Source organism: Streptomyces longispororuber, assembly GCF_024448165.1.
Classification (GTDB): domain Bacteria; phylum Actinomycetota; class Actinomycetes; order Streptomycetales; family Streptomycetaceae; genus Streptomyces; species Streptomyces longispororuber_A.
This window is the reverse complement of the sequence record NZ_JAMOLN010000020.1, coordinates 1-56,025: the sequence shown is the minus strand read 5'-3', so window position 1 is coordinate 56,025 and position 56,025 is coordinate 1. Positions and strand designations below refer to the sequence as shown.

The following is a 56,025-nucleotide window of genomic DNA, read 5'->3' as shown; positions in this document are numbered from 1 at the left end:
GCCCTGTTCCGCTCATCCTCTCCCTGCTCTCCCTGATCGCCGGATTCATCGGAGCTGTCGTGAACGTATCGCCCGCATCGGCCGCCGCCGCGGAGCCGGTGCCGCCGGTGCCCGTGATCCCCCGCCCCACCGACTGGACGTCCCTCGACGGCACGGTCGCCCTCACGCCCGGCACCCGGATCCTGGTGGACCCGACGAGCCGCGACCGGCTGGACCGGCCCGCGGGCCGCGCCGAGTTCCCGGGCCCGGCCCACCGCACGACGGGCCGACTGGCCACCCAGCTCCGTACCGAGATCGAGGCGGTCACCGGTCTCGCGCCGCGCATCGCGAGCGACACCGCGCACGCGGGCCCCGGCGACATCGTCCTCGCCCTGCGCGACGACACCCGGCTCGGCGCGGAGGGCTACGCGTTCGACTCCTCGACCGGCCCGGTCCGCATCCGGGCGGCCTCCACCCACGGCCTCTTCTACGGCACCCGCACCCTGCTCCAGCTGCTGCGCGCCACCGACCCGGACGGCCGCCGCACGCTCCCCCGGGCCCGCGCCACCGACGTCCCGGCCCAGTCGGTCCGCATGGTGCACCTGGACGCGGGCCGCAAGTACTGGACGATCCCGTACCTGAAGAACCTGATCCGCAGGATGGGCGACCAGAAGCTGAACACGCTGCTCATGCACCTGTCGGAGTCGGAGGGCTTCCGCCTGTTCAGCCCCAGGTTCCCCGGCCTGGCCGACCCGGCGCACAGCTACGACCGGGCCGACATCGAGGAGCTCAAGGCGTTCGCGGCCCGCCACCACGTGCAGCTGATGCCCGGCCTGGAGCTCCCCGGCCACGCGACGGCCGTCAGCGAGACGTTCGGCATCGGCTTCGGGTCGGGGCCCGACCCGTGCACCGCCGCTCACACCCACTCCCACCTCACGCCCGACTGGATCATCGACATGACCAGCGAGAGGGCGGTCGAGAAGACGAAGGAGATCGTCGCCGAGTTCGCGGACTGGTTCGACGCGCCGCTGTTCTCGATCGGCGCGGAGGAGGTGCCGGGCCGGCTCGCCGACTGCCCGCGGGTCAAGAACCACCTGGCGTCGTCGCCGGACGTCTCGACGCTCGGCGACCTGCTGAACCGCTACATCAACACCCTTGACGACGTGGTGACTTCACACGGAAAGCGCACCGCGGTCTACAACGGCTCCGAGCATCTGACGGCGCCCCAGCAGCAGGTGCACGCCCCGGTCGTCTTCCTGACCTGGGAGGGCCACGGCGGCGCCGAGCCGCAGATCCCCGGCCACGACGAGATCGCCATCGGCCCGTTCTACGTCACCCCGAACAACTACCACCACCTCTACCCCGACCAGTCGTGGATGTACGACGGCTGGCAGCCGAGCGCGGCCCCCGACATGCTCGGCTCGGGCCTGCCGAACTGGGCCGACTACAACTTCTGGGCCGAGGACGGGTACTTCGAGCAGCAGATGGCGGGCGCCCGCGCGATCCTCGCCGACCGCGCCTGGAACCGGACGCCCACCCCGGACGCGCTCGCCGGCTTCCGGGCCCGCGCCGCCCTGATCGGCGACCCGCCCGGCATCACCCCGGCCCCGTCCCGGCCGCGCGTGGACGACGGCCGCCCGAGCCACCGCTGGACCTTCGACGACGCCCCGTACCCGCAGGGCTGGACATGGGCGGGCTCCCCCGGCAACACGCTCTACGCCCGGGACGTCGCCGGTGACCTGTCCGGCACCTCGTACATCATCAACAACCCGACGCCCGTCCCCGACGGCGCCGGCGGACAGGCGTGGCGGTTCGACTCGGACCGGGACGGGGTGGGCCTCGGCGGCCTCGACGTGGCCGAGCCGTGGACGGTCTCGGTCCGGGTGCGGCCCACGGCGCGCACGGCGGACCAGGTCCTGCTGAGCTCGGCGGCGGGCGCGCTCAAGCTCCAGCAGTACGGCACCAGAGAGGTCGGCCTCACCCGCTACGGCACGGCCGACCACTCCTTCGGCCACACCCTGCCGCTCGACCGGTGGACGCGGCTGACGTGGGTGGCGACCGAGGGGCACACGACGCTGTACGCGGACGGGAAGGAGGTCGGCGCGATCGACGCGTCGATCCCCCTCCCCCTCAGGTCCGTCGGCACCGAGAAGGCGTCCCTGCGCGGCGACCTGGACGACCTCACGACCTGGGACGAGGCGCTGAGCCCGCGGGCCGTGGCCGGCCTCGGGTGACCAGGCGGGGCCGGTGCCGTGGCACCGGCCCCGTCACCCCAGCGCGGCGACCTTCTCCCGGTATCCGCGCACGGGCCCCGCGTCGCGGTACGGCTCAAGGCGCCGCTCGAACTCCCGCACGTACTCGTGGGCCCGCACCGACCGCATGTCCGCGGCAGCGGCGGCGGCCTCCGCGCCCAGGGCGCAGGCCGAGTCCAGCTCGCCGAGCCCCAGCCGGGCGGAGGCCAGCACGACCCGGCAGAACAGCCGGCTGCGCGCGAAGCCCGGCGCCCGCAGCTGCAGCGACCGCTCGGCGCTCTGCGCCGCCGCCCGGTACTGCTGCAGGTCGCGGTAGCTGTGCCCGAACTCGTCCTGCAGCTGCGCCTCGTCGAAGAACCGCGCCCAGTGCGGCACGTCGTCCCCCGACCGCCCCGCCTCCAGCGCCCGCTCCGCCCGCACCAGCGACGCCGTGCAGGCCCGCACCTCGCCGAGCACCCCGTGCCCGCGCGCCTCCACGGCGTGCAGCAGCGCCTGCACCACGGGCGGCGCCGACGCCCCGACGCCCTGCTGCGCGACCCGCGCCAGCTGCACCGCCTCCCGCCCGTGCCCGAGGTAGACGGCCTGCCGGCTCATGGTGACGAGCACGTACGAGCCGTACATCCGGTCGCCCGCGGCCTGCGAGAGGCGCAGCGCCTGCACGAAGTAGCGCTGGGCGAGGCCGTGCGCCGCGATGTCGTACGAGGTCCAGCCCGCGAGCCGGGTGAGGTCGGCGACGGCCCCGAAGAGGCGCCGTCCGGTCTGCTCCCCGTACGTGCCGCGCAGCATCGGCTCGGCCTCGTGCTCCAGGTAGCGGACGAGCGCCTGCCGGGCGTGGCCGCCGCCGTACGCGTGGTCGAGCGCGCGGAACAGCTCGCTGACGGAGCGCAGGGCGGCGATGTCGCCGGGGGTCACCCGGTGGCCGGGGCCGCGCTCGGTCTGGGTGCGCTGCCGGGGCACGGCGGGGCGGCCCTGCACGGGGACGCGGGGTGCGGCCTCGCCCCTGGCGACCCGGTCGTCGGCGCGGCCGATCAGCCAGTCGCGGCTGGGCACGACGAGCCCGGCCGGGGTGAAGGCGATCTTGCGGAGTTCGGCGTGGCTGCCGGAGTCCTTGCGCCACAGGCCGCTGACGATGTCGACGGCCTCCTCCGGCGATCCGGCGAACTCCAGGCCCGCGTAGACGGGCGCGCAGGCGTCGAGCCCGAGGTCCTGGGCGGACAGGCGGCGGCCGAGGCGCCGGGTGAACACCTCGGCGATCAGCGCGGGTGTCGTGCCGCGCGGCTGCTGCCCGCGCAGCCATCTGGTCACCGATGTCTTGTCGTAGCGCAGGTCAAGACCGTGTTCGAGCCCTAGCTGGTCGACGCGGCGCGCGAGCCCCGCGTTGGAGAAACCCGCCTCCGCGATGAGCGCGGCGAGCTGGCGGTTCGGGTTGCGCTGCGGAGGTCGTTCCGTCATCAGCTGTGCGGTCTCCTGCCTTCCGGGCCGGGGTGCAGCCCTCATGGAACGGCGCGAATGTAGCGGCGATATCCCGCCCGCCAAGGGCCTTCGCGGCGCCTTCATCCGATCGTGTGACGAACCGCCGGGTGGGTGGACAGCCGACGGCGGTCCACGGGCCCGCCGCCGCAGGCATACGATGCGTGTGCGCTACACCTGGAAGGTTGAAGGTTTCCCCGTGCCTCACATCGTCATCGACTACACCGACGGCCTCGACGGCACGGTCGACGTACCCGCCCTGGTGGCGGAGCTCCACCCGCTGGTCGTCGACCGCGTGGCCTCGGTCGGGGTGGGCAAGACGTTCGCGCGCCCCTCGGCGACCTATGTGGACGGGGTCGCGGCCCCGTTCGTCCACGTCTCGGTCGAGGTGCTCCCGGGCCGCCCGGCGGCGGTCAAGGCCGCGCTCTCCGAGGACGTACTGGCGCTCCTGGAGAAGCACCTGTCGCCGGTCACGGGCGTGACCTACTCCGTCGAGGTCCGCGATCTGGACCCCTCGTACCGCCTCTACCCGACGCATTGAGCCGCCGTACAGTGGTTCGGGGCGCGATGTGTGCACGGTGAAGTTCTAGGGAGGCGCTGGCCGTGAGTGAGTTCCGGTTCGTCCGCATGGGGTTCGGTGCGGACATGGTCGAGTACCAGGTCGCCTGGGACGAGCAGCGCCGGGTGCACGCCGCCCGGTTCGCGGACGAGATCCCCGACACCTGTCTGCTCCTGGAGCACCCGCCGGTCTACACCGCGGGCCGTCGCACCGCCCCCGAGGAGCGTCCGCTGGACGGCACCCCCGTCATCGACGTGGACCGCGGCGGCAAGATCACCTGGCACGGTCCCGGCCAGCTCGTCGGCTACCCGATCCAGAAGCTGCCGCGCCCCGTGGACGTGGTCGCGCACCTGCGCCGCCTGGAGGACGCGATGATCGCGGTCTGCGCCGAGTTCGGCATCGAGGCCGCGCGCGTCGAGGGCCGGGCGGGCGTCTGGGTCCTCGGCGACCCGATCGAGCGGCGCACGGGTCTCGGCGGCTTGTCCCTCGACTTCAATCCGCGCCTGAGCAGCGAGGACGAGGAGTTCGACCACCGCCTCGTCGGCCCGGAGTACGCGCCGTCGAACGCGGGCCAGCGCCACGAGGACCGCAAGATCTGCGCCATGGGCATCCGCGTCGCCAAGGGCGTCACGATGCACGGCTTCGCGCTGAACGTGAACCCGGACACGTCGAACTTCGACAAGATCATCCCGTGCGGCATCCGCGACGCGGGCGTGACCTCCCTCTCGTACGAGCTCGGCCGCGAGGTCACGATGGACGAGGTGCTGCCCGTGGCCGAGAAGCATCTGCAGGCGGTCCTGGGGAACGCGGACCTCAAGCCGCGCGTCATCGAGAACGCGGCGGCGTCCGCCTGACCGGCCCCGGGGGAATGCACCCCGATGGCCAGAGGTTGGCCATCCGTAAGGGCCATGAACATCACGGGCGTACCCTGATGTACGCCGAGGAATCAAAGCTTTAGGGAGCCGGTCGTGTCCGCAGTCGCACCCGACGGACGCAAGATGCTGCGCCTGGAGGTCCGTAACGCCCAGACCCCCATCGAGCGCAAGCCCGAGTGGATCAAGACCCGGGCGAAAATGGGCCCCGAGTACACGAAGATGCAGAACCTCGTGAAGTCCGAGGGCCTGCACACGGTCTGCCAGGAAGCGGGCTGTCCCAACATCTACGAGTGCTGGGAGGACCGCGAGGCCACGTTCCTCATCGGCGGTGACCAGTGCACGCGCCGCTGCGACTTCTGCCAGATCGACACCGGCAAGCCCGAGGCCCTCGACCGCGACGAGCCCCGCCGGGTCGGCGAGTCCGTCGTCACGATGGACCTGAACTACGCCACGATCACCGGCGTCGCGCGCGACGACCTGGAGGACGGCGGCGCCTGGCTGTACGCGGAGACGGTCCGCCAGATCCACGCCCAGACCGCCGACCGCGCCGAGGGCCGCACCAAGGTCGAGCTCCTCGCCCCCGACTTCAACGCGGTGCCCGAGCAGCTGGCCGAGGTCTTCTCCTCGCGCCCCGAGGTCTTCGCGCACAACGTCGAGACGGTCCCGCGCATCTTCAAGCGGATCCGCCCCGGCTTCCGCTACGACCGCTCGCTCAAGGTCATCACCGAGGCCCGCGAGTGCGGCCTCGTGACGAAGTCGAACCTGATCCTCGGCATGGGCGAGACCCGCGAAGAGGTCTCCGAGGCGCTGCGCCAGCTGCACGAGGCCGGCTGCGAGCTGATCACCATCACGCAGTACCTGCGCCCGTCCGTGCGGCACCACCCCGTGGAGCGCTGGGTCAAGCCGAACGAGTTCGTGGAGCTGAAGGACGAGGCCGAGCAGATCGGCTTCTCCGGCGTCATGTCGGGCCCGCTGGTCCGCTCCTCGTACCGGGCCGGCCGGCTCTACCAGATGGCGATCGAGAAGCGCGGCGCGTACGTCGCGTCGCAGGCGGTCTGAGCGTCCGGCGAACCCGGACCGTGTGAATTCACGCACAAGTGACTACTGATCGGTAGTGGCCGGTAAGACGCGGCCCTGGCCGTCCCCGCAGCTGAGGGGGACCGTCAGGGCCGCGTCAGTGTTCGAGGCGCGAGCGTCAAGGCTTCATTGGTGTTTGACCGCCCGGTCACGCCCTGGTAACACCAATCAGTGACCCTGAAATCACCGCTCGTGCACCCCTAGCCAAAGCCGAGACCCGTCTCTGAGGGGGGACCTCAACCATGCAGGCCGCGCCCGTACGCGCCACCGCGATCCCGACGTTCACCGACGCCCTGCGCGTCGTCGAGTCACTGCTCATGAGCAGTGGCCAGCGCACCGCTCGCCGCAACGCCTGGACCTCCGTCCTGGAGGACCGCCGCCGCGCCAAGGACCGGGTCGAGGCGCAGCGCGTCCTCGAATCCGTCGCAGCCCGGGGCTGATACCGCTTCCACGGCCACGTAGACTTCAGGCATGGCGAGGAAGGAACCTGCAGCGGACGCTGCGAATCCAGGGCGACTCAAGCAGATCGCTCTGACCTACAAGATGACCCGCAAGGCCGATTCGAAGATCGGTCTTGTACTCGCGGCTGTGGGAATCGTCACCTTCGGTGTCTTCCTCGCGATCGGCTTCTTGATCGGTCACCCGGTCTATCTCGGAATTCTCGGCTTCCTGCTCGCCTTCCTCGCGATGGCGATCGTCTTCGGACGCCGTGCCGAGCGAGCGGCCTTCGGGCAGATGGAGGGCCAGCCCGGCGCGGCTGCCGCGGTGCTCGACAACATCGGGCGCGGCTGGACGACGACCCCCGCGGTCGCGATGAACCGCAGCCAGGACGTCGTGCACCGTGCGGTCGGCAAGGCCGGCATCGTGCTCGTCGCCGAGGGCAACCCGAACCGGGTGAAGTCGCTGCTGGCGGCCGAGAAGAAGAAGATGGCCCGCATCGTGGCGGACGTGCCGGTGCACGACATCCTCGTCGGCAACGGCGAGGACCAGGTACCGCTGAAGAAGCTCCGCACCACGATGCTGAAGCTGCCCCGCGTGCTGGGCGGTCCGCAGGTCACGGCGACCAACGACCGGCTCCGGGCGATGGGCGACCTGATGTCGAACATGCCGCTGCCGAAGGGGCCCATGCCGAAGGGGATGCGGATGCCCAAGGGGGGCGGCAAGATGCGGTGACGCTGCCGCTGTCTACGTGGGAAGGGCGCTCCGGGACGTGGTCCCGGAGCGCCCTTTCGTCATGCCGTGCTGTCGTTCGGCTGCGGGGTCCGGTGGGGGCTGGTCGCGCAGTTCCCCGCGCCCCTGGAGATGCGCACTGCGTGCGCCATCTCAAGGGGCGCCGCCAGTCCGCACCCACCCCGCACCCGACCCGCGCCCGCAGACGGTCAGATGCGGACTTCGACCGACTTCGCGAGGCGGTCGTGGAGGCCGCGGCCGTCGCGGTCCCAGATCAGCGCGGGGACGGCCACACAGAGCAGCAGCGTCCGGACGACGACCCGGCCGATGCCCAGCCGCCCCCCGGCCTCCGAGACCACCCGCAACCCGAACAGCCGCTTGCCCGGGGTGCAACCGATCGTGCCGACCGTGAACACCCCCAGAGCGAAGAAGATCAGCAGCGCCCAGTTCCCGGTCGCCTGGTTGTAGCCGTGCGTGATCAGGCCGTATGCGATCAGCATGCACAGCGCCCAGTCGACGACGAGGGCCCCGATGCGCCGCCCGGGGCGGGCGATGGAACCGGGTCCGTGCTCGGGCAGACCGAGCTGCTCCCCGCGGTATCCGAAGTCCGCGCCCGACTGTTCCAAGGCCTCGCGGGGCCCGGACAGCCACGATCCCATTGCTTCCCTGTTGTCCACGCATCAACGGTACTGCGCGCCAGGCGGAGGCAGGCTCCGGCCCCCGCTCCGGTTAACTTCGGCGAAACAAATGGGTCATGCTTGAGAAATCCCGTCTGCCTATGGTCGGGTCCAGCGTGTGCCACCGCACTGGCCGCACGACCGAGCTGCAACCCCGCCCCTCCCTGGGTGGGAGTAGGAGGAGTTGGATGTTCCAGAACGCCGATGACGCCAAGAAGTTCATCGCGGACGAGGACGTCAAGTTCGTCGACGTACGGTTCTGCGACCTGCCGGGTGTGATGCAGCACTTCACGGTGCCGGCTGCGGCGTTCGACCCGACCGAGGAGCTCGCCTTCGACGGCTCGTCGATCCGCGGTTTCCAGGCCATCCACGAGTCCGACATGGCGCTGCGCGCGGACCTCTCCACCGCCCGCGTGGACCCCTTCCGCCGCGACAAGACGCTGAACGTCAACTTCTTCATCCACGACCCGATCACGGGCGAGCAGTACTCCCGTGACCCGCGCAACGTGGCGAAGAAGGCCGAGGCGTACCTCGCCTCCACCGGCATCGCCGACACCGCGTACTTCGGCCCCGAGGCCGAGTTCTACGTCTTCGACTCGGTGCGCTTCGAGACCTCCGCCAACAAGTCGATCTACGAGATCGACTCCGAGGCGGGCGCCTGGAACACCGGCGCCGTCGAGAACAACCGCGGCTACAAGGTCCGCTACAAGGGCGGCTACTTCCCGGCCCCGCCGGTCGACCACTTCGCCGACCTGCGCGCCGAGATCTCCCTGGAGCTGGACAAGAACGGCCTCCAGGTCGAGCGCCAGCACCACGAGGTGGGCACCGCCGGCCAGGCCGAGATCAACTACAAGTTCAACACGCTGCTGGCCGCGGCCGACGACCTGATGCTCTTCAAGTACATCGTGAAGAACGTCGCCTGGCGCAACAACAAGACCGCGACCTTCATGCCGAAGCCGATCTTCGGTGACAACGGCTCGGGCATGCACGTCCACCAGTCCCTGTGGGCCGGCGGCGAGCCGCTCTTCTACGACGAGCAGGGCTACGCGGGCCTCTCGGACATGGCGCGCTACTACATCGGCGGCATCCTGAAGCACGCCCCGTCGCTGCTCGCCTTCACCAACCCGACGGTGAACTCGTACCACCGCCTGGTCCCGGGCTTCGAGGCCCCGGTCAACATGGTGTACTCGCAGCGCAACCGCTCCGCGGCCATGCGCATCCCGATCACGGGCTCGAACCCGAAGGCCAAGCGCGTCGAGTTCCGCGCGCCCGACCCGTCCTCGAACCCGTACCTCGCCTTCTCGGCGCTCCTGATGGCGGGCCTGGACGGCGTCAAGAACAAGATCGAGCCGGCCGAGCCGATCGACAAGGACCTCTACGAGCTGGCTCCCGAGGAGCACGCGAACGTCCAGCAGGTCCCGACCTCGCTCCCCGCGGTCCTCGACGCCCTGGAGGCGGACAACGAGTACCTGCAGGCCGGCGGCGTCTTCACGTCCGACCTGATCGAGACGTGGATCGACTACAAGCGCACGAACGAGATCGCCCCGATCCAGCTGCGCCCGCACCCGCACGAGTTCGAGCTGTACTTCGACATCTAAGTCGACCCGAGCACAGCCAAGGGCCGGTGTCCCCCCGTGGGGCACCGGCCCTCGTGCATTCCCGGTCGGGTCCGGCCCGGTCGCCTCCTCGTGCGGAGTGGGGCAAACACTCCTAAACTCGGGCGAGATCGCCCGCACTGAATGCCTCGGAGGAGTGCAGCCATGAGCAATCTGTTCGTCGTCGCCTACAACGATCTCGCGACCGCCCAGCAGGTCCGGGACAAGATCCTCGCGATGACCAAGGAGCACCTCGTCGAGCTCGAGGACATCGTCGTGGTCGAGCGGCGGGAGAGCGACGGGAAGATCAAGCTGCACCAGGCCGTGAACCACACCGCGATGGGCGCCGCGGGCGGGGCGCTGTGGGGTGGGGTCATCGGGCTGCTGTTCCTCGTGCCGTTCGTGGGGGCCGCCGTGGGCGCGGCCGCCGGTGCGGCCGGCGGGGCCATGACGGACACCGGGATCAACGACAACTTCATGAAGGAGCTCAGTCAGAACCTGCGGCCGGGCGCGGCAGCGCTGTTCGTGCTGGTGAAGCAGGCCGCCAAGGACAAGGTCGTGCCGGAACTGGCCCAGTTCGGCGGGCAGTTGGTGCAGACCTCGCTGAGCAACGAGGAGGAGGAGCAGCTGCGCGACATGCTGAAGGCCGCGCAGGAGAAGCACGGCGCACAGCACGACACACAGGCGAGTGCGCAGGAGACGGCGCCGGACACGGCGCAGCCTGCGGAAGCCTGAGGTTCTTTCAGTCGGTGGGGAGTTCGATACGGCCCTCGATGACTTCCCGGGCCACGTCGGCGACCTTTCGCTGGCGGGATCGCGCGTAGCGGCGTAACCGGGCGAAGGCCGCTTCGAGGGTGAGTTCGTGCCGGGCGGCGAGGATGCCCTTGGCCTGTTCGACGACGACCCGGCTGGACAGGGCGTGCTCCAGCTGCCCCGCCAGCACCCGGCTCTCGCTCACCTCACGCTGCAGGGACAGGGTGTGTCCCGCGATATCGGCGAGGGAGCGGGACAGTTTCAGGGCCCGCTCGTCGAGGAGACTGCCGGGCGCCGTGAACAGGACCAGGGAGCCGGCCGGGCCGTCCTTGGAGAACAGCGGCAGCGCCGTGACGCGGCCGTGGCCGAGAGCCAGGACGCGCGGGGACCAGCGTGGCCAGCGCACCTGCGTGGGATGCGTGGCCACGTCCACGTCGATGAGGGCGCAGCCCGTCGTACGGGCGTCGTGGCCGGGCCCCTCCCGCCAGCCGACCGCGTCCGCGGCCAGTGCCTGGAGTGCGCCGTCGGTGCCGTCGGTCTGGATCGCGGCGGCGCCGCCCGGGGTGTACTGGACGATCGCTCCACGCGCGCCGAACAACCGCCTGCTGCTCTCCACGAGGGCGGCGAGCAGGGCCTGCGTGTCGAGCGGATCGCGGGCGGCTTCCCCCGTCAACTGGGCGAAGACCGCGGCAAGTTCCTGCTCCTGCAGCGTCACGGTGGCGACCTCTCAGCCGAGTTTGAGTAGTCCTGCGACGATATCCCGGGCCACCTCGCCGACGGTCCGGCTGTCGGCGAACGCTCGCGCTTTGACCAGTTCCAGCGCATCCGAGACGTGACAGCCCATCTGGACGGAGACCATTCCGGCGGCCTGGTGCACCTCGGGCCGGTGGTCGATCTCGCCGAGCAGGCCGTCGCCCGCGTCGCGGCCGAGGATGAAACTGCGGGTCAGAGCGTCGGCGACCCACACAAACCGCGTGATGTCCGTGGTGGCCGAGCGCGGGTCGAACACGGCGAGGGCGCCGACGCAGTCCCCCGGCACCTGGAGCGGCACGGCGACCACCCGGCCGATACCGAGCGACTCGATGGCCGGTCCGTATCCCGGCCAGCGGGCCCGCAGCGCGGTTCCGGACGCGGCGACGGGGACCAGCGCGGCCACCGCGTCCCGCGCCGGACCCTCGCCGAGCGCGTACTCCAAGTCCTGTGCGTGGCGGGCCGGTTCGTCGGACGCGGCAGCGGCCAGCTGGTTGCTGTCCGCGTCGATGAGGGTCACCGCCACGCTCGCGGTGTCGCACGCCTCCGCGACTCCGGTCATGAACAGGGGCGGCGGACCGCCTCTGCGCGTCCATTCGGCGGTACGGACGGCGTGGGCCTCGAGGAGGTCCGCCGTCACCCGGTGCCGCGCGGCCGTCGTGCGATGGATGTAGGCCATCCTGAAGTGCAGCTCGGTCCTGGTCTCCGTGGCGATGGCCTCGTGCTTGTCGGCCAGCTGTTCCTCACGGTCGGCGCGCTCGCGCGCGCGGACCGCCCTCTGCCACACCGTCGCAGCGCCGTCGGGCACTTGGTCCCGGGCCGTCATGCCCTCAGCCTACGCCGCCGGAGTCACTCCGTACCGTCGCTCCGGCCTTCTTCCATCAGCAGGACGACACCGCCGCGGTGGCCGTCGAACGGGCTGCACTGGACGGTGCACGTGATGCTGCGGCCCAGCCGGTTGACCGCGTTGATCACCGCCGTCGCGCCGCGCTTGCGCGTCTTCATGCAGTCCTCGACCGTGGAGAGCAGGTCCTGGGTCGGCAGGCCGAAGTCCAGGCCGAAGAACGGCTCGTCGACCACCTCGTCCTGCCGCAGTCCCCACAGGTCGGTGGCGCCCCGGTTCCAGCTCCTGACCCTGAACCCCTTGTCGAGGACGACGACGGCGGCCGCGATGGAGGTGAGGACGCCCTCCAGGAAGGCGCGGGCCTCGTCCAGCTCCTCGCTGCGGATCCGCATCTCCTCGTTCATGGTCTCCAGTTCCTCGTTGCCCGACTGGAGTTCCTCGTTGGTGGTCTCCAACTCCTCGTTCGTGGACTGGAGTTCCTCGTTCGTGGTCTCCAACTCCTCGATGGAGGACTGGAGTTCCTCGTTCGTCGTCTCCAACTCTTCGTTCGTGGACTGGAGTTCCTCGTAGGCGGTCTCCAGGTCCTCGCGCACCCGCTTGACCTCGGCCTTGAGCTGCGTGGCGACCGTGACGTCGGTGAAGGTGATGTTGGTGGCGGCGGGCAGTCCGGCCGAGCCGACGAGCGGCTGGATGAGGATGTCGAAGTACTGGACGTCGTCACCCACCCTGCGCTCCGCCCCGTTGACCCGCAGGGTGCGGCGCTCGTGCGTGGCCTGCTCGATCAGGGAGCGCAGCTCGACGGGACGGTAGGAGATCTCCAGGTCCTGGAAGGGGCGCCCGATGTCGTTGGCGGTCAGTCCGAACTGGACGCGGGCGTGGTTGTTGATGAGGACGACGATGCCGTCGACGTCGACCGCGAGGGCGGCGCCCGGCGAGGCGTCGAGGATGAGGTCGCGCAACTGCCTGTTGCGGGTCACGCTCTGGACCTCCAGCCCGAAACCCTGCCGCATCTTGACCGGAACGGGCTGGTAGGGCGTCGACGACTCGCCGGGCCGCCGCCGGAAGACCCGCTGACGCATGCTCATCACGTCGAACCGGTCGGAGTCGTTGAGCAGCATCTCGGCCTTGCCGAGGAAGAGGAAGCCCCCCTCGCGCAGGGCGAAGTGGAACCGGTCGATGATCTGCGTCTGTGCCTCGACGTTGAAGTACATCAGCGTGTTGCGGCACACGAGCAGGTCGAGGCGGGAGATCGGGGCGTCGCGGGTGATGTCGTGACGGCCGAAGATGACCCGGCGGCGCAGGTCGGAGCGGAAGCTGTACTGCGAGCCGTTCTGCTCGAAGTACTTGTCGCGCAGTTCGGGGGCGAGCGGTTCGAGGGTCTTGGCGGGGTAGAGGCCGGAGCGGGCGTCGCGCAGCGCCTCGTCGTCGACGTCGGTGCCGTAGATCTTGACCCGGTTCAGCGCCTCCTCCAGGCCGAGGGCCTCGGCGAACATGATGGCCAGCGAGTACGCCTCCTCGCCGCTGGAGCAGCCCGCGCTCCACACCCGGATCTCCTCGTCGCCGCCGACCTGCGCGAGGAGCTCGGGCACCACCTCGCGCTGCAGGAACGTCCAGGCGTCGGCGTCGCGGAAGACCGAGGTGACGTTGATCAGAATGGTGTTGAACAGGGCGCCGAACTCGCCCGCGTTCGTCTCCAGCTGGTCGCGGTAGTCGTCGTACGAGTCGATGCCGACGTCCGACATCCGCTTGCGGATGCGCCGTCCCAGGGACGAGCGCTTGTAACCGGAGAAGTCGAATCCCCGCGCGTCCCGCAGGAATTCGAGCAGCCCCTCGAGCTCCTCGTCCGTCTCTACGTCCTGCGCGTCAGCCGCCATGGTCCGTCCTACTGCCTCTTGATGTCGACAAGTCCCCGGATCACCGTGGGGATCTCCTCCAGAGGTAGCACGAAGTCAACTACTCCCGTACCCACAGCCGCCTCCGGCATGCCGGAGAATTCGGCGGTCTCCGGATCCTGGGCGATCACGGTACCGCCCCGCGACTTCACCGCGTCGACACCCATGGCGCCGTCGTTGCCGGTTCCCGTGAGGACGACGGCCACGGCGCGGGATCCGTAGGCGCCCGCGACCGACTCGAAGAGCAGGTCGGCGGAGGGCCGCAGGAAGTGGACGAGCTCGCTCCGGGACAGGGTGAGCGTGCCGTCGGGTCCGACCAGGAGGTGCCGGTCGGGCGGCGCGATGTAGACGGTGCCGGCGTGGGCGGGCTCGTCCTGTTCGGCGAGCTTGACGGTCAGATCGGTGCGGCGGTCGAGGATCTCGGCCAGCACGGTGCGGTGGCGCGGGTCCAGGTGCTGCACGATCAGCACGGGTACCGGGAAGTCCGCTCCGAGGCCGCCGAGCAGGGTCGCAAGGCCGTGGATGCCGCCGGCGGACGCGGCGACGGCGACGACGGCGAAACTGTCGGCGGTGCTGAGATTGGACGGCACAGTACGAGCGTAGTCCCGCGCGGGCCGTCGGAGCGGCGCATGCGGTGGCCGACGGACTGGTCAGGCGCCGGGTGTGGCGGTCAGGACACCGTCCGAGACGGCGCGGCGCAGGACGGCGTGGTCGCGGTCCGTCTGATCCGCGTAGCGCAGGGCGAACGCGGCGACGGCCCGGTCGAAGGGGTCCGTCTTGCCGAGGTAGGCGGCGATGGCGATACGGTCGCCGGAGCGGGCGTGGGCACGGGACAGGGCGACGCCGCACAGCCGGGCGTAGGCGGTGAGCTCGTCGGGGCGCATGACGGCGACGTCGGCGGACCCCTTCATGTCGCGCAGCTGGCGCCAGTAGAAGGCGCGGCCCTGGGGACCCGTCATCCAGCCGAGGAAGATGTCGCTCGCCGCCTGGAGGAGGCGCTGTCCCGAGACGACGCGGTGGCCGGGGTGGATGTAGGGGCCGTGGTACGGGACGTGGTCCTCGATCACCGAGCGGGTCGCCTCCTTGATCTGGAGGAAGAGCGGGTCGTCGGTGTCGCGGCCGGCGAGCAGCACGATGAAGCAGCGGGTGCCGACGCTGCCGACGCCGACGACCTTGCGGGCGGCGTCCACGAACCGGTACCGGTCCAGGAGGCGGCGGCGTTCCTCGGCGAGCGTGGAGCGGTAGTCGCCGAACATCTTGCGGATGGCCGCCGCGTCGGAGACGCCCGCCGGCTCCAGCAGGGGCGGGTCGTGGACGATGCGGCGGCGGCCGTCGGGCGTGGTCTCGGTGAGTTTGGCGAGGGCGTGGAGGCTGGTGCGCCGGGTGGCCTGGGCGAGGGTGTGCTCGGCGCGGCGGCGGTGCCGGGCGGAGCGGATCAGCGGCAGCAGGTCGTGGGCGTCGATGCGCTCGTACCAGACGGCGAGCTCCCCGAGGCCGGCCAGTCTGCGCATGTTCGTGCGGTACGCGGCGGTCGCGGCGAGGGCCGCGCGGTGGGCCTCCTTGTCGCTGTGGCCGTTGCCGCGGGCGGCGACGGCGACCGACGCGGCGAGTCGTTTGACGTCCCACTCGAAGGGGCCGGGATACGTCTCGTCGAAGTCGTTGAGGTCGAAGAGGAGGGAGCGCTCGGGCGAGGCGAACAGGCCGAAGTTCAGCAGGTGCGCGTCGCCGCAGAGCTGGACGGTCAGTCCGGTGTGCGGGTTCGCCGCGAGGTCGCCCGCCATGACGGCCGCGGCTCCGCGCAGGAACGCGAACGGGCTCGCCGCCATCCGTCCGTACCGGATGGGCAGCAGGTCGGGGAGCCGGTCGGCGCCCTGCCGTTCCAGGACGACGACGGGGTCGGGGCGGTCGGCGGCCGGTATCCAGGGGGCGTGCGCGGACCGGGGGGCGTGCTTGCGGGCACGTTTTCCCTGGGCTGCGCGGTCGGCGGGGCTGCTCATGGCGTACGCCCCGCCGTTCAGTGGCGCAGGGCGCGCGTGACGTCGGCGGTGATGTCACCGTCGAGGGAGCGGTGGCTGCGGGCCGTGGCTTCCTTAGACGTGCCTGCCTCGACCCCGTTCACGTTGAGCGCGACCGTGTCGAGCGTGTTGCCGCCGCTGTCCTTGAAGGAGACGAGGACGAGGTACGACTTCGTGGACGAGGCCCCGTTCGTGGCCGTCACCGGCACCGTGGCGCGGTCGCCGTCCTTGGTCACGTCGCCCAGCTTCACGTCGCCCTTGGCGTCGACGCCGTTCTTGAACTCGTCGATCTTGTCCTGCGCCTCGGCGGTCGCGGACGCCAGCACGTCGGCCGCCTTGGAGGCGGCGTCGGAGGGGCTGGTGTCGCTGTCGGAGCAGCCCGCGACGCCGACGGCCAGAGCTGCCGCCAGCACGGTCGCGCCCACCGCTCGTCCACCTCGCATGCCGGCCATCCGAACACCTCCGCTCGCGCGCTCCACTGCGTCCGCCCAGTCAACGGTGCGCCGCCGGGGGCCCGCATGCCAAGTACGGCAAACAGGTGACCGGTCCGGCAGGATGGCCGGCATGAACAGCGGACCCAGGAGGCACATCGGCACCGCCGAGCGGCGTGTGCGGCTCGCCCTCGCGCACCGGCTGGCCCCCGCCGCGCGGGCGGAGCACGCGGAGGACGTGGCGCGCTCGCTCGTGGCGCTGCACGGCACGGACCCGGCGACCGTCTACCTCGGGGTCGGGGCGCGGCTCGCCGACCCGGGCCCGACCGTGCCGGATCTGGAGCGGGCCCTGTACGAGGACCGGACGCTGGTGCGGATGCACGGGATGCGGCACACCGTGTTCGTGTTCCCGACGGAGTTCGCGGCGACCGTGCACGCCTCGACCGGGCTCGCGGTCGCGGCGAAGGCGCGGGCCGGGCTGCTCAGGGACCTGACGACGGGCAGCGACGGACGGCTCACGCCCGAGTGGCTGGCGGAGGTCGAGGCGTCGGCGCTGGCCGCGCTGGAGCGGCGCGGTGAGGCCACGGTGACCGAACTGACCGTGGCCGAGCCCCGGTTGAAGGAGCAGTTCACGTACGGCAGGGGGAAGAGCTACGAGGCCGAGCAGACGGTGTCGTCGCGGCTGATGCGGGTGCTCGGGGTGGAGGGGCGGGTCGTACGGGGCCGGCCGCTCGGCTCGTGGACCTCGACGCAGTTCCGCTGGGCGATCGCCCCGCCGCATCCCGAACTCCCGGTCGCCGAGGCCCAGTCGGAGCTGCTCGGCCGCTGGCTGACGGCGTGCGGGCCCGCCACGGAGGGGGACCTCAAGTGGTGGACCGGCTGGAAGGTCACGGACGTGCGCAGGGCGCTGGCCGCGGTGGAGGCGGTGCCGGTGTCGCTCGACGGCGGCGGCACGGGGTACGTCATGCCGGACCGGGTGGACGCGCCCGACGCCGATCCCGGGCCGTGGGCGGCGCTGCTGCCCGGTCTCGACCCCACGGCGATGGGCTGGCAGGAGCGCGACTGGTACTGCCCGCCGGAGCTGCGGCCCGCCCTCTTCGACGGCAGCGGCAACATCGGCCCCACGGTGTGGTGGGGCGGGCGGATCGTGGGCGGCTGGGCGCAGCGGGCGGACGGCGAGGTGGTGTGGCGGCTCCTGGACACGACGGGCGGCCGGGCGGCGGAGCGGGCGGTGACGGCGCAGGCCGCGCGCCTGTCCGCGTGGGCGGCCGGAACGCGGGTGACGCCCCGCTTCCGCACGCCCCTGGAGAAGGAGCTGGCGGCGACGGGCTCTTGAGGCGGACCGGGGTGCACACACCCAGTGCACACGCACACCCGGTGGCCGGGTCACCCGGCCACCGGGAAACGCACAGGTCAGCGGCTGTAGCGCAGCAGCGCTCGCACCATGTGGCAGGTCGTGTCCGACGGCGGGTGGACGCCGATGAGCTCGGCCGTGGAACGGATCCTTCGGTTGTGGGCCTGGTTGGGAAGGTAGACACCGGAGTCGAGCAGGGCTATCGCCAGGCGCATGGCCTTCAGGCGACGGTTGTGCGTGATGTACCAGTCGCGGGGTCGCCCCGCGGGGAGCGGCCTCTTCTCGAGCGGCGTGTACGGCAGATCGATCAACATCGGAGCGGCGGCAGCGGGCACAGGCATCCTCCTGTCGCGGACTCGAAAGCCCCCGAAAGCTCTCGAACACTGCTTCTATTCTACTGCCGACCACTGACAAAAGCCGCTGGCCAGACCCCAGTTGAGGCAGTCGCGGAAGGCCTCTCGCGTACCGTGGGCCCCATGGAGATCTGGATCAACCCGGCCTGCTCGAAGTGCCGCAGCGCGCTCACCCTGCTCGACGCCGAGGGCGCCGACTACACGGTGCGCCGCTACCTGGAGGACGTACCGGCCCCCGACGAGATCCGCGCCGTGCTCGACCGGCTCGGACTCGAACCGTGGGACATCACCCGCACCGCCGAGGCGGCCGCGAAGGAGCTGGGCCTGAAGGACTGGGCGCGGGACGCGGACGCCCGCGAGCAGTGGATCGAGGCGCTCGCCGCGCACCCGAAGCTGATCCAGCGCCCGATCATCACGGCCGACGACGGCACGGCGGTGGTGGCGCGCAGCGAGGAGGCGGTCCGCGACGCGCTGGGCCGCGGCTGACCGCTTCCCTGATCGCATACGAGGTCACGGGCCGCGTCCCGCCCCGGGCGACTCCGGTAACACGGGGTTCACACACGGGCAACGGCCGGGAAATCGCCTGTTGACAGGCTGCCCGGCAGATAGAGACCCGTGAGTGAGGATGTGGCCCCGTGACGTTCAAGGCTGAGTACATCTGGATCGACGGCACCGAGCCGACGGCCAAGCTTCGTTCGAAGACGAAGATAATCGCGGGCACGCCCGCCGGCCTGGACACGCTGCCGATCTGGGGCTTCGACGGGTCCTCCACCAACCAGGCCGAGGGCCACGCCTCCGACCGCGTGCTCAAGCCCGTCGCCGTGTACCCGGACCCGATCCGCGGCGGCGACGACGTGCTCGTCATGTGCGAGGTCCTCAACATCGACATGACGCCGCACGAGTCCAACACCCGGGCCGCGCTCGCCGAGGTCGAGGAGAAGTTCGGCACGCAGGAGCCGATCTTCGGCATCGAGCAGGAGTACACGTTCTTCGAGGGCGAGCGCCCGCTCGGCTTCCCGGTCGGCGGCTTCCCCGCCGCCCAGGGCGGCTACTACTGCGGCGTCGGCACCGACGAGATCCACGGCCGTGACGTCGTCGAGGCGCACCTGGACAACTGCCTCAAGGCGGGCCTCGGCATCTCCGGCATCAACGCCGAGGTCATGCCCGGCCAGTGGGAGTTCCAGGTCGGCCCGCTCGCCCCGCTGGAGGTCTCCGACCAGCTGTGGGTGGCCCGCTGGCTGCTCTACCGCACCGCCGAGGACTTCAAGGTCTCGGCCACCCTCGACCCGAAGCCGGTCAAGGGCGACTGGAACGGCGCGGGCGCGCACACCAACTTCTCGACCAAGGCGATGCGCGAGGGCTACGACGCGATCATCACCGCCTGTGAGTCGCTCGGCGAGGGCTCCAAGCCGATGGACCACGTCAAGAACTACGGCGCCGGCATCGACGACCGGCTGACCGGTCTGCACGAGACCGCCCCGTGGAACGAGTACTCCTACGGCGTCTCGGACCGCGGCGCCTCGGTCCGCATCCCGTGGCAGGTCGAGAAGGACGGCAAGGGCTACATCGAGGACCGCCGTCCGAACGCCAACGTCGACCCGTACGTCGTCACCCGGCTCCTCGTCGACACCTGCTGCTCCGCCCTGGAGAAGGCCGGCCAGGTCTGATTCCGGCCATGAGCCGTTCCTGGGCGCCCGCTTCTTGCGCGGGCGCCCTCTCCTTTGCCCACTCCATCTGCTTCAATATGGACATGGCCAGCATCCAGGACACCACCGCACGAGGTCACCGTGACGACCTCGAGCCGTTCTGGCCTTCCCGACAGCACCACGACTTCGACCGGGTGTGTTGCCGCGCGATGAACGCGCAGGCCCTCTAAAGCCGTTCGGCCTTCGGTCTGCGCGCACGACGTACGTCCCTTCCCAGACGGCCTCTCGCGCGAAAGAGTCGACCACTCATGGCTAACGCCCGCTCCCTCTCCGTTGCCCCCTCCCCCGCCCGTACCCGGCTGCGCGCCGTCGACCGCGACGAGATCGTCGACGTGACGGAGTTCCTGCCGCCGGGCGCGACGCTGCTGCCCGCCCCGCCGCACACCCTGCCCACCCTGCCGGGCCGCCCGCCGATGATCGGCTACCTGGTGCTCGTCCCGGCCGACCAGCAGCCGCTGCTCCCCACACCGGTGCCCGCCGACGAGCCCGCCCCGGCTGCCTCCGACACGCTCATCGGCATCGACGGCGCGCAGCGCACCGCGCGCGTCGACGGACGTCAACTCGACCTCACCTACCTGGAGTTCGAGCTGCTCGCCCACCTCGTCGCGCACCCGCACCGGGTGCACACCCGGGACCAGCTCGTCACCACCGTGTGGGGCTACGGGCACGTGGGCGACGGCCGCACCGTCGACGTCCACGTCGCCCGGCTGCGCCGCAAGCTGGGCGCCGAGCACCGCAAGGTGATCCAGACGGTGCGGCGCGTGGGCTACAAGTACGCGCCGCCGGCCGGCCGCTGATCCGCGCGTGCCGGGGTGTACCCAGTGACACCCCGGTACGGGTGCCGTTCCCACTGACCGGGGCCGTTCCAGCGGCGACACTGTGAGGGTCGGGAGTCGCGGAACGGACGGAGTGCGGAATGGGTGCGAGGGTGCGGAGCGCCGTGCGGGCGGGGCTGCGGGGACTGTGTCTCGCCGCGGCCGGGCTCGCCGGGTCGATCACCTTGTTCGTGCTGTCCGTGCTGTCGATCGTCTTCGTGCTGCTCGGGGTCGGCGCACTGACCACGCCGTGGGTGCTCGGGCTCGTGCGGCACTGGGCGAACTGGCGGCGGGTCGTCGCCGCCGAGTGGTGCGGGGTCCGGATCCCGGCGACGTACCGGCCCTTTCCGGACGATCTGCGCGGCGGGATCGTCGGGCAGCTGGAGCGGTGCCGGCTGATGCTCGGCGATCCCGCGACCTGGCGGGACCTGCGCTGGCTGCTGGTCGACATGACGGCCGGGTTCGTGACGGCGGTGCTGCCCGCGGGGCTCGTGTTCTATCCGCTGGAGGGGTACGCCATCGCGGCCGGACTGTGGCGGGTGTTCACGGACGGCACGCACGTCGGCTACTGGTACGGGTTCGTGCCGATCAGCGGGCAGGGCACGGCGCTGCTCGCCGCGCTGCTGGCGACGGCGCTGCTGGTCACCGGGCTGTTCACGGCGCCCGCCCTGCTGCGCGTGCACTTCCTGCTGACCCGGTCCGTGCTCGCCCCGGCGGACGGTGAACTCGCCGAGCGCGTGCGGGTGCTGACCGAGACCCGGCGGGACGCCGTGGACACCTCCGCGGCCGAACTGCGGCGCATCGAGCGGGATCTGCACGACGGGGCGCAGGCCCGGCTCGTCGCGATGGGCATGGACCTGGGCACCGTCGAGGCGCTGATCGAGAAGGACCCGGCCCGGGCGAAGGAGTTGCTGGCGCAGGCCAGGCAGTCGTCGGCGGACGCGCTGACCGAGCTGCGCGACCTGGTGCGCGGTATCCATCCGCCGGTGCTCGCCGAGCGTGGACTCGGCGACGCCGTACGGGCGTTGGCGCTGCGGCTGCCCGTCGCGACGGAGGTCGACGTGGAGCCGGCCGGGCGGGCCGACGCACCCGTCGAGTCCGCCGCGTACTTCGCGGTCAGCGAGGCGCTCACCAATGCCGTCAAGCACGCGGGCGCGGACCGGATCTGGGTCGACATCGCGCACGGCGACGGCATGCTGCGGGTCTCCGTCACCGACAACGGCAAGGGCGGCGCGGTGATCGGAGCCGGCGGCGGGCTGAGCGGGATCGAGCGCAGGCTCGGTACATTCGACGGTGTCCTCGCCGTCAGCTCCCCCGCGGGCGGTCCGACCATGGTGACCATGGAGATCCCTTGCGTGTTGTCCTAGCCGAAGACCTGTTCCTGCTGCGGGACGGGCTCGTGCGGATGCTGGAGGCGTACGACTTCGAGATCGCGGCCGCCGTCGAGAGCGGACCCGAACTCACCAAGGCCCTCGCGGAGTTGGACCCGGACGTCGCCGTCGTCGACGTGCGCCTGCCGCCCTCGCACACGGACGAGGGCCTGCAGTGCGCGCTCGCGGCGCGGCGGGCCCGGCCGGGGCTTCCGGTGCTCGTCCTGTCGCAGCACGTGGAGCAGCTGTACGCCCGCGAGCTGCTCGCCGACGGGACCGGCGGGGTCGGGTACCTGCTGAAGGACCGGGTCTTCGACGCGGACCAGTTCATCGACGCGGTGCGGCGGGTGGCCGCCGGCGGGACCGCGATGGATCCGCAGGTGATCCAGCAGCTGCTGTCGCGGCGGGCGGCGGACCCGCCGCTCGGCGGGCTCACCCCGCGGGAGCTGGAGGTCCTCGAACTGATGGCGCAGGGCCGGTCCAACGCGGCGATCGCGGGTCAACTCGTGGTCACGGAACGGGCGATCGCGAAGCACACGTCGAATATCTTCGGAAAACTGGGACTTCCGGTGTCGGACGACGACAATCGGCGGGTTCTCGCGGTTCTCGCCTATCTGGATCAAGGGCGTTAGGGGATTCCGGAGTTTTCTGACGGCTCCTTTGAACATCGGCGGCTCGCGTTGCGTACGTAGTCCCATGGGACGCACCTCACGGAAACGGCGCTCTTCGCTGGCGACGCGGATGACCATCGCGTCGGCCGCACTGCTCCTGGGCGGAGGTGGGCTGGTCGCTGTCAATGTGTACGCGTCGGCCCATGAAGAAACCTCCGGACCCTCCGGGGAATCGGGACAGGACGCGAGCAGCGCAGCGCAGCAGACACAAGTGGCCACCATCGACTGTCCGGACGTCGGCAATGCCCTGCCCGACGTGCCGGACGGGGCCCGTGGCCGGGTCGACGGCGAACTGGCCACGCTGGACAGCCAGATCACGGAGGCGTATCAGCGGCTCGCCTCGAACCGGGCCGCCGCCGCCCAGGACCCGAACTTCGTGCAGAACAGCATTCTGGGCCCGCTGAAGGACAAGCGCGTGGCCGTCCTCGGCCGGATCGGCCAGGACATCGGGCGTGCGGGCGGGCAGCCGCCGGACGGGCTCGACGGGATGGCGCAGTGCACGGGCCGGTCGGCCGGGGGCGGCGGGAGCAGCTCCCCCGCGCCGTCCGGCAGTTCGGCCCCCGGCCAGGATCCGTCGCAGCAGCCGGGGCAGCCGGGCCAGTCCGGACAGCCCGAGCAGCCGAGCACCGGCAACGGCCCGGAGGCGGGCGACTTCGTCGCCATCGAGTCCGTCCAGCCCAACGTCAGCAACGCCCGCAACCAGCGCGGCGCGTCACGCGGCACGTTCACCACCAAATGCGGGCGCAATGAGAACGGCAAGTTCAATCCGGACAATGTCATTGTCGCGCCCGGTGTGAGCAATGGCGCTCACCACATGCACGATTATGTGGGAAATCAGGCGACGGACGCCTTCTCCAGTGACGACGATCTCGCCGCGGGGCAGACCAGCTGCCGCAATCAGGGAGACAAGTCGACCTATTACTGGCCGGTGCTCAGGCTGCAGAACGGAAAGGACGAGGCGGACGCGGGCGCCGACGGCGGCGGAAAGGACCAGAACGTCGGAGAGATCCAGACGCCGGCCTCGGTGACCTTGAAATTCGACGGGAATCCGACGAGCAAGGTCGTGGCGATGCCGCGCTTCCTGCGGATCATCACGGGTGACGCGAAGGCGTTCACCAACGGCGACGCGAACGCCAACGCCTCGTGGAGCTGCACCGGGTTCGAGAACCGGCAGCTGAAGGACAAGTACCCGATCTGCCCGGACGGCTCGAAGGTCGTGCGCACCTTCCGGTTCCAGAGCTGCTGGGACGGGACGAACACCGACAGCGCCAACCACCGCACGCACGTGGCCTTCGAGGACCCGCGGACCGGTGCCTGCCCGCAGGGCTTCAAGGCGATCCCGCAACTGGTGCAGCGCATCGTGTACGACGTGCCGCCGGGGCCCGGCTTCGCCGTCGACTCGTTCCCCGAGCAGCTGCACAAGCCGGTCACCGACCACGGCGACTTCATCAACGTCTTCGACACCCGGCTGATGCAGCGCGTCGCGAGCTGCATCAACCGGGGCGACCGCTGCACCTGACCGCACTCCCCCCGGCCGCTGCGCGGCCGGCTCAGTGGTGACCCGTGTGCCCGGAGCCGGGCGACTCCTCGTGACCCCCACCACCGCTACTCCCCGAGTGGTGCGAGGAGGACCGCTCCACGGTCCCGCCGAGCCGGCCGCGCAGCTCTGTCACGACCCGGTCGGGGCCGACGGCGATCCACCGGCGGCCGACGAGGTAGGTGCCGCCGTAGTCGTCGGCCGCGTCCAGCCACTCGGCCTGGCCGCGGTCGGTGGCGAAGGTGGCCAGCACCCAACGGGACCGGCCCGAACCGCAGTTGGCCTGGCGCAGCTCGTCGGCGTCGGTCTGGACGTCGGGCTTCGCGCAGCCCGCCCGGTGTGCCAGTTGCTCCAGTGAGCCGCTCGCCGTTCGGGGGATCTTCGGCGCCGGGCGGCCGTCCCCGTGTGCCGTGCACCCGGTCGCGGCCGCGAGCACCACGACCCCCGCCACCAGTAGCTTCCTCATTGCGCACTCCTGTCCCGTCTGCGTTCCGTGCACCGACACGTTCGCGCCGACCCCGTGCGCACCGTTGAGCGCGGACGTGCACCCGGTTAGCGTGCGCCGCACCATCCGCGACGCAGGGGGGTCACACGTATGTCCGCGCCAACGAGACGCACGGTTCTCGGCACGGCAGGTGCCGTCGGGCTCGGCACTGCCCTGGGGGGCCTGGCCGTGCCGACGGCCGCACATGCCGCTCCGGCGGTTGATACGTCCGCGGCGCTCGCCGCGCTCAAAAGGCAACTGCCGCACCATGCGGACCAGTTCAGTCTCAGACTGGTCGCCCCGCAGGGCGGCGCGGACCGTTTCCGGGTGTCCGGGACACGGGGCCGCATCGAGGTGTACGGGACGACCCCGGCCGTGATCCTGGCCGGGGTCCACTGGTATCTGAAGTACGTGTGCGGGGCGCACATCGCGTGGAACGGCAGCCAGCTGGACCTGCCGAACAAGCTGCCGGCCCCCGCCCGCCCCCTGGAGCGCTCGACGTCGCTCCCCCACCGCTTCGCGCTCAACGACACCAACGACGGCTACACCGCGCCCTTCGCCGACTGGCCGTACTGGGAGCGCATGATCGACGTGCTCGCGCTGCACGGCTGCAACGAGGTCCTCGTCATCGCGGGCATGGAGGCCGTCTACCACCGCGTCCTGAAGGACTTCGGCTACAGCGACGAGGAGTCCAGGGCCTGGCTCCCGGCGCCCTCGCACCAGCCGTGGTGGCTGCTGCAGAACCTCTCCGGCTACGGCGGTCCGCTCACCCCCGAACTCATCGCGAAACGCGCCGAGCTGGGCCGGAAGATCACCGACCGGCTGCGCGCGCTCGGCATGAAGCCGGTGCTGCCCGGCTACTACGGGCACGTCCCGAAGGGCTTCGTCGACCGCAACGGCGGCGACGCGCACGTCGTGCCGCAGGGCGTCTGGCACGGCTTCGAGCGCCCCGACTGGCTCGACCCGCGCACCACGTCGTTCGCGCAGGTCGCCGAGTCGTTCTACGGCCACCAGAAGGACCTGTTCGGCGAGGTCGACGCGTTCAAGATGGACCTGCTGCACGAGGGCGGCACGGCGGGCGACGTGCCGGTGCCGGACGCGGCGCGCGGCGTGGAGGCGGCGCTGCAGAAGAACCGGCCGGGCGCGACCTGGGTGATCCTCGGCTGGGAGGCCAACCCGCTGCCCGAGCTGCTCGACGCCATCGACAGGAAGAAGATGCTGATCGTCGACGGCGTCTCGGACCGGTACACGTCCGTCACCGACCGCGAGAAGGACTGGGGCGGCACCCCGTACGCGTTCGGCACGATCCCGAACTTCGGCGGCCGCACGACGATCGGCGCCCGCGCGCACATCTGGAACGAGAAGTTCTTCGCGTGGCGCGACAAGCCGGACAGCGCGCTGGCCGGGACGGCGTTCATGCCGGAGGCGACGGACCGCGATCCGGCCGCGTTCGAGCTCTGGTCCGAACTGGCGTGGACGGAGAGCACGGTGGACCGGGCGGCCTGGTTCGCCTCGTACGCCGACTTCCGCTACGGCCGCCGCGACAAGGACGCCCGCGCCGCCTGGCAGGCGCTGCACGACACGGCGTACCAGCAGAAGGCGGTGGAGCGCTCCGACCCGCACGACTCGCTGTTCGCCGCCCGCCCCGACCTGTCGGCCGACCGCGCCGCCTACTACGCGCCGCGCGCCCTCACCTACGACCCGGGCCGCTTCGACGCGGCGCTCGCCGGACTCCTGGGCGTGGCGGGCGGCCTGCGGGGCAGCGCCGCGTACAAGAACGACCTCGTGGACGTCGCGCGCCAGGCCCTCGCGCACCGCAGCCGCCAGCTCCTGCCCCAGCTCAAGGCGGCGTACGCGGACAAGGACCAGGCGACCTTCAAGGCCCTGTCGACGCTGTGGCTGAAGCTGATGCGGCTGTCGGACGACGTGACCGGCACCGCCCAGGCGTTCCTGCTCGGCCCGTGGATCCAGGACGCCAGGAACCTGGCCACGAACGACACCGAGCGCGCCGAGTTCGAGCGCTGCGCGAAGGTCCTGATCACGGTGTGGGGCGACCGGGCCACGTCCGACCCCGGCAACCTGCACGAGTACGGCAACCGCGAATGGCACGGCCTGATGGCCGACTTCTACCTGCCGCGCTGGCAGAAGTGGCTGGACGAGCTGCAGGACGCGCTCGCGGCGGGCCGGGCGCCGGCGGCGATCGACTGGTTCGCGTTCGAGGAGCCGTGGACCCGGGAGCGCAAGGACTATCCGCTGCGCCCGTACGGGGACACGTACCGGACGGCCGCCCGCGTCCGGGACGTGCTCGCCCGCGCCCCCTACCAGGGCGCCCTCACGGTCACCGCCGAGCCGGCCGCCTTCCCGCCGGGCGGGCACGCGCGCGTGGCGGCCACGTTCCACAACGTCAACGGGCTGCGGGCGACCGGCCGCGTCGACTTCACGCTGAAGGGCATCGACGCGGAGCCGGAGGGCGCCACCTCCCTCAAGAGCGTCGCGCCCGCGGGCGAGGGCACGGTGGCGTGGCGGGCGAGCGCGCCGGGCACCCCGCTCGACCGGCCGCTGCGCCCGCTCCCGTACACGCTCGACGTGCAGTACGGGCCCGCGGGCGAGGACCGGGTCACCTACGAGCACAAGGGCACGCTGTTCGAGGCGGGGCCGCCGGCGGCGGGCTGGAAGACGTACAGCAACAACGCGGCCGTCTTCGGTCAGCTCGACGACCGGTTCGCGATCGACGGCGGCGGCGCCGACCTGTGGAAGGGCACGACGGAGTTCGGCACGGCGTACCGCGAGGGCGCCTTCACGGACGGCTCGTCGGCGGTGCTGCGGGTGGACGCGCAGGCGGTCACGGGCGCGTGGGCACGGGCGGGGATCATCGTGCGCAACTCCCTCGCCACGCCCGGCTCCCAGGGCTTCCTCAACCTGTCGGTGACGCCGTCGAACGGGGTGGTCCTGTCCTACGACACGAACGGCGACGGCACACTCGACACGTACAAGCGGATCACCGGGATCAAGGCGCCGGTGCTGCTGCGGCTGAGCCGGGCCGGCGGGTCGTACACCGGCGAGTGCTCCACGGACGGCGGGACGACCTGGCGGACCGTCGCGACCGTACCGGTGCCGGGGGCGGCGGCGACGCAGGACGTGGGCCTGTTCATGACCGCGACGAACGGCGGGAACGGAGCGCGCGGCACGGTCGAGTTCAGCGGCTGGCAGCTGTCGTAGCGCGGCGGGGCCGGTAGGGGACACTGGGCGGGACATACCGCGCAAACCCGAACGTACGGGAGTTCCGCCCATGGCCGTCCCCATCCCCGCCACCACCGTCGCCAACCTGCGCGACCTGGGCGGCACCCCGCTCGCCGACGGCGGCCGGGTGCGGCCCGGGCTCGTCTTCCGCTCGGGTCAGCTGGACCGGCTCGACCCGGCGGCCGACCCCGCCTTCGCGGCGCTCGGCATCCGCACGATCCTGGACCTGCGCACGGACGCCGAGCGCGCCGCCCGCCCCGACCGCACCCCGGACGGGGTGCGCGCACTGGCCGCGGACGCGCTCGCCGACAAGCTGGCGCAGGCCGGGGTGGCACCCGCGGCGGCCCAGCTGAAGGAGGTGCTCGCCGATCCGGTGCGCGCGGAGCGGCAGTTGGGCGGCGGCAAGGCCGAGGCGCTGTTCGCCGACACGTACCGGTCGCTGGTCTCGTCGGGCTCGGCGCGCGCCGCGTACCGCACGCTGCTCCTGGAACTCGCCGCGCCCGACGCCGGGCCGCTGCTCTTCCACTGCACGGCGGGCAAGGACCGCACCGGCTGGGGCACCACCGTGATCCTGACCCTGCTGGGCGCGGACGACGCCACGGTCGAGGCGGAGTACCTGGCGGTGAACGCGGCGGTGCGGCGGTCGTTCGCGCCGCTCGTCGAGGGGTTCACGGCCCAGGGCGGCGACCCGGACATCGCGCTCTCCGTCATCGGGGTGGTGCCCGGCTATCTGGGGGCCGCGCTGGAGGAGGTGGCCACGCGGTACGGCGGCGTCGAGACCTACGTACGGGAGGGACTCGGCGTGCCGGACGAGGCCGTGGCCGTGATCCGAAAGCGGTTGACGGCCGACGGGTGATCGCCGAGGGTGACCCGATGGGCATCGAGGACAGTGACTGGGAAGCGCGGATCGCGGCCGCGTGGGCGACGTTCGACGACTACGACGAGGAGAGCGCGGGCGACTTCCGCGCACTCGTCGACGGCCTCGTCGCCGAACTGCCCGCCGACAGCCCGGTGGCCGCCTTCGAGCGCGCCTGCGCCTGGGACTCGACGGGCCACTCCGACAAGGCGGTGCCGCTGTACCAGGAGGGGCTGCGGCTGGGGTTGACCGGGTATCGGGCCCGCCGCACGAAGATCCAGCTGGCCAGCTCGCTGCGGAACGTCGGGCGGGCCGCGGAGGGGGTCGCCCTGCTGGAGCCCGAACTGGGCGCGCCCGGCGACGAGTTGGACGATGCGGTGCGGGGGTGTCTGGCCCTGTGCTACTCCTCGCTGGGGCGGGACCGGGAGGGGTTGTCGTTGGTGCTGGAGGCTCTGGCGCCGCATCTGCCGCGATATCAGCGGTCGATGGGGAACTATGCCCGAGCGTTGCGGGTCGCGCCGTAGCTTCGGGGGTCGGGTTCCGGGTGCGGGCCGGTGGGGCTTCTCGCGCAGTTCCCCGCGCCCCTGAAGGCATGCGCCGCGCGCAGCCTTCCCCCGCCGGGCAGATGCCGCACCGCAGGTGCGCATCCCGCACCCGAAGCCGCACCCCTGTGACCATCCCACGATTCGCTCGTTCTGCTGAACGTGCAGTCAAAGGTGCAGCAACCCACTCCCCCGTCCCCCGGCGGAGCCGACGTCATCGACGTCGAGCACGCCGAAGCCGCGCTGGTCGAGCACTACCCCCGCCTGGTCCGCCTCGCCTACCTGGTGCTGCCGCCGGGCCTGGGCCGCAACCGTCGCGTGCTCACCGCCCACTCGATGACCCAGCGGGCGCTCCCCCGGGGCCGCACCGCACCCGCACCCCCGGCAGTCCCCGCCCAGCGCGGCAGCGGCCATCGCACCGGTGACCCCGGCTACGCCTACGTACGCCTCCGGGTGCTGCGCAGCGCCCTGGAGGCGGGGCTGCCGCTGCGCCGTGCGGCCTGGCCGAAGCGGGCCCAGCTGCCGCCGCTGCTGCCGCAGGTGCGGGGGCTCAAGCTCTTCCCGAAGTCCGGCGGCGCCGATGAACTCGCCCTGGACCAGCGGCTGTCGGCGCTGACCGGACCGGCCCGTGCCGCGTACGTGCTGCGCGGTCTTGAGCGCCTGGACGACACCGCCGTGCGCACCACGCTCACCGCCGCGGGCTGCACCCCCGAGGAGACGGCGGCGGCGCTCTCGGCGGCGGACGGGGTCGAGGCGCAGTACGCGCTCCTCGAATCGCCGGAGTTCGACCCGTGCTCCCTGCACGCCCGCCCCACCGATCTGATGCGCCGCCGCCAGCACGTGAAGGCGGTGGTCGCGGCGGTCGCGGCGACCCTGGTGTGCGGCGCGCTGCTCGGTCTGCCCGGTGGCGGCTGGGGCCGGGACGGCGCGGCAGCGCCGCCGTACGCCCAGAACCCGGCCGGTCAAGCGGCTCTGGATCCGGGCAAGTTGACGAAGGTCGCGGTGGGCGCGTGGCAGAACTCCGCGCGCACCGACTTCTCGGTGTGGCCGGCCCGCGGCTCCCTCACGGGCGACGAGGACCTGCTGCGCCGGGCCCTCGCGGTGTGGGCGAGGCCCGGTGGGTCCGTGCAGGTGTCGGCGACGCCCGGCACCCAGGCGGGCGCCCCGCCGGGACCCGCGCAGCTGCTCTACGCGGGTGTGGTCGACCGGGCCCGCGTCGTGCTGCTCTACGACGGCCTGCGCATCGTGCGCTACGCCGAGCCGGAGAGCGGCACGAGCGGCGCGGCGCTCGACTTCGCGCGGGTCGACGGGGCGACGGGCCCGCAGTCGGGCGCCGTCGTCCTGAACCGCGCCGACGGCAACGTCCGCTATCTGACCGCCCCTTGGGTGACCCGCTCGGCTGTCCGGGACCTGCTGCGCCCGGACGCGGCGCCGCAGGCGCTGGCGCGGACGAAGGACGGGGTGACGGCGCCGTTCCCCAGCCCCGCCCTGGCCACGTCGTGCACGTCGTGGAACGCGCTGGCGCTGACCGACGCCACCGGCACCCGGCTCGCCACGGACCTCGGCGAACTCGTGCCCGCGCACCTCACGTCGGGCCGCCCCGACGCGCCCCGCGAATCCGCGCCCGGCGACTGGCGGACGACCGCGTGCTCCCTCGCGGCGGCCCGCTCGCACGGGGTGAGCTCCGTCAACGCGTGGGCGTACGCGAGCCAGCAGCTGCCCGAGGCGAACGGGGTCGCGCAGTGGGTGTGCACCCGGGCCGAGACCTGGCGGGGCGGCGGTCCGCGCACCCTCGCCCTGTTCGGTGCGCCGGGCGCCGCCACGGCGGTGGTCGCGGCGAAGTCGGAGGGCTCCCCCGCCTGCGGCGCGCGTGATCCGCTGGTGCTCGCGGGCGTGCGCTGGAAGTCGCGGGCCGGCACCTGGTACCTGGTCGCCGCGGGCAGCAAGAAGGTCGACTCCGTGGTGGCGGCGGGCGCGACCGGGGCCGGGAACCTGCTGGCCGTGCAGGCTCCGCGGGGCGCGAAGCTGACGCTGACCGGCCGGACGGCGGACGGCACCCGGGTGACGACGCTGCGCTGACGTCACCGCGCCGAACCACTGCTGACGATCACGGGAAGAAAGTCCCGTCCGAGGGGTGTACCCCTCGGCCTACCGGTCAGTACATTGACGCCATGTCTAATACGCGCGTCACGCTGAAGGCACGCCAGGTGTCCTTCGCCTGGGACAAGACCCCTCTGCACTGGCTCCCCGACGACCCGTTCGCCACGCACACCATCAACGTGCTGCACCTGCTGCTCCCGGCGGGCGAACGCTGGTTCGTACACGTGTACAAGCAGGTCCTGCCCTACATCCGGGACGACCGGCTGCGCGAGGACGTCATCGGGTTCATCGGCCAGGAGGCCATGCACTCGCAGGCGCACGACGAGGTGCTGCCCCACCTCAAGGAGCAGGGTCTCGACCCGACGCCGTACACGGCCCAGGTGGACTGGTTCTTCGAGAAGCTGCTCGGCGACCGGACACTGCCGCCGGGGAAGGCCCGCGAGTGGTGGCTGATGGAGCGGGTCGCGCTCATCGCGGCCATCGAGCACTACACGGCGTTCCTCGGCGACTGGGTCCTGAACGCGGACGAGCTGGACCGCCGCGGCGCCGACCCGACCATGCTGGACCTGCTGCGCTGGCACGGCGCCGAGGAGGTCGAGCACCGCTCGGTCGCCTTCGAGCTGTTCCAGCACGTCGACGGCAGCTACCGGCGCCGGGTGCGCACCTGGGCCACCGCGTTCACGGCCCTCGTCTTCCTGTGGCAGCGTGGCGCGCGCTTCTTCATGGAGAACGATCCGACGCTGCTCGACGGCAAGGCCTCCTTCAAGGACTTCTACCGGGGCGGCAAGCGGGGCGTGCTGCCGTCGACCGGGGCGATGGTGCGGTCCATCCCCCGCTATCTGAGCCGGAGTTACCACCCCGAGCAGGAGGGCGACACGGAGCAGGCCGTCGCCTACCTCGCCTCGTCGCCCGCCGCGTCGGCCGCCGAGGCCCGCGAGAGCGCACGCCAGGGAGTCGCCCGATGAAGCCCCGTACCCTGCGCAGGGCCGTCGTCGTCGCCGGTGCCGCGCTCGTCGTGCGCCGTGCCCTGCGCCGCCGCGTGAAGGAATCCCCGCTGTGGCCGCTGCCCGCCCTGGAGGAGCCGGTCTCGGGGCGGCCGCGGGCCCGCGCCCTGAAGCTGCTCGTCACCGGGCACGAGCGGATAGCCGACGGGGTCGTCCAACTCCGCCTGGAGGGCCATCAGTTGCCCGCCTGGCAGCCGGGCGCCCACCTCGATCTCGTGCTGCCCTCAGGGCTGGTGCGCCAGTACTCGCTGTGCGGCGACCCCGAGGACTCCTCGTCGTACACCGTCGCCACCCGGCTCGTCCCGGCCGGCGAGGGCGGGCGCGGCGGCTCGCGCGAGGTGCACGAGCAGCTGGCCGAGGGCGCGGAGGTGGAGGTGCGCGGGCCGCGCAACCGCTTCCCGCTGGACCCGGCCGCGCCCGCCTACCTGTTCGTCGCGGGCGGCATCGGGATCACCCCGGTCCTGCCGATGCTGCGGGCGGCCGAGGCGCGCGGCGCGGACTGGAAGCTGCTGTACGGGGGCCGGACGCGGGCCTCGATGCCGTTCCTGGAGGACGTGCGGAAGCTGGCCGGCGACCGGGTCACCGTCGTCGCCGAGGACGAGGACGGGCGGCCCGACCTGGGCGCGGCGCTCGCGGACACGGCGCCCGGCACGGCCGTGTACTGCTGCGGGCCCGAGGGGCTGATGGCGGCCGTGGAGGAGGCGCTGCCCGAGGGGCGGACGCTGCACCTCGAACGGTTCGCGCCACGCGGCCCGTCCGACGGCGACCGCCCGTTCGAGGTCGAACTGCGGCGCAGCGGCAAGGTCGTTCCCGTGCCGGGCGGCACCACGGTGCTCGCGGCGGTCCGCGCCGAGCTGCCCAGCGTGATGTACTCGTGCGAGCAGGGCTTCTGCGGAACCTGCCAACAGCGGGTCCTGGAAGGGGAGATCGACCATCGCGACGAGCTCCTCACGGACGCGGAGCGGGCCGACTCGATGCTGATCTGTGTGTCGCGGGCCCGCGGCGACCGGCTGACCCTCGATCTCTAGGCGGCCGGGCTCGATCCGCTCGGTAGAGTGTTCGGTATGACTACCGGGGTGCGGCGCAGAATGGGAGTCGAGGAGCGGCGGCGGCAGTTGATCGGGGTCGCCCTCGAACTGTTCAGTCACCGCTCCCCCGACGAGGTCTCCATCGACGAGATAGCGGCCGCCGCTGGCATTTCGCGGCCGCTCGTCTACCACTACTTCCCGGGCAAGCTCAGCCTGTACGAGGCCGCGCTGAAGCGGGCCGCCGAGGATCTGGCGGAGCGGTTCAGGGAACCGCAGGACGGGCCGCTGGGGGCGCGCCTGCTGCGGGTGATGGGCCGGTTCTTCGACTTCGTGGACGAGCACGGGCCGGGTTTCTCGGCTCTGATGCGCGGTGGCCCGGCGGTCGGCTCCTCGACGACGAACGCCCTCATCGACTCGGTGCGGCAGGCCGCGTACCTCCAGATCCTCGCGCACCTGCGGGTCACCGCGCCGTCCCCGCGCCTGGACCTGGTGGTCCGCTCCTGGGTCTCGCTCGCCGAGTCGACGGCGCTGATCTGGCTGGACGGCCGGCGCATCCCGCGCGAGGAGCTCCAGCTCCAGCTCGTCCACGACTTCGCGGCGCTGGCCGCGGTCAGCGCCGCGTACGACGAGGAGATGGCGGCGCTGCTCCGCCGCATCCTGGCGGACGAGCCGGCCGACGGGCCCTTCGCCGACCTGGTCGGCCGGCTGGTCGCGCTCGCGCCGTCCGGTCAGCCGATGGCGGACCGGTAGGCGGGCTCCAGGTCCCGTACCTCCGCGGAGAAGTGGACGCCCTCCGGGGCCTTGACGTGGGCGGGCAGCAGTCCGAGCACCGCGTCCGCGAGGGCGGCCTTGGCCTCCTCGGTGCGGCCGGCCAGCAGGGCGACCTCCACGTGCAGGACCGGGGCGTCCGCGTCGCCGACGACGGTCTCCTCGGCCCGGCGGAAGCGTGTCTTGCAGGCCGGGATCCGCGCGGCCACCGTGTCGACGGCGGCCCGGTGGACGGCGCCGGCCAGCCCGGCCCGGTCGAGCCGGTCGTCGAGGCCCGCGGAGTAGTCGACGGTGATCTGAGGCATGGAAGCTCCGGAAGGTGCGTACGGACGTGTCGACGATCACCTTTACGGTGATCGGCATGACGGCACAACTCACGTTCCGCAGAGCGGACACGGACGACCTGGACACCCTCGTCGCGCTGTACGACGGTGCGGCCCGCTGGATGCTGGCCAACGGCATCGACCAGTGGAAGCCCGGCGAGAAGAGCGAGGAGCACTTCCTGCTGCGGATCAAGGAGGGCGAGGTGTGGCTCGCGGAGACCGCCGACGGCGCGGCCGCGGGCGGCTACGAGCTGTGGTGGGACGACGAACCCGCGTGGGGCGCCCAGCCGCCCGTCGCCGGTTACGTGCACCGTCTGATGGTGCGCCGCGGCGTCCCGGCCGGTACGGGCGCCGCGCTCCTCGCCCACGCGGAACACCGGATCGCCGACTCGGGCCGCTCGCTGTGCCGCCTCGACTGCGTCTCCTCGAACCCCCGGCTGCGCACCTACTACGAGCAGCGCGGCTACTCCGTGGTCGGTGAGCAGCCCTTCAAGTCCGGTGCGGGAGGCAGCAGTTACGGGGTGACGCTCATGGAGAGACGCGTGGGCTGAGGCGGAGGGCGAGCAGGGCAATGTCGTCCGCCCGGTCGCGGCCGAAGCAGCTCAGGAGCGTGTCGCAGAGGTCGTCCGGGGCCGGGGGTGCGGCGGTCGCGGCCCGGCGGAGCTCCTCCATCGAGACGGCGAGGTCGGTGCCGCGGGTCTCGATGAGGCCGTCCGTGACCATGAGGAGCCGCTCGCCGGGCCCGAGCCGCACCTCGCCCGGGCCGGGGTGCGGCAGGCCGAGACCGAGCAGCGGGCCGGACGCGGACGCGTAGTGGGCGGGGCCGCCCGGGGGTACGAGGAGCGGCGGGATGTGGCCGGCGTTCGCGATGGACGTGCGGCCGGTGGCGGGGTCGACGAGGGCCAGGCACAGGGTGGCCGTGCACTCCGGGTGGTAGTGCTGGAGCATCCGGTCGAGCCGGGTCACGAGCCGGGCGGGGCACGGGTCCTCGATGCTGTAGGCGCACAGCGCGTGCCGGATCTCGACCATGACGGTGGCCGCGTCGAGGGAGTGCCCGACCACGTCCCCGATGCCGACGAGCATCCCGGCGGGGGTGGGCAGCGCGGCGTAGAAGTCGCCTCCTATCTCGGCCTGCTGGGAGGCGGGTTCGTAGCGGACGACGACCTCGACGCCCGGGGCCACGGGCAACTGGCTGGGCAGGAAGCTGCGTTGCAGGGTGAGGGCGACGTGGCGCTCCTGCTCGTACATGAGGAGCGGCTCGGCGGCGAGCGCGGTGGCGCGGGCGAGCTGGGTGACGAGCGGGGAGATCCGGCCCGCCAGGTCCGGGTAGGCGGGGGTGGCCAGACACACGGGCAGCCGGCCGTCCCGGTTGCAGGCGAGCACGAGGCGTACGTCGCCGGGCCCGAAGTACGCCTCGGGCCACAGCGGTCCGGGCACCACGGTGGTGCGCACGCCGCCGCCCTCGCACATCAGGCGGCGCACCAGCGCGACGGCGCGATCCCGGTCCTCGGTGCCGGGCACGCCGAGGCGGCGGGCGCGCCGGGACTCGCCGGTGTACATCGCGCCCTCCTCGCCGAGGACGAACACGGCGGCGCTCTGCTCGGTGAGCCGGGCGGTCACCTCGGCGGCCACGGTGGCGAGTTCGGGGAGGCAGCGGGCACCCTGCACCTCGACGACCGCCTCGGACAGCAGGGCGAGCCGGCCGAACTGGGCCTGCGCGTGGACGAGTTCGCGGGCGCCGCGCAGCGCGGCCCGCACCACGGCCCGGATCTCCTCCGGCTCGGCGGGGACCGTCAGATACGCCTCGCCGCCCGCGTCGAGGGCCCGGCAGCGGTCGCCGGAGCCGGACGGCATGGCCGAGAAGTGGACGACGGGGATGCCGGCGAGCGAGGGCAACGCCTTGACCCGGCGGCACAGTTCGTACCCGTTCAGATCGGGCAGTCCCACGTCGACGAGTGCCACGTCGGGCAGTGCTCCGGCCCGCAGCCGCAGGTCGAGCTCGACGAGGGCCTCCCCGGCGGAGGCGACGGGGACGACGACGTGTCCCGCGCGGGTCAGGACGGCGCCCAGCGCATAGCGGCTCGTAGCGGTGTCGTCGACCACCAGGACCGTACTGCCGCCTGCGGTCCGGGACTCTTCAGTGGTGCCGTTCACGGGGCAGCCCCTCGGGGCAGATCCGATTGCGGGCCCCCTCGGCCCGCCGCACCAAGTTACCGCCGGAACCGGGTGGTGCGACGCCTGATCGGGCACGTTCACCGATCCGGGTGGCCGCCCCCAACCCGGGTGACCCGTAGGGCACTTCCTCCAGGGCGGGCGACGGTGGGAAATGCGCCGGGTGACCGGTAAGGTCCCGTCCCGTGACCGCACGCCTTGCCGACATAGCAGCACAAGCGGGGGTGAGCGAGGCGACTGTCAGCCGCGTGCTCAACGGCAAGCCCGGCGTCGCCGCCGCCACCCGCCAGTCCGTGCTCGCCGCGCTGGACGTGCTCGGCTACGAGCGTCCGGTCCGGCTGAGCCGGCGCAGCGAGGGCCTGGTCGGCCTGATCACGCCGGAGCTGGAGAACCCGATATTCCCCGCGCTCGCGCAGGTCGTGGTGCAGGCCCTGACCAGGCAGGGCTACACGCCGGTGCTGGCCACGCAGACGCCGGGCGGCTCCACCGAGGACGAGTTGACCGAGATGCTGGTCGACCGGGGCGTGAGCGGCATCATCTACGTGTCCGGGCTGCACGCCGACACCACGGCGGACACCGGCCGTTACGAGCGGCTGCGCGGCCAGGGCGTCCCGTTCGTGCTCGTCGACGGTTTCTCGCCGTCGATAGCGGCGCCGTTCATCTCCCCGGACGACCGGGCCGCGGCCCGGCTCGCGGTGACGCATCTGGTGTCGCTGGGGCACACCCGGATAGGGCTCGCGCTGGGGCCGGTCCGGTTCGTGCCCGTACAGCGGAAGATCGAGGGTTTCCTGCGCACGATGACGGACCTGGTCGGCCTGGGGGCGGACGAGGCCGGGCACGACCTCGTCCAGCACTCCCTCTACACCTTGGAGGGTGGCCAGGCGGCGGCGTCCGCGCTGCTCGACCGGGGCTGCACGGCGGTGATCTGCGCGAGCGACATGATGGCACTGGGTGCCGTCCGGGCGGTGCGGGAGCGCGGTCTGGACGTGCCGTCGGACGTGTCGGTGGTCGGCTTCGACGACTCGCCGCTGATCGCGTTCACCGATCCGCCGCTGACCACGGTCCGCAAGCCGGTGCACGCGATGGGGCAGGCGGCCGTCAACACGCTGCTCGAGGAGATGGGGGGCACGCCCGCTCCACAGAGTGAATTCGTGTTCATGCCCGAGCTGGTCGTGCGGGGTTCCACGGCCTCGTCCCCTGGGGTCCGGCCTCGTCCGTAGGGCGTAGAGGATGCGGCTCGAACCCGCCCGAGGGATGATCGGACGGAGGCCGAAATCTGGCAGACTCTGTGCCTATGGGTGAAACGACCGTGACGACACTGGAAGGCCGACAGGGGCCCACCACCTCACCCATCGCGGAGAACCGTGTCGGGCGCCGCTTCCGTGCGCCGCGACGTCCCCGGCTCTGGTTCGAGATCCTGTTGATCGCGGTGAGTTACTGGACGTACTCCCTGATCCGCAACGCGGTCCCGGAACAGAAGGCACAGGCGCTCAGCAACGCGGACTGGATCTGGCGGCTGGAGCACCATCTCGGGATCGCCGTCGAACAGAGCGTCAACCACGCCGTGAACTCGGTGACTTGGCTCGTCGTCGGCATGAACTACTACTACGCGACCCTGCACTTCGTGATCACGCTCGGCGTGCTGGTGTGGCTGTTCCGCTGCCATCCGGGCCGCTACGCGGCGACCCGCCTGGTGCTGTTCGCGACGACGGCGGTCGCGCTCGTCGGCTACTACTTCTACCCGCTGGCCCCGCCGCGCCTGATGACCGGCGGCCACTTCGTCGACACGGTCGCGGTCCACCAGACGTGGGGCTCGATGGCCTCGGGCAACCTGAAGAACATGTCGAACCAGTACGCGGCGATGCCGTCGATGCACATCGGCTGGTCGCTGTGGTGCGGACTGACGATCTTCGCGCTCGCGTCGGTGCCGTGGGTGCGGGTGCTCGGGCTGCTGTACCCGGCGGCGACCCTGGTGGTCATCGTGGCGACGGCGAACCACTTCTGGCTGGACGCGGTGGGCGGCATGGTCTGCCTGGCGTTCGGCTTCGCGGTGGCCCGGTTCTGGTACGGGGCGCTGCCGTACGCGCTGCCGCGTCTCGTGGCACCGCCGCCGATGGTGTCGGTGAAGGCCTAGCGTCCGCACGCGCGGGCCGGAAGGGGCGGTGCCGGTCGGCGCCGCCCCTTCCGTGCGTCACCGGCCGCCGCGGTGCGTGACGCGTCCGTCGACCGTCGTCAGCAGGACCGGCGCCTCGGCCAGCTCGTCCGCCGGGGCGGTCACCGGGTCGAGGCCGAGCACGGTGAGGTCGGCGCGCAGGCCGGTCGCGATCCGGCCGCCCCGCTCCCCCGCCGCGAGCGCGGCGTGCGAGGCGACGCCCTCCAGTGCTTCGAGCCCGGTCAGACCCTGCCCGGGGCCGGCGGCGCCCTCCGGCACCCGGGCCGTCGCGAGGACCCGCCGCACGTCGTAGTGGGCGATCGGCCAGTCCGAGCCGAGGGCGAGCACGGCGCCCGCGTCCCGCAGGTCCCGGGTGCGCCAGGCGCGGGCGGCCCGTTCGTCGCCGAGCCGCCTGGACCACTCGTCGCTGCGGTCGCCCTTCGTGTACGCGGTGTGCGGCGGCTGCATGGACGCGGCGACGCCGAGCGCGGCGAACCGCGGGAGCGTGTCGTCGGGGACGGTCTCGATGTGCTCGATGCGGTGCGCGCCGCGGCCGGTCGGGCCGAGCGCCTCGACGGTGTCGAGGGCGTGCCGGACGGCCGCGTCGCCGATGGCGTGCGTCGCGGTGCGCACCCCGGCGGCGTGGAGGTGACGCACGGCCGCGCTGTACGCCGCCGGGTCGGGCCAGAACGCGTCGGTGCCCTGGCCGTGGCAGTCGGCGTGCTCCAGCCAGGCCGTGCCGCCCTCGACCGTGCCGTCCATGAAGAACTTGACGCCGCCGACCCGCCAGGCCCGGCCGTGCCGCCGTTGCAGCGCGATCAGTTCGTCGAGCCCCGCGCGGTCGACGCCCGGCATGCACCAGGGCGCGATGGTCAGGCGCAGCGGGAGGTCGGTGTCCTCCTCGACGGCGGCGAGCAGGTCGAGGTCGGCGCCGTCCATGACGTGGGCGGTGGTGAGGCCGGTGGCGGCCATGGCGCCGAGCAGGTCGACGAGGCCCGCGCGCCTGGCCTCGCACGACAGGCGCGGTACGACGCGGTCGACCAGGTCCATGGCGGCGTGCTCGACCAGGTGGCCGGTGGGGTGCCCGGCCGCGTCGCAGACGATCTCGGAGCGCTGGGCGAACTCCCGCGGTCCGGTGATCCCGGCCGCGGTCAGGGCGGCGCCGCTGACCAGGGCGGAGTGGCCGTCGTAGAGACGCAGGAAGGCGGGGGCGCCGTCGAGCACGTCCTCGACGAGGTCGCGGTGGACGGGGCGGCCGCCGAACGCGTTGTGGTCCAGGCCCCAGCCGACGACCCAGCCGTCGATCCGGTCGGCCGTGCGCAGCGCCGCGCGCAGGGCGTCCAGGTCCTGTACGCCGGTGAGGTCGGCACCGGATGCCATCTGGAGGCCCCAGACGGGGTGGCTGTGGGCGTCGGTGAGGCCGGGCGTCACGGTGGCGCCGCGGAGGTCGAGCCGTTCCGTGGCGGGGCCCTGCCAGTCCCTGACCAGGGTGTCGGTGTCGCCCACCGCTGCGATGCGGCCGTCCTTCACGGCCAGGGCGGTGGCCTCCGGCGTGAGCGGGTCCATGGTGCGGATGTGGGTGTCGGTGAGGAGGAGGTCGGCGGATGGCATGTGGGGCGTCTCCGTTGGGGCTGTTGCGTCTGCCGGGTTGCTGATGCGTCGGCGGGTGCGGGTCTGTCGTGGCTGGTCGCGCAGTTCCCCGCGCCCCTAGTGTCCGAACCGTTCGTAGGTCGTCGGGCGGGTGCGCTTGAGTCGCCACGCCAGTGCCAGGCCGATGACGAAGACCGCGGGGGCCACTGCCATCAGGGCGCCGTTGACCAGCGGGGACGCTGCCGTGAACAGGTCGATGTGGGTGGCCACCAGAGTGATCGCCGCCGCCAGGAGGAGGGTCGCGGCCACGGGGGCCACCACCGTGCGCCACACGCCCTCCTGGTGCGTGACGCGGCGGAAGAAGAACGGGACCGCGAGGGCGGCGAGGAGCTGGAGGGCCATCAGGCCCAGCATTCCCGGGGTGTTGACCCAGAGGAGGAGCTGGTCGTACGGATCGGCGCCGGCCGCCCAGAAGCCGAGCACGACGACCGCGCCGAGGACGGTCTGCGCGGCCCCGGCGACGTACGGGGAGCGGTGCTTGGGGTGGATGCGGGCGATGGCGCGGGGCAGCACGCCCTCGTCGGCGAGGGCGAGGCCGTAGCGGTTGATGGCGTTGTGGAAGGCGAGGAGGGAGGCGATGACGCTGGTGACGATGAGGACGTGCATCAGGTCGGCCGCCCAGCCGCCGACGTAGGTGGTGATCGCGGTGAAGAAGAGGCCTCCCGGGTCGCTGCCCGCCGCCTTCACGACGGCGGCGTCGCCGAAGGACTGGATGGCGATCCACACGGTGAAGGCGTAGAAGAGGCCGAGGAAGCCGACCGCGATGTACGTGGCGCGCGGCACCGTGCGGTCCGGGTCGCGGGCCTCGCGGCGGTAGATGACGGTCGACTCGAAGCCGGTGAACGCGGCGAAGGCGAAGGCGAGGACGGCGGCGGTGCCGGGGACCAGGACGTTGCCGGGCGCGAAGGACGCGGCGGACAGGCCGTGCGCGCCGCCGTCGAGCAGCACCCCGGCGGCGAGCAGGACGAGGATGCCGGTCTCCGCGACGAGCAGCACGCCGAGGAGCTTCGCGCCGAAGTCTATGGAGCGGAAGCCGCCGTACCAGATGAGCAGCAGCCCGGCGAGGGAGACCGGGAGCCAGGGGACGTCGGCGCCGAAGAGGGCGTGCACGGTGTCCTGGGTGGCGGAGCCGAGGAGGCCGTAGACGCCGATCTCCATGCCGTTGTAGCCGACCATGGCGAGCAGGGCGGCGCCGATCCCCGCGGGGCGGCCGAGGCCCTGGGTGATGTACGCGTAGAAGGCGCCGCCGCCCTTCACGTGGCGGCTCATGGCGGTGAAGCCGACGGCGAAGACGGCGAGGGTGAGGCCAGCCAGGAGGTAGCCGGCGGGGGCGCCGATGCCGCCGAGGGCGATGGCGATGGGGGCGACGCCCGCCATGACGGTGAGCGGGGCGGCGGCGGAGACGACGAAGAAGGCGATGTCGGCGGTGCCGAGGGTGCCGGTGCGCAGGCCTGGTGGCGTGCTCGGCGGGGCGGACTGCGGGGAGGTCACGGACATGCGGAGGGGAGCCCTTCTGGCCGCGGCGACGTAAACCTAAAGGCTTTCGGTTTCGGCAATGTAACCTCCTGTTCGGGCTCACGGGAAGACCCGTTTTTCGAACGTGACGGAGGGACGCAGCGGATGGGACGGCCGAGCAAGCCACTCCTCGACCGGGCGCGCATCGCGACGACGGCGCTGGAACTCGTCGACGAGCAGGGCGACTTCAGCGTCCCGCAGATCGCCAGGCGGCTGGGTGTGCAGACGGGGTCGGTGTACCACCACGTGGACGGCCGGGACGGGATCGTGGAGCTGTTGCGGGAGCGGGTCGCCGCCGCGATCGACCCGGCGCCGCTCACCTCGGGGCTGCCCTGGGACGAGGCGATGGCGGCGTGGGCGCGTTCCTACCGTGCGGCGTTCGCCGCGCACCCGAGGGCGATCCCGCTCCTGACGACGAACCCGGTGCGGGCGCCGCGGGTGCTCGCACAGTACGAGCTGGCGGTGGCGCTGCTCCTGGAGTCGGGCTTCGCGCTCGCCGACGTGATGCCGGTGATCATCGCGATGGAGAACGTGGTGCTCGGTTCGGCTCTCGACATGGCGGCGCCCGAGGCCATGTGGGAACTGTCCGACGAGACACCGACCCCGCTGCTTGAGCGGGCCCTGGCCGCGGTGTCGGATGGCCGGACGAACGCGGCCTTCGACCTGGCCCTGACGGCGTTCATCACCCACTGCCACACCGTGCGGAGGACCTGAGAGAAAGGTTCCGCCATCAGGGGCGCCGGGAACTGCGCGAGAAGCCCCACGCACCCGCACCCGCGCCCGCCGGCGAACGGAACCCGGCAGACGCCCCCGCGACACCCCGCCCGACCGCCGGAGGCCTACGCCCCGTAGAAGCGCTCCTCCATCACGGCCCGGGCCCGCCGGGTGATCCGCCGGTAGTCGTCGAGCATGTCCCCGACGTGCCCCGGCCCGTACCCCAAGTACCGCCCGACCGCGCCGAGTTCCCGCCCGTCGGAGGGGAACGTGTCCCCCGCGCGGCCGCGCACCAGCATCACGGCGTTGCGCACCCGCGTGGCCAGCACCCACGCCTCGTCGAGGATCGCGGCGTCCTCGCCGGGGATCAGCTCCGCCGCGCACGCCGCGGCCAGCGCCTCCCGGGTCCGGGTGGTGCGCAGTCCCGGCTCCGCCCAGCCGTGCTGGAGCTGGAGCAGCTGCACCGTCCACTCGACGTCGGAGAGGCCGCCGCGGCCGAGCTTGGTGTGCAGGGTGGGGTCGGCGCCGCGGGGCAGCCGCTCGGACTCCATCCGGGCCTTGAGCCGCCGGATCTCCCGGATCGCGTCGTCGCCGAGGCCCTCCGCCGGGTACCGCAGCGGGTCGACCAGGTCGATGAAAGCCTGCCCCAGTTCCTTGTCGCCCGCGACGGGCTGGGCGCGCAGCAGGGCCTGCGACTCCCAGACCAGGGACCAGCGGCGGTAGTACGCCTCGTAGGACTTGAGGGTGCGCACGAGCGGGCCCGACTTGCCCTCGGGGCGCAGGTCCGCGTCGATCAGGAGCGGCGGGTCGGCGCTCGGCAGGGCGAGCAGCCGGCGCATCTCGGCGACGACCTTGTTCGCCGCCTGGGCGGCGTCGTGGTCGCTGACGCCCTCGCGGGGCTCGTGCACGAACAGGACGTCGGCGTCGGAGCCGTAGCCCAGTTCGTGGCCGCCGAAGCGGCCCATGGCGATCACCGCGAAGCGGGTGGGCAGGGTGTCGCCCCAGCCGTCGCGGACGACGGCGCGCAGCGTTCCGGCGAGGGTGGCGGCCGTCAGGTCGGACACCGCGCCGCCGACCCGGTCCACCAGTGCGCCCTGGTCGGCGACGGCGGGGGTGTCCTCGGTGCCGTACGAGGCGATGATGTCGGCCGCGCAGGTACGGAACAGTTCGCGGCGGCGCACCCCGCGGGCCGCCACCACGGCCTGTTCGCCGCCGTCCGCGCGGCCCACCGCGGCCATCACCTCCTGCTCCAGCGGGGTGTGCCCGCGCTGTTCGAGGCCCCGCTCGTCGCCGAGCAGCGCGACCGCCTCGGGGGCGCGCATGAGGAGGTCGGGGGCGAGGCGGCCCGCGGACAGCACCCGGGCCAGGTTCTCCGCGGCCGCGCCCTCGTCGCGCAGCAGCCGGAGGTACCAGGGGGTCTTGCCGAGGGCGTCGGACACCTTGCGGAAGTTGAGCAGGCCCGCGTCGGGGTCCGCCGAGTCGGCGAACCAGCCGAGCAGCACGGGGAGCAGGGTCCGCTGGATGGCGGCCTTGCGGCTGACGCCGGAGGCGAGGGCCTCCAGGTGCCGCAGGGCGGCGCTGGGGTCCGCGTAGCCGAGGGCGACGAGCCGCTCGCGGGCCGCTTCGGTACTCAACCGGGTCTCGCCGGGGGCGAGTTGGGCGACGGAGTCGAGCAGCGGGCGGTAGAAGAGCTTCTCGTGCAGCCGGCGCACCACGGAGGTGTGGCGCTTCCAGGCGCGGCTGAGGTCGGTGAGGGGTTCGGTGCGCATGCCCATCGAGCGGCCGATGCGGCGCAGGTCCGCGTCGTCCTCGGGCACGAGGTGCGTGCGCCGCAGCCGGTAGAGCTGGATGCGGTGTTCGAGCGTGCGCAGGAAGCGGTAGGCGTCGTCGAGCTGGACGGCGTCGACCCGGCCGACGTAGCCGCCGTCGGCGAGTGCGGCGAGGGCGTCGAGGGTGGTCCCGCTGCGCAGCGACGCGTCGGCCCTGCCGTGCACCAACTGCAGGAGCTGGACGGCGAATTCGACGTCGCGCAGTCCGCCGGGGCCGAGCTTCAGTTCGCGGTCGACCTCGCCCGCCGGGATGTTCTCGACGACGCGCTTGCGCATCTTCTGCACGTCGGGCACGAAGTTGTCGCGCTCGGCGGCCTGCCAGACGAGCGGCGAGACGGCCGCGAGGTACGCCTCGCCGAGGTCGGGGTCGCCGGCCACCGGGCGGGCCTTGAGCAGGGCCTGGAACTCCCAGGTCTTGGCCCAGCGCTGGTAGTAGGCGAGGTGGGAGGAGAGGGTGCGGACGAGCGGGCCGTTGCGCCCCTCGGGGCGCAGGTTCGCGTCGACCGGCCAGATGGTGCCCTCGACGGTCGTCTCGGAGCAGATCCGCATCATGTGGGAGGCGAGCCGGGTCGCGGCCTGCACCGCCTTGCCCTCGTCGGCGCCGTCGGCCGCGTCGCCGACGAAGATGACGTCGACGTCGGACACGTAGTTCAGCTCGTGGCCGCCGCACTTGCCCATCGCGATCACGGCGAGCCGGCAGAGGGCGGCGTCGCCGGGCGCGGCGGTGCGCGCGATGGCCAGCGCCGCGCGCAGCGTCGCCGTCGCCAGGTCGGCCAGTTCGGCGGCGGTCTCGGTGATGACGGTGGTGCCGCAGACGTCGCGGGCGGCGATGGAGAGCAGGCAGCGCCGGTAGGCGACGCGCAGCGAGTCGGGGTCGGTGGCGTCCGCGAGCCCGCGCTCGAACTCCTCGACGCCCGGGTGCAGATCGCTCGGCTCGTACGTGACGAGCGCCTGCCAGTCGGCAGGGTGCCGGGCCAGGTGGTCGGCGAGGGCCTCGGAGGCGCCGAGCACGCCGAGCAGCCGGTCGCGCAGCGGCTTCGCCGTGACGAGGGTGTCGAGCAGTTCCCGGCGGCCCGCGTCGCCCGCCGCCCGCTCCTGCGCCTCGACGAGCCGGACCAGGCCGAGCAGGGCCAGATCGGGGTCGGCGGTGGCGCCGAGGGCGTCCAGGAGCAGCGGGTCGGAGCGCACGGTGGACAGCGCTTCGCTGTCGAGGAGCCGCTCCGCGCCGGACGGATCGGTGAATCCGTGCCGCAACAGACGGGTGAAGGTACTGCTCCGTCGCCCTCGCGGCACCGACATCCCGGCCTCCTGTTCGATCACACGCTGGCATGAGCCTACTGCGGTCCCGGCGGGACCGATGAGTTGTGACGGCGTGCGGAGTCGTTCTGATGAGGAGAGGATTCACAGGGCCGGAAGAAGGACCGTCGCCATGCCGCAGGATTCCCCGCACAGTTCACCGCACAGTTCACCGCACAGTTCACCGCACGGTGCCCCGCACAGCACCTCGCTCGACGCCCGCTACAGCTCGCCGGGCGCCGCCCCCGTCCCCTGGCCGGTGGCCGAGCGGCAGCTGGCCGCCGCCGAGCTGTTCTGGATCTCGACCGTACGGCCGGACGGCCGCCCGCACGTGACGCCGCTGCTCGGGGTCTGGCTGGACGGGGCGCTCCACTTCACGACGGGCGAGCGGGAGCGCAAGGCGCTCAATCTCGCGGCGAACCCGTACGTCACCCTCACCACCGGCAGCGACGCGTGGGCCGCCGGTTTCGACGTGGTCGTGGAGGGCGAGGCGGTGCGGGTCACCGCGGCCGACCGGTTGGGCGCCCTCGCCAAGGCGTGGGAGGGGAAGTACGGTCCGGCATGGCACTTCGAGGTCCGTGCCGACGGTGCGTTCCAGGGGCAGCAGGGCGCCTCCCTGGTCTTCGCGGTCGCGCCGCGCACGGTCTTCGGTTTCGGCAAGGGCGAACAGTTCACGCAGACCCGCTGGCGGTTCCAGTGACGCCTCCAGTGACGCCTACGAAAGGACAGGCCATGGAGTGGACCCTCGAAGTGGTCGTCGTTCCCGTCTCCGACGTGGACCGGGCCAAGGAGTTCTACGCGGACAAGGTGGGCTTCAAGGTCGACCTGGACAGCCAGGTCGCGCCCGGCGTCCGCATCGTGCAGATCACGCCGCCCGGCTCCCGCTGCTCCATCGCGCTGACCGAGGGCCTGCCGGGCGCGCCGGGCCAGGACGCGATGGCGCCCGGCTCGCTCACCGGGCTCCAGGTGTGCGTCACGGACATCGCGGCCGCCCGGGAGGAGCTGGTGGGGCGCGGTGTGGAGGTGAGCCCGGTGCAGCACGCCGGGCCCGAGGGCTGGACGGAGGGACCCGGCGGCGAGGCGTGGAACTCCTTCATGTTCTTCACGGACCCGGACGGCAACGGCTGGACGGTGCAGGAGGCGCCGTCGCCGCTGTCCGAGCGGTAAGCGTTCACCCACGCTTCATCCGGCGGAACCGGACGACGTGACTCAGGGGATTCTTGGCGTGTGCATGCTCTGGCCGCACCGCCAAGATCCCCGCTCCTCCCCCTCATCGGAGGTCTCACGTGTCCGGCAGAACATTCCTCGGGCGTGCCCGTGGCAAGGTGCTCGCCTCTGCGCTCGCGCTGGCGGCGGCCGCCACCGGCAGCTGGCTCGCCCTCACCGGCTCCACCCCGGCGCACGCCGCGTCGACGGTCCCCACCCCCGACCACACGGTCGTCGTGGTCTTCGAGAACCACGCGTACAGCCAGGTCATCGGCTCCTCCAGCGCCCCGTACATCAACAGCCTGAGGACGGGCGGCGCCAACCTCACCGCCTCGTACGCCGAGACCCACCCCAGCCAGCCCAACTACTTCGCCCTGTTCTCCGGCTCCACGCAGGGCGTCACGGACGACAGCTGCTACACGCCCGGCTTCTCCTCCGCCCCGAACCTGGCGTCGGAGCTGATCGCCGCGGGCAAGACGTGGGGCAGCTACAACGAGGGCCTGCCGAGCCAGGGTTCGACGACCTGCTCGTCCGGCGACTACGCCCGCAAGCACAACCCGTGGTTCGGCTTCAGCAACGTGCCGACTTCGTCCGCGAAGACCTTCGCGCAGTTCCCCTCGGACTACTCGACGCTGCCCCAGGTCTCCTTCGTGGTCCCCGACCTGTGCAGCGACATGCACGACTGCTCGGTCAAGACGGGCGACACCTGGCTCAAGGACAACCTGGGCGCGTACGCGACCTGGGCGAAGGCCCACAACAGCCTCCTCGTCGTCACTTTCGACGAGGACAACCGGCTCAGCGGCAACAAGATCCCCACGGTCTTCTACGGGCAGCAGGTCACGCCCGGGGCCACCTCCTCGACGACCTACAACCACTACGACCTCCTGCGCACCCTGGAGGACATGCACGGCCTGACCTCGCACGCGGGCAACGCGGCGTCGGCCAAGGACATCACCGGCATCTGGACGTCGTGACATGTACGTAGCGGACAGCCGCGCCACACCGTCGGCGCCGACGTCCGCGGAGCCCGCCGCCCGGCCCCGTGCCGGGCGGCGGCGCGCCGTGGGCCCCACCGTGTTCGCGCTCGGCACGGTCAGTCTGATCACCGACGTCTCGTCCGAGATGGTGACCGCCGTCCTGCCCCTGTACCTGGTGGCGGGCCTCGGCCTCAGCCCGCTCGGCTTCGGCCTCCTGGACGGCGTCTACAACGGCTTCTCGGCGCTGGTCCGGCTGGTCGGCGGCCGGTTCGCGGACAGCGGCGGCGGCCGCCACAAGACGGTCGCCGTGCTCGGTTACGGCCTGTCGGCGCTGTGCAAGCCGCTGCTCCTGGTCGCGGGTTCGCTGCCGCTGATCGGCGCGGTCCTCGCCGCCGACCGCACCGGCAAGGGGCTGCGCACGGCGCCGCGCGACGCGCTGATCTCGCTGTCGAGCGAACCGGCCGCGCGGGGGCGGGCGTTCGGCGTGCACCGGGCGATGGACACGGCGGGCGCCCTGCTCGGACCGCTGGTGGCGTTCCTGATCCTGCGGTGGACCGTGGACGGGTACGACGCGGTGTTCACGGTGAGCTTCTGCGTGGCGGTGCTCGGGGTGCTGGTCCTGGTGCTGTTCGTGCCGTCGTCGCGGACCGCCGCGCCGGCCGCCGCCACGCCCCGGCCGGCCGCGAAACCGGACGTGCGCCCCCTGCTCCGGCCGACCGTCTGCGCCACGCTCCTCGGCCTGGCCACCGTCAGCGACGCCTTCGTCTATCTCCTCCTGCAGCGCCAACTCGGCGTTCCCGAGCGCTGGTTCGCGCTCCTCCCGCTGGGCACGGCCGCCGCGTTCCTGACGCTGGCCGCACCGCTGGGACGGCTGTCCGACCGGGTCGGCGCCTGGCGGGTCTTCCTCGGCGGCCACGTCGCCCTGCTCGCGGTCTACGGACTGCTCCTCACGCACGCGCACAGCCCCGTGCTGCCCTACGCGGTCCTGCTCCTGCACGGCACGTTCTACGCGGCGACCGACGGCGTCCTGATGGCGGCGGCCTCCGCGGGCCTGCCCGAGGCGCGGCGCTCGTCCGGCCTCGCCGTGGTCCAGACGGGCCAGGCGCTCGCCCGGTTCGGCTGCTCCCTCGGGTTCGGTGCGGCCTGGACCGCGTGGGGCGACCGGACGGCGCTCGGGTCCGCCGCCGTCCTGCTCGCCGGATGCGCCGTCGTCTCGTACGTGCTCCGGCCCACCACCCCTCGTACGGAAGCGAGCACATGACCATCCGCGGCAAGCTCACGATCCTCCTCGCGGCGGTGCTCGCGCTGGCGGCGGTGGCGACCGCCGCGGTGCTGCACGCGTCGGCCCGCGCCGACCGCAGGGACCAGGCCCGCCCCGGCGGGCCCGCCATCACCGCCGGCCCGGTCCGGCTCACCTCGGGGACCCGGGAGCTGGTGTTCCGCAACATGGCCTGGGGCCCGCACCGCGACGAGCTCACCACCACTCCTGCGGCGCGCCCCTCCGGCCCGCGCACGGCGACCGCGACCGGGCTCAAGTGCCTGCGCTTCCACGCCCGTTCGGGCACGGGCATCTGCCTCCAGGCGGTCCACGGCACGCTGTCCGACACCTACCGGGCCACCGTCCTCGACTCCGCCCTCCACGAGAAGGGGCACTACGCCGTCCCCGGCATCCCGTCCCGCGCCCGGGTGTCGCCGAGCGGGCGGTACGCGGCGTGGACGGCGTTCGTCGGCGGCGACAGCTACGCGGGCACGAACTTCTCGACGCGGGCCGCGATCCTCGACACGGCGACCGGCGTCCTCACCCCGTCCCTGGAGGCGTACGCGATCGTCAAGGACGGACACCGCTACCGCGCGCCCGACGTCAACTTCTGGGGCGTCACCTTCGCCGCGGACGACCGCCACTTCTACGCGACGCTCGCCACGCACGGGAAGACGTACCTGGTCCGCGGCGATCTGCGCACCCGCACGGTCACCACGCTCCACACGAACGTCGAGTGCCCGTCGCTCTCCCCCGACGGCACCCGGATCGCGTACAAGAAGCGCGTCCCCGGCCTGCCCGCGGACGCCCCTTGGCGCCTGTACGTACTGGACCTGGCCACCCTGCACGAGACGCCGCTGGCCGAGACCCGCAGCGTCGACGATCAGGCGGAGTGGAGCGACGACCGGCACGTGACGTACGCACTTCCGGGCGACTACGGCGCCGACCTGTACACGGTCCCGGCCGACGGCACCGGATCCGCGCGCGAAATCCTGACGGCGGCGGTGTCCCCCGCCTACCTTTGACCGATGGACATGACCCTGGAAGTGATCCCGCTCCCCGTCTCGGACATCGACCGGTCCAAGGCGTTCTACGTGGACAAGGTCGGCTTCCGCTGCGACGTCGACCGCGAGGTGATGCCGGGCTCCCGGATCGTCCAGCTCACCCCGCCCGGCTCCGGCTGCTCGATCGTCCTCGCCGAGGGCGTCCCGATCCCGACGGGCACCCCGGCCCCCGGCACGTACCACGGCCTCCAGCTCGTCGTCAGCGACATCAAGGCGGCCCGCGACGAACTGACGGCCCGCGGCCTGGAGGTCTCGGAGCCGGTCTCCTTCGGCCCGGACGACGGCGGCACGTTCATGCACTTCAAGGACCCGGACGGCAACGGCTGGGCGATCCAGGAGTACCGCAAGCGGGCGACGGTGCCGTTGCGCGACGCGCTGTAGCCCCGTCAGGGGCGCGCTCAGCCACGACGAAAGCCGCGGACGCACCTGCTCATCGACGAGCGGACGCGTCCGCGGCTTTCTTTGCGCGACTACAGCACCGGCAGATTCTTGCGCAGCTCGAACGCCGTCACCTCGGAGCGGTACTCCTCCCACTCCTGCTTCTTGTTCCGGAGGAAGAAGTCGTAGACGTGCTCGCCCAGCGTCTCGGCGACCAGTTCCGAGCGCTCCATCAGGGCGATCGCCTCGCCGAGGTTCTGCGGGAGCGGTTCGATGCCCATCGCGCGGCGCTCCGCGTCGGAGAGGGCCCACACGTCGTCGTCGGCGCCCGGCGGGAGTTCGTAGCCCTCCTCGATGCCCTTGAGGCCGGCGGCGAGCAGGACCGCGTACGTGAGGTACGGGTTGGCGCCGGAGTCGATCGAGCGGACCTCGACGCGGGCCGAGCCGGTCTTGCCGGGCTTGTACATGGGCACGCGGATGAGGGCCGAGCGGTTGTTGTGGCCCCAGCAGATGTAGGAAGGGGCCTCGCCGCCGGCGCCGGCGGTGCGCTCGGAGCCGCCCCAGATGCGCTTGTAGGAGTTGACCCACTGGTTGGTGACCGCGGAGATCTCGGCGGCGTGCTTCAGCAGGCCCGCGATGAAGGAGCGGCCGACCTTGGAGAGCTGGTACTCGGAGCCCGACTCGTAGAAGGCGTTCCGGTCGCCCTCGAAGAGCGAGAGGTGCGTGTGCATGCCGGAGCCGGGGTGCTCGGAGAACGGCTTCGGCATGAAGGTGGCCTGCACGCCCTGCTCCAGGGCGACCTGCTTCATGACCAGGCGGAACGTCATGATGTTGTCCGCCGTGGAGAGCGCGTCCGCGTACCGCAGGTCGATCTCCTGCTGGCCCGGCGCGCCCTCGTGGTGGCTGAACTCGACCGAGATGCCCATCGATTCGAGCATCGTGATCGCCTGGCGGCGGAAGTCCATCCCCACGTTCTGCGGGGTGTGGTCGAAGTAGCCCGAGTTGTCGGCGGGCGTGGGGCGCGAGCCGTCGAGCGGCTTGTCCTTGAGGAGGAAGAACTCGATCTCGGGGTGGGTGTAGAAGGTGAAGCCGAGGTCGGAGGTCTTGGCGAGCGCGCGCTTGAGGACGTAGCGCGGGTCGGCGAAGGACGGGGAGCCGTCGGGCATGAGGATGTCGCAGAACATCCGGGCCGTGCCGGGGGCCTCGGCGCGCCACGGCAGGACCTGGAAGGTGGCCGGGTCCGGCTTGGCGATCATGTCCGACTCGTAGACCCGGGCGAAGCCCTCGATGGCGGAGCCGTCGAAGCCGATTCCCTCGTCGAAGGCCTGTTCCAGCTCGGCCGGGGCCACGGCCACCGACTTGAGGAAGCCGAGCACGTCCGTGAACCACAGGCGAACGAACCGGATGTCGCGCTCCTCCAGAGTCCGGAGCACGAATTCCTGCTGCTTGTCCATCTTCCGCTTCCACCCATCCTTGCTGGTCAGGCCGCCTGCTCCCACGCTGCGGGAAGTCGATCAGGGGACGTCGAAGGGCCTGCTCACATCCCACCACACGCCCGTTTCGTGCGCGTTGCCGACCATGATCATCCTTGATCGGCCGGTGTTGTGTTCATAGTGCCTGTTGAACCCCCCAGGGCCATAGTGCCTGCCGTTCGGTACGCCGACGACAGCGGGCCCGGAGACGTCCTCCCCACCGGCCCTTTTCCCCACTACGATCAGCGGACCCGCCCGTCTCATCCTTTTCACCGAAGGACATTCCATGGGTTCCGCCAAGAACACGTCCAGCGCATCCTCCGCGTCCCGCAGGGACCGCATAGAGGAGATGCGCCGAGCCGAGCGCTCCCGCGAGCGCCGGGGCCGGATCGCCGTCGTCGCGGTGAGCACCGTCGTCGTGGCCGCCCTGATAGGAGTCGGCGCGTGGGCCGTGACCAAGGGCGACGACTCCGGCTCCGACCAGGCGGACTCGAAGGCCGCGGCCGACTCGGGGAAGTTCAGCTACGACAAGGCGGGCGTGGGCACGTGGAGCGGCAAGCTCACCCGTAACCACGTGGCCAAGAAGGTCGCCTACCCGATGACGCCCCCGGTGGGCGGCGACCACAACCAGGTGTGGATGAACTGCAACGGCGACGTCTACGAGAAGGCGCTCGCGAACGAGAACGCAGTGCACTCCCTGGAGCACGGGGCCGTCTGGGTGACGTACACCGACAAGGCGAGCGCGGCCGACGTGAAGGCCCTGCAGACCAAGGTCAAGGCGACCCCGTACTCGCTGATGAGCCCGGTGCAGGACCAGAAGGACCCGATCATGCTCAGCGCGTGGGGGCACCAGCGGACGGTGAAGAGCGCCTCGGACCCGGCCGTCGCCTCGTTCTTCTCGACGTTCGTGCAGGGCAAGCAGACCCCTGAGCCGGGCGCCGCCTGTACCGGCGGTCTCGCGCAGTGAGGCGTCGTACGGGGTGGCTGGCGTCGGCCGCAGCGGCGGTGCTCGTCGCGGGCGGCGCCGTCACGTACGCCGTCGCCGACGGGGACGGCGGGCCGAACGACCTGAAGGTGCCGGCGGCCGAGTCGGCGGACGCCGGGTTCGCGCGCGACATGGCCGTGCACCACCAGCAGGCCGTGGAGATGTCGTACATCGTGCGCGACCGGACGAAGGACGAGGACGTGCGCCGCCTCGCCTACGACATCGCGCAGACCCAGGCCAACCAGCGGGGCATGCTGCTCGGCTGGCTCGATCTGTGGGAGCTGCCGAAGGTGTCCGAGAAGCCGCCCATGGCCTGGATGGGCATGGCCGACATGCCCGCGGGCGAGGACGGTGCGCTGATGCCGGGGATGGCCACCAACACCCAGCTGGACCAGTTGCGTTCGGACAGCGGCCGGCGGGCCGAGGTGCGGTTCCTGCGGCTGATGATCGCGCACCACAAGGGCGGCGTGCACATGGCCGAGGGGTGCGTGAAGCGGTGCGAGGTGGGGGCCGAACGGCGGCTGGCGCGCGGCATGGTGGCCTCGCAGCAGTCCGAGATCGACCTGATGACCGGGATGCTGAAGGAGCGCGGCGCCACGCCGTGAGCCTGCGGACCCGGCCCAAACCGGTCCATCCCGACCGGACTTGAACCGTACTTGAACTGGCTTGATCTGACTTGACGCCTTCTTGATCGACCCATTCCCCTCACGTGAACGCTTCCTGACGAGAGTGGGCCCCCTGCGTGTGCATCACGCATGCATCTCACCCAGGGGGTTCCACCTTGAGATCCACGAGATCCATCCGCATCGCGGCGACGCTGCCGCTCATCGCCGGCGCCCTGGCGCTCGTCTCCCCGGTCGCCCAGGCCGACACCGGTGGCCGCGACACCCTCTCCGGCACCCGGCCGCTGTGGGCCACCGGCTCCGCCGACCAGGGCTCCACCGCGAACGGCAACCGGGTCAACGCCCGTGTGTACCTGGCCGGTCGGGACGCCAAGGGCCTCGCCGCCTACGCGAAGGCCGTGTCCGACCCGTCCTCCGCCTCGTACGGCAAGTACCTGAGCGCGGACCAGGCGCAGGCCCGCTTCGGCGCCACGAAGCAGCAGACCGCCGACGTCACGGCCTGGCTGAAGTCCGCGGGCCTGACCGTGACCGGCAGCACCGCGCACTACATATCCGTGTCGGGCGACGTGAGCGCCGCCGAGAAGGCGTTCGGCACGCAGCTGCACAACTACGCCAAGGGCACGCACACCTACCGCGCCCCGTCCGCCGCCGCGTCCGTGCCGGCCTCGCTCGACGGCGCCGTGCTCACCGTCACGGGCCTGGACAGCGCCCCGCACACGGTCGACCACCAGGACCAACTGCCGCCGCCGGACGCCGTGTTCCGCAACGCCGGGCCGTTCTCCTCGTACTACGGCTCCAACGTCGCCAAGACCCTCCCGGACGCGAACGGCACGAAGGTCCCGTACGCCGTGAAGGGCTACACCGGCAAGCAGCTGCGCGCCGCCTACGGCGCGGGCAAGGCCACCGGCAAGGGCGTGCGGGTCGCCATCACCGACGCGTACGCCTCGCCGACCATCGCGAAGGACGCGGCGACGTACGCGGCCAAGAACGGTGACGCGCCGTACGCGAAGGGCCAGTTGAAGCAGGTCCTGCCGAAGAACTACACGAAGACCGAGGAGTGCGGCGCGGCCGGCTGGTACGGCGAGGAGACCCTCGACGTCGAGGCCGTGCACGCGGTGGCGCCGCAGGCGGACATCACGTACGTGGGCGCGTCGTCCTGCTACGACGACGACCTGCTGGACTCGCTGAACACGATCGTCGACAAGCACCTCGCCGACATCGTCTCCAACTCGTGGGGCGACATCGAGGCCAACCAGACGCCCGAACTGGCCGCCGCCTACGACCAGGTCTTCCAGCTCGGCGCGGTCGAGGGCATCGGCTTCTACTTCTCCTCCGGCGACAACGGCGACAACGTCGCCTCCACCGGTACGAAGCAGGTCGACACGCCCGCCAACTCGGCGTGGGTGACGGCGGTCGGCGGCACCTCGCTGGCCGTCGGCAAGGGCGACACGTACAAGTGGGAGACCGGCTGGGGCACGCTGAAGGCCAACCTGTCGGCGGACGGGAAGAGCTGGACCGACTTCCCCGGCGCGTACACCTCCGGTGCGGGCGGCGGCACCAGCAAGACCGTCCCGCAGCCCTCCTACCAGAAGGGCGTCGTGCCGGGTGCGCTCGCGAAGGCCAACGGCGGCGTGAACCGCGTCGTCCCGGACATCGCGGCCATCGCCGACCCCAACACCGGTTTCCTGGTGGGCCAGACGCAGACGCTGCCCGACGGGTCGCTCGGCTACGACGAGTACCGCATCGGTGGGACGTCGCTGGCGGCGCCGGTCATCGCCGGTGTGCAGGCGCTGGCGCAGCAGACGCGGGGCGGGCACCCGCTCGGTTTCGCCAACCCGTCGATCTACGCCCGGTACGGTTCGCCGCTCTACCACGACGTGACGGACCACCCGGTCAAGGGTGAACTCGCCGTGGCGCGGGTCGACTTCGCCAACAGCTACGACGCGTCGGAGGGGCTGCTCACCTCCGTGCGCAGCCTCGGCGAGGACGCTTCACTGAAGGCGGTCCGCGGCTACGACGACGTGACGGGTGTCGGTTCGCCGGCCCCGGGCTACGTGACGTCGTTCCGCCGCCACTGAGCCGTCTGCCGCGTTCTGAGCAGTAGCCACCGCGCCCCTGAGACGCACACTCCGTGCGCTGTCTCAGGGGCGCGTCACGTGGGGGAAGGCGCGGCGAAGCCGCAGGCCTTCAGGGGCGCGGGGAACTGCGCGAGAAGCCCCACCGGCCCGCACCCGCCGACGAGAC

52 protein-coding genes are annotated in these 56,025 nt (G+C 72.0%); 36 read left to right on the top strand and 16 right to left on the bottom strand.

Going from position 1 to position 56,025, the window contains the following annotated elements:
- Positions 1-59 precede the first annotated feature (59 nt).
- Positions 60-2,213: a family 20 glycosylhydrolase gene (locus tag M4J07_RS08465; protein WP_255969074.1), complete on the top strand. Its 2,154-nt coding sequence runs from the start codon at positions 60-62 to the stop codon at positions 2,211-2,213.
- A gap of 33 nt (positions 2,214-2,246) precedes the next feature.
- On the opposite strand, the gene M4J07_RS08460 is transcribed toward M4J07_RS08465, so the two are convergent.
- Positions 2,247-3,683 carry a regulator gene (locus M4J07_RS08460; protein WP_255969073.1) on the bottom strand — a complete coding sequence of 479 codons (1,437 nt, stop codon included), beginning with the start codon at positions 3,681-3,683 and terminating at the stop codon, positions 2,247-2,249.
- Positions 3,684-3,900: 217 nt separating this feature from the next.
- Here M4J07_RS08460 and M4J07_RS08455 point away from each other — a divergent pair, with 217 nt between their 5' ends.
- The 5 genes from M4J07_RS08455 (at position 3,901) to M4J07_RS08435 (ending at position 7,385) form a co-directional block, all read left to right on the top strand.
- Positions 3,901-4,242, top strand: a complete 342-nt coding sequence (locus M4J07_RS08455) for a 5-carboxymethyl-2-hydroxymuconate Delta-isomerase (RefSeq protein ID WP_255969071.1) — start codon at positions 3,901-3,903, stop codon at positions 4,240-4,242.
- Positions 4,243-4,304: 62 nt separating this feature from the next.
- Entirely contained in the window at positions 4,305-5,114 is an 810-nt protein-coding gene (gene lipB, locus M4J07_RS08450) for a lipoyl(octanoyl) transferase LipB (RefSeq protein ID WP_255969070.1), read from the top strand.
- A 114-nt stretch (positions 5,115-5,228) separates the two neighbouring features.
- Positions 5,229-6,194 (top strand): lipoyl synthase, encoded by a 966-nt coding sequence (lipA, locus tag M4J07_RS08445; protein WP_255969068.1) that lies wholly within the window; start codon positions 5,229-5,231, stop codon positions 6,192-6,194.
- Between the two features lie 260 nt (positions 6,195-6,454).
- The gene (locus M4J07_RS08440; RefSeq protein ID WP_255969066.1) at positions 6,455-6,652 is read left to right on the top strand and encodes an SCO2195 family GlnR-regulated protein; all 198 of its coding nucleotides are present in this window, start codon (positions 6,455-6,457) and stop codon (positions 6,650-6,652) included.
- A gap of 31 nt (positions 6,653-6,683) precedes the next feature.
- Positions 6,684-7,385 carry a DUF4191 domain-containing protein gene (locus tag M4J07_RS08435; protein WP_255969064.1) on the top strand — a complete coding sequence of 234 codons (702 nt, stop codon included), beginning with the start codon at positions 6,684-6,686 and terminating at the stop codon, positions 7,383-7,385.
- 206 nt (positions 7,386-7,591) lie between these two features.
- Here M4J07_RS08435 and M4J07_RS08430 read toward each other — a convergent pair whose 3' ends face one another.
- Positions 7,592-8,059 (bottom strand): RDD family protein, encoded by a 468-nt coding sequence (locus M4J07_RS08430; protein WP_255969062.1) that lies wholly within the window; start codon positions 8,057-8,059, stop codon positions 7,592-7,594.
- A gap of 188 nt (positions 8,060-8,247) precedes the next feature.
- On the opposite strand from M4J07_RS08430, the gene glnA reads away from it, so the two are divergent.
- Both glnA and M4J07_RS08420 read left to right on the top strand, forming a co-directional pair.
- Positions 8,248-9,657, top strand: coding sequence for a type I glutamate--ammonia ligase (glnA, locus tag M4J07_RS08425; protein WP_255969060.1), 1,410 nt, complete (start codon positions 8,248-8,250; stop codon positions 9,655-9,657).
- 162 nt (positions 9,658-9,819) lie between these two features.
- Complete coding sequence (locus M4J07_RS08420; RefSeq protein WP_255969057.1) at positions 9,820-10,389, top strand: DUF1269 domain-containing protein; 570 nt, start codon at positions 9,820-9,822, stop codon at positions 10,387-10,389.
- A 7-nt stretch (positions 10,390-10,396) separates the two neighbouring features.
- Here the strand turns inward: M4J07_RS08420 and M4J07_RS08415 are convergent, their stop codons facing one another.
- From M4J07_RS08415 to M4J07_RS08390, 6 genes are read right to left on the bottom strand one after another with little or no spacing between them, the layout of a single operon-like run.
- Positions 10,397-11,122 carry an ANTAR domain-containing protein gene (locus M4J07_RS08415; protein ID WP_255969055.1) on the bottom strand — a complete coding sequence of 242 codons (726 nt, stop codon included), beginning with the start codon at positions 11,120-11,122 and terminating at the stop codon, positions 10,397-10,399.
- Between the two features lie 12 nt (positions 11,123-11,134).
- Positions 11,135-11,983 carry a GAF domain-containing protein gene (locus tag M4J07_RS08410; RefSeq protein ID WP_255969053.1) on the bottom strand — a complete coding sequence of 283 codons (849 nt, stop codon included), beginning with the start codon at positions 11,981-11,983 and terminating at the stop codon, positions 11,135-11,137.
- A 23-nt stretch (positions 11,984-12,006) separates the two neighbouring features.
- A complete protein-coding gene (locus M4J07_RS08405) occupies positions 12,007-13,875 on the bottom strand; it encodes a CheR family methyltransferase (protein WP_255969051.1) in 1,869 nt (622 codons plus the stop codon).
- An 8-nt stretch (positions 13,876-13,883) separates the two neighbouring features.
- On the bottom strand, positions 13,884-14,483 hold the full coding sequence (locus tag M4J07_RS08400; RefSeq protein ID WP_255969049.1) for a chemotaxis protein CheB: 600 nt from the start codon (positions 14,481-14,483) through the stop codon (positions 13,884-13,886).
- A 60-nt stretch (positions 14,484-14,543) separates the two neighbouring features.
- Entirely contained in the window at positions 14,544-15,890 is a 1,347-nt protein-coding gene (locus M4J07_RS08395; RefSeq protein WP_255969047.1) for a DUF2252 domain-containing protein, read from the bottom strand.
- 17 nt (positions 15,891-15,907) lie between these two features.
- Positions 15,908-16,351, bottom strand: coding sequence for a hypothetical protein (locus tag M4J07_RS08390; RefSeq protein WP_308284742.1), 444 nt, complete (start codon positions 16,349-16,351; stop codon positions 15,908-15,910).
- Between the two features lie 121 nt (positions 16,352-16,472).
- On the opposite strand from M4J07_RS08390, the gene M4J07_RS08385 reads away from it, so the two are divergent.
- Complete coding sequence (locus M4J07_RS08385; RefSeq protein WP_255969042.1) at positions 16,473-17,675, top strand: winged helix DNA-binding domain-containing protein; 1,203 nt, start codon at positions 16,473-16,475, stop codon at positions 17,673-17,675.
- A 77-nt stretch (positions 17,676-17,752) separates the two neighbouring features.
- Here the strand turns inward: M4J07_RS08385 and M4J07_RS08380 are convergent, their stop codons facing one another.
- Positions 17,753-18,034, bottom strand: a complete 282-nt coding sequence (locus M4J07_RS08380) for a hypothetical protein (protein ID WP_255969040.1) — start codon at positions 18,032-18,034, stop codon at positions 17,753-17,755.
- 135 nt (positions 18,035-18,169) lie between these two features.
- Between M4J07_RS08380 and M4J07_RS08375 the strand changes: the two genes are divergently transcribed.
- From M4J07_RS08375 to M4J07_RS08345, 7 genes are all read left to right on the top strand, one after another.
- Complete coding sequence (locus M4J07_RS08375) at positions 18,170-18,532, top strand: arsenate reductase family protein (RefSeq protein WP_255969037.1); 363 nt, start codon at positions 18,170-18,172, stop codon at positions 18,530-18,532.
- 149 nt (positions 18,533-18,681) lie between these two features.
- A complete protein-coding gene (glnII, locus tag M4J07_RS08370) occupies positions 18,682-19,713 on the top strand; it encodes a glutamine synthetase (RefSeq protein WP_255969035.1) in 1,032 nt (343 codons plus the stop codon).
- An 83-nt stretch (positions 19,714-19,796) separates the two neighbouring features.
- Positions 19,797-19,922 carry a hypothetical protein gene (locus M4J07_RS48220; protein ID WP_308284741.1) on the top strand — a complete coding sequence of 42 codons (126 nt, stop codon included), beginning with the start codon at positions 19,797-19,799 and terminating at the stop codon, positions 19,920-19,922.
- Positions 19,923-20,000: 78 nt separating this feature from the next.
- Positions 20,001-20,549: a winged helix-turn-helix domain-containing protein gene (locus M4J07_RS08360; protein ID WP_255969031.1), complete on the top strand. Its 549-nt coding sequence runs from the start codon at positions 20,001-20,003 to the stop codon at positions 20,547-20,549.
- 119 nt (positions 20,550-20,668) lie between these two features.
- Positions 20,669-21,934, top strand: coding sequence for a sensor histidine kinase (locus M4J07_RS08355; RefSeq protein WP_255969029.1), 1,266 nt, complete (start codon positions 20,669-20,671; stop codon positions 21,932-21,934).
- The gene (locus M4J07_RS08350) at positions 21,919-22,569 is read left to right on the top strand and encodes a response regulator transcription factor (protein ID WP_255969027.1); all 651 of its coding nucleotides are present in this window, start codon (positions 21,919-21,921) and stop codon (positions 22,567-22,569) included. The genes M4J07_RS08355 and M4J07_RS08350 overlap by 16 nt, the downstream gene beginning before the upstream one ends.
- A 64-nt stretch (positions 22,570-22,633) precedes the next feature.
- Entirely contained in the window at positions 22,634-24,127 is a 1,494-nt protein-coding gene (locus tag M4J07_RS08345) for a DUF1996 domain-containing protein (protein ID WP_255969024.1), read from the top strand.
- A gap of 31 nt (positions 24,128-24,158) precedes the next feature.
- Here M4J07_RS08345 and M4J07_RS08340 read toward each other — a convergent pair whose 3' ends face one another.
- Complete coding sequence (locus tag M4J07_RS08340; protein ID WP_255969022.1) at positions 24,159-24,611, bottom strand: hypothetical protein; 453 nt, start codon at positions 24,609-24,611, stop codon at positions 24,159-24,161.
- 129 nt (positions 24,612-24,740) lie between these two features.
- Between M4J07_RS08340 and M4J07_RS08335 the strand changes: the two genes are divergently transcribed.
- From M4J07_RS08335 to M4J07_RS08305, 7 genes are all read left to right on the top strand, one after another.
- The gene (locus M4J07_RS08335; protein WP_255969020.1) at positions 24,741-27,848 is read left to right on the top strand and encodes an alpha-N-acetylglucosaminidase; all 3,108 of its coding nucleotides are present in this window, start codon (positions 24,741-24,743) and stop codon (positions 27,846-27,848) included.
- Positions 27,849-27,918: 70 nt separating this feature from the next.
- Positions 27,919-28,725, top strand: a complete 807-nt coding sequence (locus M4J07_RS08330; protein ID WP_255969018.1) for a tyrosine-protein phosphatase — start codon at positions 27,919-27,921, stop codon at positions 28,723-28,725.
- 17 nt (positions 28,726-28,742) lie between these two features.
- Complete coding sequence (locus M4J07_RS08325; RefSeq protein WP_255969016.1) at positions 28,743-29,249, top strand: tetratricopeptide repeat protein; 507 nt, start codon at positions 28,743-28,745, stop codon at positions 29,247-29,249.
- A 180-nt stretch (positions 29,250-29,429) separates the two neighbouring features.
- Entirely contained in the window at positions 29,430-31,346 is a 1,917-nt protein-coding gene (locus M4J07_RS08320) for a hypothetical protein (protein ID WP_374215012.1), read from the top strand.
- Positions 31,347-31,438: 92 nt separating this feature from the next.
- Positions 31,439-32,332: a metal-dependent hydrolase gene (locus M4J07_RS08315; RefSeq protein ID WP_255969013.1), complete on the top strand. Its 894-nt coding sequence runs from the start codon at positions 31,439-31,441 to the stop codon at positions 32,330-32,332.
- Positions 32,329-33,399, top strand: a complete 1,071-nt coding sequence (locus M4J07_RS08310; protein ID WP_255969011.1) for a PDR/VanB family oxidoreductase — start codon at positions 32,329-32,331, stop codon at positions 33,397-33,399. Before M4J07_RS08315 ends, M4J07_RS08310 begins: the two co-directional genes overlap by 4 nt.
- Before the next feature lie 36 nt (positions 33,400-33,435).
- The gene (locus M4J07_RS08305; RefSeq protein ID WP_255969009.1) at positions 33,436-34,149 is read left to right on the top strand and encodes a TetR/AcrR family transcriptional regulator; all 714 of its coding nucleotides are present in this window, start codon (positions 33,436-33,438) and stop codon (positions 34,147-34,149) included.
- Here M4J07_RS08305 and M4J07_RS08300 read toward each other — a convergent pair.
- Positions 34,128-34,472 carry a 5-carboxymethyl-2-hydroxymuconate Delta-isomerase gene (locus M4J07_RS08300; RefSeq protein ID WP_255969006.1) on the bottom strand — a complete coding sequence of 115 codons (345 nt, stop codon included), beginning with the start codon at positions 34,470-34,472 and terminating at the stop codon, positions 34,128-34,130. The two genes, M4J07_RS08305 and M4J07_RS08300, sit on opposite strands and share 22 nt — an antisense overlap.
- Before the next feature lie 56 nt (positions 34,473-34,528).
- Between M4J07_RS08300 and M4J07_RS08295 the strand changes: the two genes are divergently transcribed.
- Entirely contained in the window at positions 34,529-35,041 is a 513-nt protein-coding gene (locus tag M4J07_RS08295) for a GNAT family N-acetyltransferase (RefSeq protein ID WP_255969004.1), read from the top strand.
- On the opposite strand, the gene M4J07_RS08290 is transcribed toward M4J07_RS08295, so the two are convergent.
- On the bottom strand, positions 35,019-36,644 hold the full coding sequence (locus M4J07_RS08290) for a SpoIIE family protein phosphatase (protein WP_255969002.1): 1,626 nt from the start codon (positions 36,642-36,644) through the stop codon (positions 35,019-35,021). The two genes, M4J07_RS08295 and M4J07_RS08290, sit on opposite strands and share 23 nt — an antisense overlap.
- A 203-nt stretch (positions 36,645-36,847) precedes the next feature.
- On the opposite strand from M4J07_RS08290, the gene M4J07_RS08285 reads away from it, so the two are divergent.
- Positions 36,848-37,882, top strand: coding sequence for a LacI family DNA-binding transcriptional regulator (locus tag M4J07_RS08285; RefSeq protein ID WP_255969000.1), 1,035 nt, complete (start codon positions 36,848-36,850; stop codon positions 37,880-37,882).
- 74 nt (positions 37,883-37,956) lie between these two features.
- On the top strand, positions 37,957-38,796 hold the full coding sequence (locus M4J07_RS08280; RefSeq protein WP_255968998.1) for a phosphatase PAP2 family protein: 840 nt from the start codon (positions 37,957-37,959) through the stop codon (positions 38,794-38,796).
- Positions 38,797-38,853: 57 nt separating this feature from the next.
- Here M4J07_RS08280 and M4J07_RS08275 read toward each other — a convergent pair whose 3' ends face one another.
- Both M4J07_RS08275 and M4J07_RS08270 read right to left on the bottom strand, forming a co-directional pair.
- Complete coding sequence (locus M4J07_RS08275) at positions 38,854-40,425, bottom strand: amidohydrolase (RefSeq protein ID WP_255968996.1); 1,572 nt, start codon at positions 40,423-40,425, stop codon at positions 38,854-38,856.
- 96 nt (positions 40,426-40,521) lie between these two features.
- The gene (locus M4J07_RS08270; protein ID WP_255968994.1) at positions 40,522-41,961 is read right to left on the bottom strand and encodes an APC family permease; all 1,440 of its coding nucleotides are present in this window, start codon (positions 41,959-41,961) and stop codon (positions 40,522-40,524) included.
- A 123-nt stretch (positions 41,962-42,084) separates the two neighbouring features.
- On the opposite strand from M4J07_RS08270, the gene M4J07_RS08265 reads away from it, so the two are divergent.
- Positions 42,085-42,693, top strand: a complete 609-nt coding sequence (locus M4J07_RS08265; RefSeq protein WP_255968991.1) for a TetR/AcrR family transcriptional regulator — start codon at positions 42,085-42,087, stop codon at positions 42,691-42,693.
- A gap of 125 nt (positions 42,694-42,818) precedes the next feature.
- Here M4J07_RS08265 and M4J07_RS08260 read toward each other — a convergent pair whose 3' ends face one another.
- A complete protein-coding gene (locus M4J07_RS08260; protein WP_255968989.1) occupies positions 42,819-45,821 on the bottom strand; it encodes a bifunctional [glutamine synthetase] adenylyltransferase/[glutamine synthetase]-adenylyl-L-tyrosine phosphorylase in 3,003 nt (1,000 codons plus the stop codon).
- Positions 45,822-45,951: 130 nt separating this feature from the next.
- Between M4J07_RS08260 and M4J07_RS08255 the strand changes: the two genes are divergently transcribed.
- The 6 genes from M4J07_RS08255 to M4J07_RS08230 all read left to right on the top strand — a co-directional run bounded on the left by M4J07_RS08255 (position 45,952) and on the right by M4J07_RS08230 (position 50,704).
- Entirely contained in the window at positions 45,952-46,518 is a 567-nt protein-coding gene (locus tag M4J07_RS08255) for a pyridoxamine 5'-phosphate oxidase family protein (RefSeq protein WP_255968987.1), read from the top strand.
- Between the two features lie 32 nt (positions 46,519-46,550).
- Positions 46,551-46,985 (top strand): VOC family protein, encoded by a 435-nt coding sequence (locus M4J07_RS08250; protein WP_255968985.1) that lies wholly within the window; start codon positions 46,551-46,553, stop codon positions 46,983-46,985.
- Between the two features lie 119 nt (positions 46,986-47,104).
- Positions 47,105-47,998 (top strand): alkaline phosphatase family protein, encoded by an 894-nt coding sequence (locus M4J07_RS08245; RefSeq protein WP_255968982.1) that lies wholly within the window; start codon positions 47,105-47,107, stop codon positions 47,996-47,998.
- Position 47,999: 1 nt separating this feature from the next.
- The gene (locus M4J07_RS08240) at positions 48,000-49,262 is read left to right on the top strand and encodes an MFS transporter (protein ID WP_255968980.1); all 1,263 of its coding nucleotides are present in this window, start codon (positions 48,000-48,002) and stop codon (positions 49,260-49,262) included.
- Positions 49,259-50,284, top strand: coding sequence for a TolB family protein (locus M4J07_RS08235; RefSeq protein WP_255968979.1), 1,026 nt, complete (start codon positions 49,259-49,261; stop codon positions 50,282-50,284). The genes M4J07_RS08240 and M4J07_RS08235 overlap by 4 nt, the downstream gene beginning before the upstream one ends.
- Before the next feature lie 3 nt (positions 50,285-50,287).
- The gene (locus tag M4J07_RS08230) at positions 50,288-50,704 is read left to right on the top strand and encodes a VOC family protein (RefSeq protein ID WP_255968978.1); all 417 of its coding nucleotides are present in this window, start codon (positions 50,288-50,290) and stop codon (positions 50,702-50,704) included.
- Between the two features lie 89 nt (positions 50,705-50,793).
- On the opposite strand, the gene M4J07_RS08225 is transcribed toward M4J07_RS08230, so the two are convergent.
- A complete protein-coding gene (locus tag M4J07_RS08225) occupies positions 50,794-52,155 on the bottom strand; it encodes a glutamine synthetase family protein (protein ID WP_255968977.1) in 1,362 nt (453 codons plus the stop codon).
- Positions 52,156-52,459: 304 nt separating this feature from the next.
- Here M4J07_RS08225 and M4J07_RS08220 point away from each other — a divergent pair, with 304 nt between their 5' ends.
- From M4J07_RS08220 to M4J07_RS08210, 3 genes are all read left to right on the top strand, one after another.
- A complete protein-coding gene (locus tag M4J07_RS08220) occupies positions 52,460-53,140 on the top strand; it encodes a DUF3105 domain-containing protein (RefSeq protein WP_255968976.1) in 681 nt (226 codons plus the stop codon).
- Positions 53,137-53,763, top strand: coding sequence for a DUF305 domain-containing protein (locus M4J07_RS08215; protein WP_255968975.1), 627 nt, complete (start codon positions 53,137-53,139; stop codon positions 53,761-53,763). The genes M4J07_RS08220 and M4J07_RS08215 overlap by 4 nt, the downstream gene beginning before the upstream one ends.
- 200 nt (positions 53,764-53,963) lie before the next feature.
- On the top strand, positions 53,964-55,859 hold the full coding sequence (locus M4J07_RS08210) for a S53 family peptidase (RefSeq protein ID WP_374215013.1): 1,896 nt from the start codon (positions 53,964-53,966) through the stop codon (positions 55,857-55,859).
- Positions 55,860-56,025: the final 166 nt, after the last annotated feature.

What these genes read in the sequence shown, in the direction of transcription:
- M4J07_RS08390 (WP_308284742.1), bottom strand. Translation starts at nt 16,351, where the DNA reads ATGCGAGGTGGACGAGCGGTGGGCGCGACCGTGCTGGCGGCAGCTCTG.
- M4J07_RS08330 (WP_255969018.1), top strand. Translation starts at nt 27,919, where the DNA reads ATGGCCGTCCCCATCCCCGCCACCACCGTCGCCAACCTGCGCGACCTG.
- M4J07_RS08265 (WP_255968991.1), top strand. Translation starts at nt 42,085, where the DNA reads ATGGGACGGCCGAGCAAGCCACTCCTCGACCGGGCGCGCATCGCGACG.
- M4J07_RS08300 (WP_255969006.1), bottom strand. Translation starts at nt 34,472, where the DNA reads ATGCCTCAGATCACCGTCGACTACTCCGCGGGCCTCGACGACCGGCTC.
- M4J07_RS08295 (WP_255969004.1), top strand. Translation starts at nt 34,529, where the DNA reads ATGACGGCACAACTCACGTTCCGCAGAGCGGACACGGACGACCTGGAC.
- M4J07_RS08305 (WP_255969009.1), top strand. Translation starts at nt 33,436, where the DNA reads ATGACTACCGGGGTGCGGCGCAGAATGGGAGTCGAGGAGCGGCGGCGG.
- M4J07_RS08355 (WP_255969029.1), top strand. Translation starts at nt 20,669, where the DNA reads ATGGGTGCGAGGGTGCGGAGCGCCGTGCGGGCGGGGCTGCGGGGACTG.
- M4J07_RS08345 (WP_255969024.1), top strand. Translation starts at nt 22,634, where the DNA reads ATGGGACGCACCTCACGGAAACGGCGCTCTTCGCTGGCGACGCGGATG.
- M4J07_RS08225 (WP_255968977.1), bottom strand. Translation starts at nt 52,155, where the DNA reads ATGGACAAGCAGCAGGAATTCGTGCTCCGGACTCTGGAGGAGCGCGAC.
- M4J07_RS08435 (WP_255969064.1), top strand. Translation starts at nt 6,684, where the DNA reads ATGGCGAGGAAGGAACCTGCAGCGGACGCTGCGAATCCAGGGCGACTC.
- M4J07_RS08235 (WP_255968979.1), top strand. Translation starts at nt 49,259, where the DNA reads ATGACCATCCGCGGCAAGCTCACGATCCTCCTCGCGGCGGTGCTCGCG.
- M4J07_RS08270 (WP_255968994.1), bottom strand. Translation starts at nt 41,961, where the DNA reads ATGTCCGTGACCTCCCCGCAGTCCGCCCCGCCGAGCACGCCACCAGGC.
- glnA (WP_255969060.1), top strand. Translation starts at nt 8,248, where the DNA reads ATGTTCCAGAACGCCGATGACGCCAAGAAGTTCATCGCGGACGAGGAC.
- M4J07_RS08335 (WP_255969020.1), top strand. Translation starts at nt 24,741, where the DNA reads ATGTCCGCGCCAACGAGACGCACGGTTCTCGGCACGGCAGGTGCCGTC.
- M4J07_RS08340 (WP_255969022.1), bottom strand. Translation starts at nt 24,611, where the DNA reads ATGAGGAAGCTACTGGTGGCGGGGGTCGTGGTGCTCGCGGCCGCGACC.
- M4J07_RS08240 (WP_255968980.1), top strand. Translation starts at nt 48,000, where the DNA reads ATGTACGTAGCGGACAGCCGCGCCACACCGTCGGCGCCGACGTCCGCG.
- M4J07_RS08375 (WP_255969037.1), top strand. Translation starts at nt 18,170, where the DNA reads ATGGAGATCTGGATCAACCCGGCCTGCTCGAAGTGCCGCAGCGCGCTC.
- M4J07_RS08255 (WP_255968987.1), top strand. Translation starts at nt 45,952, where the DNA reads ATGCCGCAGGATTCCCCGCACAGTTCACCGCACAGTTCACCGCACAGT.
- M4J07_RS08315 (WP_255969013.1), top strand. Translation starts at nt 31,439, where the DNA reads ATGTCTAATACGCGCGTCACGCTGAAGGCACGCCAGGTGTCCTTCGCC.
- M4J07_RS08380 (WP_255969040.1), bottom strand. Translation starts at nt 18,034, where the DNA reads ATGCCTGTGCCCGCTGCCGCCGCTCCGATGTTGATCGATCTGCCGTAC.
- M4J07_RS48220 (WP_308284741.1), top strand. Translation starts at nt 19,797, where the DNA reads ATGGCCAGCATCCAGGACACCACCGCACGAGGTCACCGTGACGACCTC.
- M4J07_RS08405 (WP_255969051.1), bottom strand. Translation starts at nt 13,875, where the DNA reads ATGGCGGCTGACGCGCAGGACGTAGAGACGGACGAGGAGCTCGAGGGG.
- M4J07_RS08395 (WP_255969047.1), bottom strand. Translation starts at nt 15,890, where the DNA reads ATGAGCAGCCCCGCCGACCGCGCAGCCCAGGGAAAACGTGCCCGCAAG.
- M4J07_RS08275 (WP_255968996.1), bottom strand. Translation starts at nt 40,425, where the DNA reads ATGCCATCCGCCGACCTCCTCCTCACCGACACCCACATCCGCACCATG.
- M4J07_RS08410 (WP_255969053.1), bottom strand. Translation starts at nt 11,983, where the DNA reads ATGACGGCCCGGGACCAAGTGCCCGACGGCGCTGCGACGGTGTGGCAG.
- M4J07_RS08280 (WP_255968998.1), top strand. Translation starts at nt 37,957, where the DNA reads ATGGGTGAAACGACCGTGACGACACTGGAAGGCCGACAGGGGCCCACC.
- M4J07_RS08250 (WP_255968985.1), top strand. Translation starts at nt 46,551, where the DNA reads ATGGAGTGGACCCTCGAAGTGGTCGTCGTTCCCGTCTCCGACGTGGAC.
- M4J07_RS08385 (WP_255969042.1), top strand. Translation starts at nt 16,473, where the DNA reads ATGAACAGCGGACCCAGGAGGCACATCGGCACCGCCGAGCGGCGTGTG.
- M4J07_RS08360 (WP_255969031.1), top strand. Translation starts at nt 20,001, where the DNA reads ATGGCTAACGCCCGCTCCCTCTCCGTTGCCCCCTCCCCCGCCCGTACC.
- M4J07_RS08260 (WP_255968989.1), bottom strand. Translation starts at nt 45,821, where the DNA reads ATGTCGGTGCCGCGAGGGCGACGGAGCAGTACCTTCACCCGTCTGTTG.
- M4J07_RS08460 (WP_255969073.1), bottom strand. Translation starts at nt 3,683, where the DNA reads ATGACGGAACGACCTCCGCAGCGCAACCCGAACCGCCAGCTCGCCGCG.
- M4J07_RS08440 (WP_255969066.1), top strand. Translation starts at nt 6,455, where the DNA reads ATGCAGGCCGCGCCCGTACGCGCCACCGCGATCCCGACGTTCACCGAC.
- M4J07_RS08310 (WP_255969011.1), top strand. Translation starts at nt 32,329, where the DNA reads ATGAAGCCCCGTACCCTGCGCAGGGCCGTCGTCGTCGCCGGTGCCGCG.
- M4J07_RS08230 (WP_255968978.1), top strand. Translation starts at nt 50,288, where the DNA reads ATGGACATGACCCTGGAAGTGATCCCGCTCCCCGTCTCGGACATCGAC.
- M4J07_RS08325 (WP_255969016.1), top strand. Translation starts at nt 28,743, where the DNA reads ATGGGCATCGAGGACAGTGACTGGGAAGCGCGGATCGCGGCCGCGTGG.
- M4J07_RS08220 (WP_255968976.1), top strand. Translation starts at nt 52,460, where the DNA reads ATGGGTTCCGCCAAGAACACGTCCAGCGCATCCTCCGCGTCCCGCAGG.
- M4J07_RS08420 (WP_255969057.1), top strand. Translation starts at nt 9,820, where the DNA reads ATGAGCAATCTGTTCGTCGTCGCCTACAACGATCTCGCGACCGCCCAG.